This window comes from Paraburkholderia sp. J12 (assembly GCF_905220215.1).
Classification (GTDB): Bacteria; Pseudomonadota; Gammaproteobacteria; order Burkholderiales; family Burkholderiaceae; genus Paraburkholderia.
Genome location: NZ_CAJMZC010000012.1, coordinates 115,344 through 173,014 on the forward strand (window position 1 = coordinate 115,344; position 57,671 = coordinate 173,014).

Consider the following 57,671-nt stretch of genomic DNA (forward strand, 5'->3'; position numbering starts at 1 on the left):
CTGGAGCGCAAGGCGGGCCGCATTCTCGCCAACGGCTTTCCGACGGGCGTCGAGGTGTCGTACGCGATGGTGCACGGCGGCCCGTTTCCGGCGACATCGGATGCGCGCACGACTTCGGTCGGTGCGATGGCGATCGAGCGTTTCCTGCGTCCGGTCTGCTATCAGGACCTGCCCGCGGAGCTGCTGCCGCCCGTCTTGCAGGACGGCAATCCGCTCGGGCTGTGGCGGTTGCGCGACGGCGAACTGGTGCGCGGTTAGGCATCGCGACGGGCTGGTGGATGGGTGTCTGCGAAGCGCCGGCCTGAATCCGACATCAGGCTTTACGTTGCTTGACAACTTGCTGTGTGGTTCGGCATCCTGTGCCGCGGGCCTGAGAGAGCCAAAACGGACGGGCCGCCAAGAGCACATTCCATAAACAAAGACGTGAGGAGATGCGATGTTCGAAGGACGCTTGTCGGCCAGGCTCCTGGCCCTGTGTGTGGCGGCCGCGTCGACGCTCGGCATGAGCGCGGCGCACGCCGATCCGGTATCCCTGAACATAGTGGACGTGGCCGGCAATCTGCAGCTCACGCAGAAGGCCTTCGAAGCGTTCAAGGCCAGATATCCGAACCTCGTCTCCAACATCACCTACACCAATGCGCCCGCGCCGCAACTGCCGGGCAAGATCAAGGCGATGCAGGCCGCAGGCCGCGCCGACATCGACCTCGTGCTGACCGGCACCGACGCGCTCGCAGCCGGCATCGAACAGAACCTGTGGGTCAAGCTGCTGCCCGACGACTCGGCGGCGCTGCCGGGCGTGCTCGATCACTACGCGCCGGGCCCGCGCAAGATGCAGGAGCTCGCGCAGGGTTATGGCCTCGAAGTGGCCTATATGCCGGCCGGCCCGCTCATCGAATACAACCCGGCCAAGGTGCCGAACCCGCCGCACACGCCCGAGCAACTGCTTGCGTGGTGCAAGGCCAATCCGGGCAAGCTGATCTACGCGCGGCCGGCCAATTCGGGCCCGGGCCGCACCTTCCTGATGGGGCTGCCGTATCTGCTGGGCGACAAGAACCCGCAGGATCCGGTCAACGGCTGGGACAAGACCTGGGCGTTCCTCAAGGAACTCAATGCCTGCGTGCCGTACTACCCGGGCGGCACCTCGGCGGTGATGAAGGAGCTGGGCGAAGGCTCGCGCGACATGACCGTGACCGTGACGGGCTGGGACATCAATCCGCGTGCGCTCGGTATCGTGCCGGCCGACTTCAAGGTGCAGGCCTTCGACAACATGACGTGGGTGAACGACGCCCAGTACATGGTCATTCCGAAGGGAGTTTCCAAAGAGAAACTCGCGGTGCTGCTCAAGCTCATGAACTTCATGCTCGAGCCGCAGCAGCAGGCCATGACCTATGACGACGGCTACTTCTATCCGGGTCCGGCCGTGGCGGGCGTCACGCTGAACATGGCGCCGAAGGAGAGCCAGGACGTGATCGCGAAGTACGGCCGCCCCGAGTACGCGAAGTGGCTCGCGGCCTATCCGCACGTCGTGCCGCTTTCGGCGCAGGCGATGGTGGCCGCCTTCCAGAAGTGGGACCGCGAAGTGGGCGCGGCCAAGTCCCAGTAACGCAACGGCGCACGCGGGCGTGGAGCCTGGCGCTCTGCGCGCCGGCGCCCCCACGTGTGCCCATGCGGATCAGGAACCTGCCATGAAGCATTCTTTCGATCGTCTGCGTCTGGACTCGGTGTGCCGCAGCTTCACGAACGCCGAAGGCGCGCAACTCGCCGCGCTTTCCGGCCTCGATCTCGACATACGCCGCGGCGAATTCATCGCCCTGCTCGGGCCGTCCGGCTGCGGCAAATCGACGGCGCTCAACTGCATCGCGGGCCTGCAGCCGCTCACGAGCGGCAGCATCTGGCTCGACGAAACGCGCATCGACGTGCTGCCGCCGGAGAAGCGCGGCTTCGGCATGGTGTTCCAGAACTACGCGCTCTTTCCGCACATGAGCGTGCTGGAGAACGTGGGCTTCGGGCTCAAGATGCGCGGCACGCCGCGCGACGAGGCGAAGCGCCGCGTGCGCGAAGCGTTGCAGCTCGTGCAGTTGGTCGGTCACGAGAACAAGCTGCCGGGCCAGCTGTCGGGCGGCCAGCAGCAGCGTGTGGCGATTGCGCGCGCGATCGTGATCGAACCGCCGCTCGTGTTGATGGACGAGCCGCTTTCCAACCTCGACACGAAGCTGCGCATCGAAATGCGCGCCGAAATCCGCCGCATTCATGGCCAGCTCGAACGCGCGACGATCTACGTGACGCACGACCAGGACGAGGCGCTTTCGATGGCCGACCGCATCGTCGTGATGAAAGAGGGCGTCGTGCAGCAGGTGGCGACGCCGAAGGAAATCTACGGCCGGCCCGCGAATCTGCATGTGGCGCGCTTCATGGGCTACCGCAACGTGCTGCCGTTTTCGATTGCGGGCGAGCGTGGGGAACATATCGCGCTGACCTCGGCGGGCGTCACGCTGACCGGCGTGGCGATGGGCGACGTCGATGCGCACGGAATGTCGGTGGCGATGCGTCCCGAGGACTTCGAGCGCGCCACGCCCGGCGACGCCAACGCCTTCGACGTGGAAGTGGAGCTGGTCGAATACGGCGGCCGCGATTCGCTGCTGCTCGCCAACGCGCCGTTCGGCAAATTGTGGGCGCGCGTGGCCGGCGAATTCGAAGCGGGCGAGCGCGCTACGCTGCGCGTCGCGCCGTCGCGTGTGCTGGCCTACTCGGAGCGCGCGGCATGAGCACGCGCGCTGCCACGCTGGCGAAGAAAATGCCGCGCGATGCGCGCGGCTGGCTCGTTGCGCCCGCACTGGGATGCATCGTCGCGCTGTTCCTGTATCCGTTCGCCTACGGCCTCGTGCTCTCGTTCAAGCCGATGAACGGCGGCGGCATGCTGGCCAACTACGTGCAGTTCTTCACGGACCTTTCGCTGTGGCCCACGGTGTTCGTCACGCTGAAGCTGGCCGTGCCCGCGACGATCGTCAACGTGGGGCTTTCGTTGCCGGTGGCGTTCGCGCTGCGCCGCAACTCGCCGTACCAGAAGCTCGTGACGACGCTGCTCGTGATTCCCGTCACGCTCGGCACGGTGCTGATCGCCGACGGCATGCTGAGCTATTTCGGGCCCAACGGCTGGTTCCCGCAGGCGCTCCACGCCTTGCATCTCTACACGAACGAAGAGGTGCGCCTCACGCACAACTACTGGGGCGTGCTGATCTCGCTGATCGTTTCCGGTTTTCCGTTTGCTTTCCTGCTCACGCTTTCGTACGTCACCGGCATCGACCCGACGCTCGCGCGTGCTGCTGCCACGCTCGGCGCGGGACCGTGGCAGCAGTTCCGGCAGATCTATCTGCCGCTGCTCGCGCCCGGACTCACGATGGCCGCATGCCTGTCGTTTGTGCCGGCCTATTCGGTGTTTCCGTCGGCGGTGCTGCTGGGCGCGCCCGCAGGGCCTACGCGCGTGATCTCGATCGCGGCCGCGGAAGCGGCATTCGAAAGCTACGACTACTCGCTCGCCTCGACCATTGCGATCGTCATGGGTTTCGTGCAACTCGTGGTCGTGGCGGCCATGCTGGGCCTCAAGCGCTTCTTCTACGCCGGCCCGGTGAGCGGAGGAAAAGGCTGATGACCGCGCATCAACGCAACGCGGCCGGCCTGCACGCCGACGCGGCGGCCTCGGACGAACCTCCTGAGCTGAACGCAGCCACGGCTGTTGCCGCGCCGAAAGCGCCCACGAGACTGCCCGGTTTGCTGTGGAAGGGCATCGTCTGGGGCGGCGTGGTGTTTTTCCTCGTGAACGTGCTGCTGTTGATTGCGACGGTGGGCGTGAACTCCATCGCCACGCGCTGGTTCGGCACGCCGCTGCCGCAAGGCTTCACGCTGCACTGGTACGCGCAGGCGTGGCGCGACTTCCAGCTTTCGAGCGTGCTGTGGGTGACTTTCGAAGTGGTGGGCGCCGTGGTGCTGCTCTCCATCGCGCTCGGCGTGCCCGCCGCCTATGCGCTCGCCCGCGCGCAGTTTCCGGGCAAGCGCCTCGTCATGCTCGTATTTCTGCTGCCGCTGATGGTGCCGCCCGTCACCTACGGGATCCCGATGGCGACCGCGATGTACCGCTTCGGCCTCGCGGGCACGCTGCCCGGCGTGATTCTCGCGAACCTCGTGCCCGCGCTGCCGTTCGTGATCCTCGTGATGACGCCGTTCATCGAGCAGATCGATCCCAACCTCGAATCCGCCGCGCGCATTTTCGGCGCGAACACGCCGCGCTATTTCCGCTACGTGCTGCTGCCGCTGCTCGTGCCGGGCATGCTGGCGGCGGGGCTGCTCGTGCTGGTGCGCACGATCGGCATGTTCGAACTCACTTTCTTTACCGCCGGACCCGACACGCAGACGCTCGTCGTCGCGCTGTATTACGCGGTGTTTTCGACGGGCGTTCGCGCGCCGCAGTCGATCGACGCCATGGCGATGATCTATATGGCGATCACGCTCGCGTGGGTGCTGGTGGCGCTGCAATTCGTGAGCCCGACGCAGCTCGTGTCGCGCGTGAAGGAGCAGCGCTGACCGGCAACGGCGGCCACCCCACAGGAAATACCTGGCAGACCCTGGAGCAAGGCAACATGAGCAACAAGCGTAAGACCCCTGAAGAACTGCGCAGCCACCGCTGGTATGGCGTGAACGACCTGCGTTCGTTCGGCCATCGTTCGCGCACGTCGCAGATGGGTTATAGCCGCGAGGAGTACGCGGGCAAGCCGGTGATCGCGATCCTCAATACGTGGAGCGAGATCAATCCCTGCCATACGCATTTCAAGCAGCGCGTGGAAGAGGTCAAGCGCGGCATCTGGCAGGCGGGCGGCTTTCCCATCGAACTGCCGGTGCAGACGCTTTCCGAACCGTTCCAGAAGCCCACCACCATGCTCTACCGCAACTTTCTCGCGATGGAAGTGGAAGAGACGCTGCGCTCGTACCCCGCGGATGGCGTGGTCCTGATGGGCGGCTGCGACAAGACCACGCCCGCGTTGCTGATGGGCGCGATCTCCATGGACCTGCCCGCGATCTTCCTGCCTGCCGGCCCGATGCTCAACGGCAACTGGAACGGCGTGACGCTCGGCTCCGGTTCCGATACCTGGAAGTACTGGGCCGACCTGCGCGCGGGCAAGATCACGGAGCAGGACTGGAAGGGCGTGGAAGGCGGCATCGCGCGCTCGCCGGGCCACTGCATGACCATGGGCACGGCTTCGACCATGACGAGCGCGGCCGAGGCGCTGGGCTTCACGCTGCCCGGCTTCGCGTCGATTCCGGCGCCGGATTCGCGCCACGCGCAATATGCGGCGAAGACGGGCATGCGCATCGTCGAGATGGTGTGGGAAGACCTCAAGCCCTCGGACATCCTCACGCGCAAGTCGGTCGACAACGCCGTGACGACCTGCCTCGCGCTCTCGGGCTCGACCAACGCGATCGTCCACATGATCGCGCTCGCGCGCCGCGCCGGCGTCGATCTCACGCTCGCGCAGTACGACGAGATCGCACGCCACACACCGGTGCTCGCGAATGTGCGCCCGACCGGCAAGTACCTCATGGAGGACTTCTACTACGCCGGCGGCTTGATGGCGATGCTCAAGGAACTGGGCGAACTGATCGACGGCACGCAGCGCACCGTGAACGGCAAGACGCTGGGCGAGAACATTGCCGAAGCGCAAATCTTCAACGACGAAGTGATCCGCCGCCGCAGCCACCCGGTGATGCCGGACACGGGGCTCGCCGTGCTGCGCGGCAACCTCGCGCCGGACGGCGCGGTCATCAAACCCGGTGCCGCCGAACCGCATCTGCATGTGCACACGGGCCGGGCCGTGGTGTTCAGGGACTACAACGACATGGCCGCGCGCATCGACAGCGAAGAGCTGGACGTCGATGAAAACTGCGTGATCGTGCTGCAGCATGCGGGCCCCATCGGCGCGCCCGGCATGCCCGAGTGGGGGCAACTGCCGATTCCGCAGAAGATCCTCAAGAAGGGGGTGCGCGACATGCTCCGCATTTCGGATGCGCGCATGAGCGGCACGAGCTATGGCGCATGCGTGCTGCACGTCGCGCCGGAGTCGTTCATCGGCGGGCCGCTCGCGCTCGTGCAGGACGGCGACATGATCGAGCTGAACGTGCCGGAGCGCCGCCTGAACGTGCTGATCTCCGATGAGGCGCTCGCGCGCCGCAAGGCCGCGTGGGTCGCGCCCGAGCCGCGCTTTACGCGCGGCTACGGGGCGATGCACCAGATGCACGTGATGCAGGCCGACAAGGGCTGCGATTTCGATTTCCTCCAGCGCGATGGTGCCGGTGGTGCCTGTGCGAGTGCTGGCGGCGAGCCCGAGATTCATTGAGTCAACGTATTCGGCATGGGGGTGTGAGGCGCGACCCGAGCCGTGATTCCCGACTTCGAGCGGGCGTCACGATTCCGGCGCACTTCGTGCGCAGATGCGATCATCTGCTGAAAGTGCGCGCCTAACCCGGCTACGACGCTGACGTAGCCCGGCGGGCGGATCGTGGTCCGTGCACCCTGCAGTGGGTGCGCAGACGTTGCCTTTGTAAGAGGAAAGTCCGTGCCTGAACCCGAAGTTTTTGTTACCGATACCGTTTCCGAAGCCGAAATGGCGGTCATCGAAGATGGCTTGAACCAGTTCAACGACGACCATGTGGGGTATGGGGATCGTCAACCGCTGGCGGTGCTGGTTCGCGATCCGGAGAGCGGAAAAGTGGTGGGGGGCGCGATGGGCAGAACGTCGCTGGGCCTGCTCTTTCTCGATCTGTTCTTTGTGCCCGAGAGCCTGCGTGGTCAAGGTACGGGCACGCGGATCCTGCAACTGTTCGAGGCGGAAGGGCGCCGCCGCGGGTGTCGATCGGCGGTTGTTTACACGATCAGTTTTCAGGCGCCCGACTTCTATATGCGCCATGGCTGGATGCGATTCGGAGAGGTGCCCTGCGATCCGCCAGGCACATCGCGGATCTTCCTAAGCAAGACCCTATAGTCCTGCGCTTCCTTGTTCACGCGCGAAGTTGAGCTCCACGCCGTTGCCGGCCGGATCGGCGAAGAATATCTGGCGTTGGCCGGTCATCGGCACGTCGTCGCAGGCAAACCGGATGTTGAAGTGTTGCAGGCGTTCGATCGTCGCCTGCCAGTCCGTGCACGAGAAAGCAACGTGGTCGAACGTGTTCCGCGCGGCCGCGTTGCGTCTTTCTTCGGGGGCGGCTTCCGAGAGATGCAGAATGTCCTTTGCGCCGGCATAGAGCCAGTAACCGAAACTTCTGAACGGCGGCCGGACGCCGACCTGCAGCCCCACGACGTTCACGTAAAAGTCGCGTAGCGTGTCGAGGGTGGCGCGGTCCGCGCGGAGGTTGTAGTGGCTGAAGCCGGTGACGGGCATGGTGCTGGGGTTCGCTGGCGTGGCGGAATTTCCATTCTATAGCGAGCGGCGAGCCACTGCGACGCATGACGTCGGCGCCCATCGCCGGGTCTGCGTTCGCCCCTCAGCCAGGCAGGCCGCCCCGGATGCAACCCGCCGTCTTCCTCAACGCGACCACAAGGTAGGCCGCTACGGCTTCCCTCAGAGAATCGGCGAGCCCGCTGCCGGGGTAGGCCTGTTCGAGATGATGGCAAAACGGGTGCAGCGTGGTGGCGGTTGTGTCGTCGCACTGTTCGACGGCGAAGCCGGCGGCGAGGCAATCCTGAAGATAGTGCGCTTCCCGGTGTGTCCGATTGGCATCGGGCACCCACCACGGTGTGGCGCCGCTGGGCGCGAACAGCATGTCGCTCATGAGCAGCATGCCGCCGGGCTGCAATACGCGCCACGCTTCGCGCAGGAATGCCGTGCGCGGCTGGAAGTGGAACGCCGCTTCGATCGACACGATGCAGCGCACGCTTTCGTCGGCGAAGCCGAGGTGAGTGGCGTCCATCGCGCAAAATGCGAGTGCCGGGTAGCGCGTTCGCGCGTGGGTGAGCTGCGCTTGCGAGAGATTGACGCCGATCACCTCGGTCCCCGGCAGTTGCCGCGCCAGCTCCGCGGAACTGGCGCCAAGGCCGCAGCCCACATCGAGCAACCGGTCGCCGGCCTGGCACACGCGCTGGGCGAGCGCCGGAGCGATCACCCGCTGTACGAGCGCCGCGCAGGCGCGCGGCAGTCTGTCCGGCGCGGCTTGTCCGGTTGCATCGAGCGTTCCGGTTTCGGCCGGCCACTCCCCGACGTTGTAGAAGTCGCCCCCGCCATAGAGCTGGCGCGTGTTCGCGTCGAGGATCATGCGATCGTAGCGTGTGACGAAGTCGATCGTATCCATGTCAGACATTGAAGTGAACGAGGAGAGGCAGCGCCACCAGGCCACGCTGGACGATGGGCGTGTGATGCCAGCGCAGGGCGCCGGTGCCGGCGGCGAGTGCGAACCCGCGCGCGACGATTTTCGCGAAGACGACGGAGCCGATGCGCAGCGCCAGCTTCGCGCCGACGCAGCGCCACGGGCCCGCCCCGAACGAGAGCAGTTTCTGCGGGTTCGCACGCGAAAAATCGAGCCGGTCCGGGACGGTGAAGACCGCGTCGTCGCGGTTCGCGGAACCCACACAGGCCAGGATCTCGTCGCCGCATCCGATCGTGCAGCCGTGCAGCTCGAACGATTCGCGTGCCGTGAGCACGATGTGCTGCAGCGGGCTGTCGTAGCGCAGCAGCTCCAGCACGGCACGATCGATCAGGCCGGGTTCGCGTTCAAGTTGCCGGAGGGCGTCCGGTTGACTGGCGAGCGCGAACAGGCCGTTGCCGATGAAATTCGCGAGATTGTGGTGAGCGGCATAGATCAGCACGAGCAGCATATTGCGCAGGCGGTGAGAGGGGGCGGCGCGATCGGTGTACGCGCCCGCACCCGCGCCGGCGCATAGCCGGCCGAGGAGCGTGGTGCCGGGGTATTGCTCGCCGCAGGCGATCAATTCGTCGAGGCAGCGCTGGAGGCGGGCGACGGACGCGTCCCGTGGCGGCGCCGTGCCGGTGGTGCTGACGCACGAAAAGAACGGCACCTGCAGCTCGCCGACGGCTTCGGCGAGCTGCACGGTTTGCGGGCGCGACAGGCCGAGCAGGCAACCGAGCGCGAACAGCGTGACGGGGTGCGCGTAGCCGGCGACGGCGTCGCGAGCTTGCCCGGCGACGAAGCTGTCGAGTAGCCGGTCGCACAGCGGCCCTAGCTCGGCGTGCATGCGCTCCACGGCGACCTGGCTGATCGCGGCGCTGAGGTCGTGACGCAGCGGGCTTGCAGGCGCCGAGGGCGCGAACAGGCGCATGGCTTCGGCCAGCGCCTGTTCGTCGGGCTTGCGCCGCAGGTCCCCTTGCGCATCTTGTCCCCAATGCACGCAACGCGAGTCGAACAGCAGCGCCTCGACGTCCGCGTGGCGGGTGACGAGCCAGCGGCCCGGCGCGGCCGCGTGAACCGGCGCGTGCTCGCGCAGCAGCCGGTAAGCCGGATAGGGATCGGCGAGCGGGTTCATCAATAGCCGAACAGGTAGTTCCAGCCGGTGCGCAACTGGCTCGGATAGTAGGTCCGGTAAGCGACTCCGCGCAGCGAGTTGCCGATCGTGATGAAGCTGTCTCCCCCGGCAATGGTGCGCCCCCAGTAACTTTGAGTCGCATAGTTGAGGAAATAGCTTGTCTCCCCCGTCGCCGCCCGCACGGGCACATTGAGTTCCCGTGCCAGGGTGCGGGCCACGCCGTTGTTTCCCGCGTGGCACATGCCCGAAAGGTCGATGCCCCGCCCGCCGAACGCGCCGCCCTGAGTCAGATCGGCGACGACATCGCCGACTTGCTGCTTCGGAAGACCCGCGCCCACGTTCACCTGGGGGACGTCGACAAAACGCAGCGTGTCGCGTGTGCGGCTGCCGTGGGCCACCAGTCCAACGACGTCGTTGCGTCCCGCCCCGTTGCCCACGGCCTGAATTTCGCCCCGGGTGTAGCCCGACAGGTTGGCATTCTTGAGCGCGGCATAGTGTTGACCCAGTGGCCTCGCGCTGATCACCTCGTCGGGGTTCGTGAGCCGGGTTGCCGTGCGGTAGTTGACGGCCCCGGTGATGCCGCCCAGCACCGCGCCGGTCGCGCCGCCGATGGCCGCGCCCATCCACGCGGCCTGCCCGACGCCTTCGCCGATGGGACGGCCTTCGATGAGATTCACGCCCATCTGGTTCAGCGTGCCGGCGACCGCGCCGTCGGCCGCTCCGGCCACGGCGCCCACGAAAATGCCGCTGCCGATCGAGGTGGAGGTGGAAACGCCGACCGCGCCGGCGGCGGCGGTGGCCATCAATCCTCCCGTGAAGGCGGCGGCTCCGCCGGCCGCACCGGCCACGAGGCCGACGGCGGCGTACGCGAAGAACTTGCCGACGTCGAAGTTGCCCTTGTGCGTGACGATATAGGTCACGCCGCCGACCACGGCGCCGATGATCGCGCCCACGATCACGGCGATGAGGAAGGCGGTGAGGGCCTCCTCGCCGTCGGGGTCGATGAGGCCGATGGGGTTGTTCAGCACGTAGACATACGGCGACGCGCCCTGGCGTTTCGGGTCGACGGCGATGAAGCGGCCCAGCTCGGGGTCGTAGAACCGCGCCTGATAGTTGTAGAGCCCGGTTTCGGGATCGAGCTCCTGGCCGGTGTAGCGGTAGTAGACGATGTCCGGCTGGGACGATCCCGCTCGCGTGACCGTCACGCCGAAGGATGTGTAGTCGTACTGAGCGACCACGGCGCCGGTCTCGTCGACCACGCTGCGCACGGAGCCCAGATGGTCGCGCACGACCGCATAGCGCTTGCCATGAGCCTGCATGCCGATCAGGCCTGCGGGGCCGTGCAGATATTGCACTGCGCTGTCGGCGAGCCCCGCGGTGCGGCTCAGTTCCAGCAGCGGGCTGCCCGAGTTGTTGCGCACGTACAGGCGGGCGCTCAGCTCGCTGCCTGCCGCGTCGGTGACGCGCTTGACCGTGCGGCTCTGCCGGGCGTCGTAGCCGAAGATCAATTGATGCCCGTTGCCGAGCGTCATCGCGTCGGTCAGACCCGTGGCCGGGTCGTAGCTCACATCGGCAAGATTGCGGCGCAGGGATGCAATGGCGGCGCCCATCGCGTTGTAGCGGAAGGCGTCGAGCGAGGTGCCTCCGGAAGTCACGCTATCGACCTGGTCGCTGCCCGGCGCGTAGTGATAGGTCGCGGGCGTGCCGCCCGTGTCGAGCGTGGCGATGTTGCCGTTGAGGTCGTAGGTGAGGGCAACATCGGTGCGGGTATCGGCGCCTTCCTCGCGCTGTGCGACGCGCAGGCGCGAGAGGTCGTCGTATGCGTATTCGTAGCGGTGTGTGCCGCCGGCGTCGCTGAACTGCGCGGACGCGATCTTCCCGTCGTAGAAGCCTGCGCCTTGGTAGCCGCCTTCGGTATAGGTCAGCGTTTCCTGGAGCACCGTCGGCTGGGCGCTGCTGCCGGTCGTGATTTGGCTGAGCCAGCCCGGCGGCCCGTAGTGCGCGAGGCTCGTGAGTTGCGCGGCGTCGGACAGGCGCACCTCTGCGTGCTCGACCTGCCCGGCTGCCGTGTAGCGGTAGCGGGCGATGGACGCTGCGTCTTCGGGCGTGCCGACCTGGTAGATCTGGCCGAGCCGCGTGTAGCGGTAGGTGACGTGCGCGATGGGACTACCGTCGGGATAGCCGACGCCGACGAGCTGGCCGCCTGCGTTGTACGCGTAACGTATCGTGCGGGCCTGCGCGTCGTAGGCATCGGCCGTCTGTGTCTGCGCTACGAGCTGGCCCGCTGCACTGTATTCGTAGCGCTGCTCGACCTGGTCACGCCCGTTTCCGGAATAGGTCGTACTGCTTGTCAATTGACCGAATTGCGTGGCGTTGCTGCCGTCGCCGTCGTACACGTTCACGCCCGATATGACGGGTTGCTGGGCCGTGCCGGGCCATTGTGGATCGAGCAGCGCGATGCGTTCGAGTTCGGCGCGATTCCACGCGGTGCGCACGCTGCCGGTTTCGATTTCGCGGCCGATTGCGTCGTACTTCACGTAGCGGAGGGTGGCGAGCCCATCGGGGTCGTCGGCGCCGGCAACGAACCGGGCGACGCTGCCGGGTCCGAACACGGTGCGCGTGAGCCCTGCGTCGGGTTCGTTCGACTCGATCCCTTCGCCGAGAAAATTGTACGTGGTGGTGCTGGCCCAGCGGTCGGCGTCCGGATGGCCCGCGCGCGCGGCCTGCACGCCGTTGGGCGGCAGCATTTTCACGAGGCGGCCGCTGCCGTCGTAGAAGTACTGCGTGATCGCGAGCGTGCCGTCGCCGGGTCCGCTCAGCGACGCCAGCGTTTCGCCCGTCTGGCACGTGAGCGTGTAGCTGGCGACGCCGTTGGGGTCCGTGATGCACTTGACGAAGTACTGGTTCGACGGCCAGGCGTCGCCACCGAACTGGCCCTGCACGTTGGTGCCGTACTGGAACTGCAGGACGTGCGGGTTGAGGTCGGCAAAACCGTCCGCGCCGCCGCCATAGGCGAGCGCGAGCCGCCGGCCCGGCGCCCCCTGCTTCGAGGCCAGCGATTGCGCGGTACGGAAGAACTCGGTGCGCACATATGGATACCCGTCATCGTCCGGGTTGGCCGATGCCGCGCGCCCGGTCATCACGCCGCTGGTCGGGTCGAAGCTCTGCACGTAATCGGTGTCGTAGGCGAGCGTCCGGCCGGGAGCCGCGGCGGGTTTTACGCCGATCGCCGGCCGGCCGATGGGGTCGTACAGCGAGCCGGAGACGAGGGTGCCGTCGCCCGCGAACGACTGCCGCTGCCGCTCCTTGCCCGAGCCGTCGAGGAACACGGCCGAGAGCGACGGGGCGCGGAAGGTCGCGATCGACGCAAAGCCGATGCCGCGCTCGGCGACGTGCAGGCTCAAGGTGCCGCTCACACGGCTGCTGTCGGCCTGTCCAAACAGCAGGCGACCGTCGGCATAGACATGCACCGAGGTTTTGCCGCTGACCGGATCGACGGGCGCGAGCACGGCCCAGTCGTTTGCGAACGGCCCGGCGCCGAGTTCGTGCGTCGTGCCCCCGAGCGTGAGGCGCCACCCTGCGGCAGGCGTCCAGCGCAGGCTCAGATCGGTGCCGATATCGAGGCCGATGGGCTGCTGCGGCAGCCTGGGCGTGCCGGCGGAATCGACCGGCAGGCGCACGGTCAAGCGGGCGCCGTAGTCGTCGAGTCCGTCCGTCGGGCGGAATCCGATGGAGTCGGCACTGCTTTCGGTGTGCATGAGCACGCCGTCTTCAGGGCGCCAGGCCGCCGGGTTGGCGGCGACCCATTGGGTGATCCACGCGTCGCCCTGAACGAGGTCGGCATAGGCGCCGCCTTCCGGCGCGCCGATTGAAACGACGCTGTTCGGCTGGGCCGGGTCGAAGCGGAATGCGGCATGCTGATTGTTTTCGCGCACGAGCTCCGTGATGGTGCCCGCCACGACGTTGCCGGCAGCACTCACCTGGGCGGCCGTCCGCTGGCGGCTGTCGAAGAATGTGCGCGACGTATTGCCGTTGAGCGCGATGGTGGCGATCTGCGCTCCATAGCGCTCGTCGTAGACACTGGCGACGGCGGTTCCGACGAGCGGCGCCAGCATGACGTCGTCGAGGAGCAGTGTGCCCTGCGGGGCCGTTTTGTCGTTGCGCAGCTGCAATGTCACGGCGCGGGAGGACTCGGCCTCGGGCAATGCGAATGCCCAGTGCTGGTAAGACCATGTGCCCCCGGTGCCGGCAATGTCGAACGTGAGCGTGGGTGCGCCGTCGCCCGAGACCGACCATTGCGCCCGTCCCGGGGCGCTCTCGAAGTCCGCCGGCGTCTTCACCCAGCAGCTCAGAATGTAGGTCTTGCCGCCGCTGATCGTGAGGCGGGTTGCCAGGGTCTGCGAAGGATCGCCCGCCATGCGCAGCGAACGCCGGCCGGTGTGGGCGTCGCCACTCGAAAGCGCGGCGTCGGGCACGGGCTGGCCGTTCAATTGCCAGCGGTCGAGGTCTTCATAGGTTTCGAAGCCCGTATAAAGCGTTTCCGCGTTCGTGGCGTTGGTGAATTCGGCGATGCGCGCAGTGCCGCGCCGGTTGAGCAGCGTGGCCGTCGGACGGTTGAACGCGTCGCGCGCTTCGAGCGTGCTGCCACGGCTGTCGCGCTGCGTGATTTCGCCGCTCGGGCGCCACAGGTCGAGCGGCGGCAGGCTGGCGTTGTCCCACGCATCGAAATGCACCCCGACGGGCGACAACGGGTCGTACGCGTCTGCGCTAGCCGCGGTGAAGTTGCGCCGTGGCGCCCAGAGTCCGCGGCTACCCCACGTGGACCACGTGTTCACCGAGATTGCCTGCGGCACGCCTCGGCCCGCCATGCCGTCTTCGCGCCAGAACTTGATCGACACCGCGACCGGTGCCCAGACGTGATCGGCCTTGAGTTGCGCGTAGGCGCTTACCTGCCACGCGCGATAGACCTCGCGCGAGACGACTTCGTGCTTGCCGCTGCTGTTGTAGTTCTCCGTGAAGTCGCTGGTGAGCAGGCCGGTCTGCCACGAGAATCCGGAGCCGACCCGCCGGGTGACGGCGACGGATGCCTTGAGCGACGTGCCCCGGATCGACACCGGCAGGTAGCGCGGCGACGCGGCATCGGGATAGAGCGCCCAGTGTGCGCCGCCGTGGTCCGGCACGAGGATCGCACCGGCGGCCAGGTCGACGCCGCGTGCCGCAAGCGCCTGCTGCAGGCCGGCCGGTATCGCGACGGCCGTGCGCGACGCGGCTGTTCCGGCTTGCACCGCGACGTCGATGACCTGCTCGTACTGGCTGATCTCGGTGGCGGGCCGCTTCACGTAGCCGCCGATGAGCGGTGTGCGCAGGTTCTCGTCGTCGATCGACGCGACCTCGGTGCGCACTTCGTAGCGGTTGTAGGTTCGCTCGACCGGCAGGCCTTCGGCGTCGTAGTCGGTCTGATCGAACAGCATGCCGCTGAGGTAGCTATAGTAGTAGACGGCCGATTCCTCGAGCATGCCGTCGTGCGGAACGAGGCCCGCCGATTGCGGTGTGCGGTTATTGTGGTAGCGATATTCGGATCGGCCGAACGGTGTGTCGGCAGGCGGCGGGTAGGCCACGCCGCTCCCGGTGTTGCGCATGCCATAGACGGTGGTGGCCGTGGCGAACTCGGCAATCAGGCCGTCCGGCGTCATCGTCACGTGCCCGCAGTCGTAGTAGAAGCTCGACGACTTGCTTGCCGCCGACCAGACACCGCCCCAATTGTCGGCATAGCCGTCGTCGATGGCGAGCGACTGCACCGGATAGCACGCGAGCGGTCCCTCGATACCGTGTTTTGCGAACTGGTAGAGCCTGAGTGCGGCCGGACTGTCGAAGCTGCCCTGGTACGTCATCAGCGCGCTCGGGCCGGCCAGCAGGGTGCCGTCGCCGCCGTCGGGCACATAGATGCGCTCGTTTTTCAGCACGATCGCGGCGCCGGCATCCACGCGGCCGTTGGCAAGCGGCAATACGTGCGTGTTGCCGCTCTGGTCTTCGTATGCGATGAAGTACGGCGCGCGGTTGACGAGACTCTGCGGCACGGCATTGGAGTCGATCACGTGGACGAGCTGCAGGCGATTGGCCGGGTCGCGGTAGTAGACATCGCGGTCGACCGAAAGAAAATCGCCGTTCACCGTGGGCGTGATGCCGAGCTGCGAGACCGGCACCTCGACGGCGGCGTTCCATTTCGGCCGGTAGGGGTCGAAGAGGGCGATCGCCGCATTGGCCTTGCCCGAGATCACCGCCACGTCGTTGCCGTAGATGAAACGCGGCGCGGCGTCGCCATTCTCGAGTACCGGCAGCGCGCCCGGCTGCCACGCCTGCCCGTCGTAGCGGAACAGGTGGTCCACGTTGCCAAGCACGCTGCCGCTCACCACCGCCTGCGCATAGGGCAGCTTCGTTTTTGCATCGATCGTGTAGGCCTCGTCGAGCACGGTGCGCGCAAAAAAAGTGTCGTCCCATTGCAGCACCTTGACGGTGTAACGGATCGAGTGATCGTCGCCGCCATTGACATAGGTCATCGAAGCAAAGCAGTTGCCGGGACTCCAGAACGTGCGCGGCGTGCTGTCGGGTTGCCAGTCGACGCCGGTGAGCGAGTCGTGGTCGATCTTCCCGGCGCCGAAACCGGTGGTGTTGCGGGTGCGATACCAGATCTGCAGTTGCGTGCGCCCGGACGACGCGTCTGCCGAGGCGAGGCACACGTAGTCGGCGCTGGCGCCCAGCGCGTACGAGGCGTGAGGCGGAATGGCGAAGCGGCTGCTTTCGTCGGCCCAACTGCCGGTGCGCTCGCTCCAGACCTTCGCGACGAAGTTCGGGCCCGACGTCAGCGCCACGGCGAAGTCGGTGCCGGTGGCGAGCAGCGCTTGCGCGTCGCCCTGCAGCGGCAGCGTGGTGAAGGTCTTTTCCGCGATCCACTGGCCGTAGCGTCCTTTTTCCTTGTGGAACAGCAGGACGACATAGTCGGGTGCGTTGCCCGCCGTGCGGCAGCCCAGCGCGAAGAACTCCGGCTGCGTCGAGACTTCGAGCGTCGCCAGATCGATGTCGTGGGGCAGGGTGTAGCTGCTGGGCGCTTCGACCCAGAGACCGTTCCACGAGAACACGCGCACCGTCAGGCCGCGTCGCGCGGCGTCGCTGCTGACAAGGACAGTGTAGTCGGGGCCGAACCAGACGCGCGGGATGCCCCGCGTGGCGATCGTCGTTGCCCGGTCTGTTCCGTCCAGTACGGTTTGGCGGTAGCGATAGTCCACGCGGCCGCCCTGCGGATACAGGATGCTCTTGAGGGCGCCGCGGTGGATGCCCGCATCGAGGTCGTGCGCCGGATCGTTGTAGTAGTCGAAGCGCATGTCGGGCAGCGGCAGTCCTTCGGGCGTGGTATAGGTGACGGCCGTCAGGTAGCGCTTGAAGAAGTCGGGGTCGCCCTGATGGTCGAGCGACAGGTTCGCGAGTGCGTACTCGAATTCGATGTGCTGGATCAGCGCACCGGGCGCGCTCGGTGCGTCGTCGGCATTGAGCACCTCCACGCTCGCGAGGTAGTGCGTCTCGTAGCGGTCCTGATAGGCATGCAGGCTGGGCGTGTTGGCGTCGTAATGCGGCACCTGGTATTCGCGCACCGCCTCGTCGTGTTGCTTCGGGAGGTAGTTGAAGGCGAGCGTGCGCACCGCCGGCGCGACCACGCGCTTCAGGCGCGAGGTGACCGTATAGCTCAGGCCCGCGTTGTCTCCGATCGTCGCGCTGATGTTTTCGTATTCCATCGTGACGCCGTCGCCCGACGGCGGGGCGATTTCGCGCAGGTTCCAGCCCACCGCATAGCGGCTCTGTCCCGAGGTGACGACGGTCGCGTCGTTCCAGTTGCCGTCGGCGCCCACCCATTTGATGCCGTACTGGATTGCGCTGTCGTTTCCGTTGGCGGCGCGGCCGCCGTACAGGCGCCGGGTGCCGTCTTCCTGCACGATTTCCCACTGCTCTTCGCGCGGGTAGTAGCGGATGCGCCAGAACAGGTAATTCTCTGCTTCGTACTCCCAATAATCCGCCGTGATCGCGGTACGAAACAGCCGGTTTGCACTGCCCTCGGCCACGAGATAGGAGACGCCGTCGATGGGCTTGGCCGCGAGCGCGGGGTCGCGGGCGATGAACTCGTAGCCGAGCGACCAGCCAAGCCCCACGGGGCCGGTGGGCGCGGCCAGGTTCCACGTATCCACCTGCTCGCCGACGTTGCTGTTGTAGACAAGCGCGAGCCCGGCATCGATACCGCCGCGGGTCGTGAGCGAAACCACGGTGATGGGTACGTTCACATCGCCGCGGAACAGGTTCACGCTCTGGGCGAGGCCGCCAAGGCCGCCCGGGTCGATCTGGAAAGCGCGTTCGGCCGGAATCTGTGCCTGGGCGCCGAGGCCCTGGGTGTCGGTCGTGTTCGTGCTGGACATGGTGGTTTCCTGAGAGGAAGCGTGGGTTGTGCGGAGTCGTGTGTTCAGTTTTTTTGAAGTGCTGACGACGTGCTTGCGAGTGCTGGTCAGGGGGCGGTTCGGTGCGCCCCCGGGCGGCGCGGTTTCAGTCCGATGCGTGCGGGCAGATGACGTCGACGCGCTCCGCCACGCTGCCGACCCGACGGCCGTCCTCGCGGCGAGGGCGCGTGCCCAGGCGGTGGTTCAGGTAGAAGGTGTCGGGGACGTCGAATACTTCGAGGTTTGCATGGCCATCCACTGCGACGCGGTGGTAATAACGCAGCGGCTCTTCGCACGGCACGGCTACCGCGGTGGCCACAACTCTCGCGATCGCCGAGCGGTTCCCCGGCGAAGCGTGGAGCAGTGCCTGGTTCATCACGACGGCTTTGCCGGGCATCACGTTCAACATGCGCAGCCGGCCCGCCCATGCGTTCAGGTCCGGGCTGTGGCTGGCCGAAGGCGAGCCGGCGGCGCGGACGTGCGGGTTGCCCCGATGGCTGTGCGGTACCACGCACAGGCCGCCGTTGTGGGAGGCGACCTCACAGAGCGGGGCCCATAGGCTCAGGCCGGGCCGGCCTTCGGGGCGCGAGAAACTGATGTCCTGATGCAGCGGCATCTCGCCGCCCAAGACGCACGGATCTTTCACGGCGAAGCCGCAGAACACCGTGCGGTAGTGCGCAAGCACGCGAGAGAGCGCGCGGGCCATGACGATATCGACGGCGTAATGGACGTCGGCTCGCACCTGTGCGTCCGGAATCAGCAGGCTGGCCGAGAACGGTCCCCGGTGGACTGCGGCGAAGCGGGCATGCGTCTCGCGCAGTCGATCGAGATCTTCCGTTTGCAGCAAGTCGATCACCACGTAGCCTTCCCGGTCAAGTAATTCGTTTTCCTTATGATCAAGTAGGGAAGGAAGCATGCCTTGGTATTCGCCATGGGCTTTCATCATGTCTTCCTCGAGGGATCCGGGCGGCGCAGCGCGGCCAGCGCGCGCGCCCGGCGGTAGCCGTGGGCCAGCAATACACGAGGCAATGCGACGAATATGGCCTTGCCTGCCGACACGTTTTCGCCGTCCACGAGCACCGGCATGCCTTCGAGCGCCGGGTGGCGTCGATAGAAGTCGCGTGCGGCGGCGGTGTCGAGCGGCACCCGCGCCACGACGCCGAACGATAGCGCGGCCGCAAGCCGTGAAATCGTCACGCAGGGTGGGCAGCCCCGATTGAAGAGCAGTACGGGCCGGGCGCGAACTGAAGGATCAGGCATGCAGTATCTCCGAGAGGACGAATAGCGCGCTGCCTGTCGTGATGGAACCCGCCCGGTCGCGGTACAGGTCGCCTTGCGGCCGAACCCAGGGCGTGCAGCATGACGGATCGGTCACCCGCAGGTTGAAGCCGCCAGTCCACCCTCCGTCGGCACGCTGCGCGGCGAGGAGGTCGCTCAGCAGGCGGGCGGCCTCGGCCGAGCCGGGGGCGCGCCAGTGCGCGATACCGGCGGCGTAAGCCAGGTCGAATGCGCTCGTGGTCTCCAGCAGCGTCCCTGTTGCGCCGTGCGGCGAGGGCGTGCCGCATTGCCCTAGCCGGCGCAGCAGCAGCAGATGGTGCCAGGTGCTGTAGTGGTGCGTGCGCCACCAGTACGACGGCCAGCTACCGTCGGCGTGCGCCATTCGCCCGGTAAAGCGAAGCAGTTCGGATTGCAGACGATTTTGGTTCTTGCTGTCCAGCGCGAGGAACGCAGCGGCGCTCACGCACGGATGCGCGTCGCCCCAGGCGTCCGGACCTTCCGCGTAGGTCGCAAAGCCTCCGCCGGGCCGCCAGTGGCGCAGTAACGCATCCTGGTCCGCCGGGTCGACGGGCCTCCCGGTAGCGCGCAGCAGCCGGATCGCGAAGCCGGTCGAGTCGGCGTCCGGTCCCGTGCATGCGTTGTAGCCCCAGCCGGGAGCGCTGCGCCGCTCGCGGATGAGCCAGTCCGCAGCCGCGGCCGCGCTGGCGCGAGCCCGCGGCAGATCGGCGGCTTGGGCCGCTTCGGCCAGCGCGAGCCCGACGAAGCCGGTGACCCATTGGGTGGCTTCGCCGACCGGCAGCCGGTAGTCGCGAAACGAGCCGTCCGGCTGTTGCAGATCGCACAGGTAGCGGCAGGCGCGGGCCATGCGATCGCGCAGCGTGCGTGGGGTGTTGCCCGCGCTCGCGAGCCCCGGGGGCTTGAGGTAGAGATTGAGGCGGTGGCGTCCGTGCCGGTCGACGCCGGCGCCGATGAAGGCGACTTCGCAGCGGCCGCCTGTCAACGCTGCGTCCACGTCGGGGCGGCGGACCCCAAGATCGCGTGCGGCGCGTTCGAGCACCGCGAGCCACGCGTCGGCCGGTTGCGGCAGGCAGTGTCCGCACAGATCGATCTTGACGTCTTCGAGCGCACCGCTGGCAAGATCGAATCCCGCACTCATGACGAGCCCCGAAAGAGGCAGTTCGCGATTCGCGAGCAGCGTGGCGAGAAATGCGGCCAGCCGCGTGTCGGAAATCAGTGGCAGGCCCAGTGTGTTCAGGGGGGCGGGTGCCTTGAGCCGCCAGTACACCTTGGCGCGAGCATGGCGACGCGACACCCCTTCGATACCCACGCTGGAGAGGACGACGCCTGGACGCAACCGCTGCAGCGTCGCCACGGCGTCGGCGGCATCGGGAAGGGTGCATCTCAGCCAGCGTTCCATGCGTTCCCATACCGCCTCGCTCAGCGGCCGCACGTCGACGTACACGGCGCAGCCGGGCTGCGCGAGACCCACACCGAGCCATAAGGGGCCGCTCGGATAGCGTTCGGGCGCTATGTCCGCATCGAGCATCGTCGAGAGCAGTGTCTCGCACGGACCCGACAGATCGAGGGCGCCGTGGTCGCGCAGAGCGGCAGCCAGCGCAGCGCGGCTGGCTTCCAGGCGCGCAGAGGCGTCGCCGAGGAACCAGCCCGGATCGACGAGTACGCGCAGACCGGTGCCGCGATCCGATTGCGACAGACACAACTGCGCGGGATGACCGTCGTTGTTGAGTTCGGAATACCCGCCCCTGCGCGGCGAGCCGTGCAGGGGCGGAGCGAGCAGCGCTTGTGCAGCCGATGAGACCGCGAGGCGATCGAGGCCGGCCAGGCGTGCCGCCTCTTCCCACAAGCAGTCGAGTCCTGGCAGCAGCGGGCCGGCCGGTTGCGGCGTCATCGCAGCGTGCTCGTCAGAGCCGGGTGATGATGAAGGTCGAGGTCGCCCCGGACTTGCTGCCGCGATTGCCCGCGCGTCCAGGACTTCCGCTCTTGCCCGCATTGCCGCCGGGGCTGCCGGCTGCGCCCGGGGTGCCCGCGCCGCCGGCTGCGCCGCCTTCGCCCGGCTGCGACTGTGCCGTGCGTCCGACCATGGTCGCGGTCGCGCCCGCGTCGGGCTTGTACGTCACGGTCACGGAGGTGCCGTCGCCGCCGTTTCCGCCGTAGCCGCCGTTCGCGCCATTGCCGCCCGTGCCGCCGTTGCCGCCGTTGCTGCCGGTGCATTTGTAGGCGCCGTCGCTATCGGATGAACCGCCGTTGCCGCCATTGCCGCCCGCGCCGCCGGCGCCGCCCTTGCCACCCGCGCCGCCGTTGCCGCCGGCGCTGAAGACCACGATCTTGTGGCTGTCGTCGCCAAGGAGTTTCGCGACGTTGATGGTGGCCGGGAAGGCCTGCTTGCCGTCGTCGCCGTCGGTGCCGTTGCTGCCGCCGCCACCCGTGTCGCCGCTGCCGCCGGCGGTGCTGTCGCGGCAGCCGTTGGCCCAGTTGCAACTGCAATTCCGGCCGTTCGCGCCGTCATTGCCGCGCGGCCCGTTCGCACCGTCGGTGCCGCTGTTGCCGCTGAACCCCAACACCAGAATGTCGCCTACCTGCGCGTTATCGATCAACATGTGAGTTCTCCGTGAATGGGCAGGATTCAGCTCGTCTTCTTCAGCGACGCGAAACTCACCGTGGACTTGACCTGCACGATGATGTCGCCGCCCGCGATCTCCACGTCGCCGAAATTCGCCGGGTCGTCGTTGATCACAAGCGGGTCGTTGGGCGTGACGACATGGACATCGGTTGCGTCCACATCGATCAGGCTTTCGTTCTTGGTCGTCATGGCGTGCTCCGTGTCTCAGTTGATCGAGGTTGCGCCGAGGAACTTGCGCACGCTGCCGAAGTGGGTGTGACATGCCGTGTACAGGGCGATCTGACCGGACTCGTACAGGTCGAGCTTGTCGCAGACGACGATGGCGGGCGCGCCGACAACGTCGAGGCGCGATGCCGGCATCACGGTGAGCTCGTCGATGAAGTACACGGCGGCTTCGAACTGGCCGTGATAGAGCTCGATGACTTCGCGGTAGTCGGCCACGAGACGCGAGTCGCCGAACAGATAGACATGACCGGCCCGTTCGATGTCGATGCGCTCGTCGTGCGTGAATCCGGACGGGGAAGACACGGCGCGTCCCGACCACGGGCGCGTGGGCAACGGCCAGTAGCGCGTGGCCTCGGGATGGGCGCGCGCGATCTCGTCGGACACACCGATCCAGTGCTTGTAGAGATCCGCGCTGTGCGTTTTCAACAGCACGGGCGGTACGGCCGAACGATCGGCCGGGTTGCTGCTGAGGCACGACCGCGTGCCGGTTTCGAGCGTCAGCGACGCAGCGGGGAGATCGAGCGCGGCATCGACTTGCTCGAGCGCGCGGCGGATGGCGGCCATCTGCCCGGTGCTCGCCGCGTCGGCGGGAGAGAAGCGCAAGGCGGGTTCTTCGATGCGTCCGGAACGCTCGGGTGCGCGATATTTCACAGCTTCCACCAGCATGGGGTTCTCCTGTTCAGACAAAGACGCCATCTCACCCGTTGCTCTCTTGCGTGCGGTCTCGATGGTTTTCGTGGTTCAGGAAATCGGGTGCCGCATGCCGGCGCACGCGATCTTTTTTGACCGGTTCATGTGAGGAAACCGGCAAAAAAAGTGTGGGGCAACGGATCGCTGCATGCCGGGTCTTCTGCGGCTCTTTGCAGCATCACCTGCGGGTCGTTCACGGGTCGTTGTAGATTCTCCGTGGAGTCTCTACGGGGTCTCTTCGGTCGTCGACCCAGTGAGCATATAAACGACCGCAAATCGTCAGATACTTCTCTTAACACTCCAAAGAACGCTACGACCTTCATTCATATGGAAACCCGTACGTTGCTCCCGCATCAGGCACAGAGAGCGGTGTTTTTAAATGGATCACGTCTCAAGGAGTTGCGCATGCAGGCTGGGCTCAGTCAGGAAGCGCTCGCGCAGTTATGCACGGCGCGTAAGCTGTGTGTTTCGACGTCGTCGGTCAAACGTGCCGAGCGAGGGCGGCCCGTGATCTATCGCACGGCGCGATCGCTGGCTGCTTTTTTTGCCGTCGAGGTGACGTCGCTCCTGGCCGTGGACGACATGCCGCTGAACTACGCCATCGACGCGTTGCGCGAAGTGCTGCCCGGCAACAGCGACACGCAGGCGATCGACTTGCAGGTTCTCGTCGGCGGCCTTTTTATGCTGGCCGAATTGCTACGAGGTGACCGGGGCGAAACTTATCGGCGCATGCTGGCGGCACGCGGATGCAAGGCCGCGGCCGCGATCATGCAGATGGACTGGACGGCGTGGCGAGACGCCGCTGTACGGGGGAAGGAGTAGAGTCGATCCGATGGATTTTCTGGCGCGCTTGTCGGCCGTGGGGTCGCGATTTCAGCGGCCGTTGTTTCAGCGCCCCTCGAAGCGCGCCGTCCTGCGTTGCGCAAAGGCGTCGAGCCCCTCCTGCATGTCGGCGCTTTCGCAGGCTATGCGGCGCAGTTCTGCAATCCGCTCCATGGCGTCGACGGGCATCGGTTGCAGGTCTTCCAGAATGCGCAATTGCTCCTTCACCGCCTGGATCGCGAGCGGGGCTCTCGCGGCGATGCCGCGCGCCATCTCCAGCGCGGTTGCGCGCAGCGCTTCGCGCTCCACGAGCCGGTTGATTACGCCGAAGCGCTCGGCCTGTGCGGCATCCAGGGGGCGCGCGCAGAAGAACATGTCCTTGAGCACGTGAATCGGCACGTTGTTGAAGAAGCGCAGCAAGCCACTCGTCGTGTACGGCAGGCCGATGTTCGCGGGCGTCATCGTGAAGCGCGCGCTCGCGTCGGCGACGATCAGGTCGCAACTCATCGCCAGATCGACCGCGCCGCCCCACACCGTGCCGGACACCATCGCAATCACCACGCCCGGATAGCTGCGCACCCGGCGCAGCGCCTGTTCGAGCGGCTTGCCCCACGCGAGCGGATCGCGGTCTTCGGCCAGTTCGCCCAGGTCGTGCCCCGCGCTCCAGACGTCTTCGCCGACGCCGCTGCCGAGCACCACGACCGGCACGCGCTGTTCGGCCAGCGCGGCGAGATGCGCATCCAGCGCATGGAGCAGTCCGGCGCTGAGCGCGTGCCGCCGCGAGGGATTGCGAAACACCACGTTCGCGATGCGTTCGTCGATCAGCTCGACGTTCACGCTGACTGGTTCGGCTGCATTCATCATGCGACTCCCGCTTCGGTGGCCGGTACCGGCATGGCCGGCGCCTGATGGACGACGCCGGCGGCGAGCAGCGCGTCGAGTTTCGCATCGTCGAAACCGGCTTCGCGCAGCACGTCGAGGCTATGCTCGCCCAGTGTCGGCGGTGCGTGGCGGCTCGCCTCGCGCGCGGCCGGCCCGCCTTGCGATGCTACGCCGAACACGGGCGTCGGGATCTGGCGCAGCGCGCCCAGCGTCGCGTGGTCCACGGTTTCCACCAGCCTGCTGTGCTGCACCTGCGCGTCCGCGAACACTTCGTCGAGCGTGTGGATGGGACCCGCGGGCAGGCCCGCGTTCACGAACAGCTCGGTCCATTCGCGTTTGCCCCGTGTTTTCAGGCGTGTTTCGAGCAGGGCCTTGAGCGCTTCGCGATTCGCCACGCGCGTTTCGTTGGTCGAGAAACGCGGATCGGCGGGCAGATGCGGCAGATCCAGCAACTGGCACAAACGCAGCCACATGTCGGTCGTGATCGGCGCGATGTTGAGCGGGCCGTCCGCCGTTTCGAACACGCCGTACGGCGCGATGACCGAGTGCGCGTTGCCGGTGCGCCGCGGTACGTCGCCGAGACTCAGGTAGCGCTGTCCGTGCACGCTCAGGAGACCTACGAGGCTCGCGAGCAGCGAGGTGCTCACGTGCTGGCCGCGTCCCGTGCGCTCGCGCTCGTAGAGTGCCGAAAGGATCGCCATGGCGAGCCACATGCCGGCGCTCAGGTCGCCGATGGCGGTGCCGGTGCGCGTGGGCTCGCCGTCGGCGAAGCCGGTCAGGCTCATCATGCCCGAGTAGCCTTGGGCGATCTGGTCGAAGCCCGGCCAGTCGGCGAGCGGGCCGCTATCGCCGAACGCGTTGATGCTGCCCATCACGAGGCGCGGGTTGCGCGCGGCGAGCGCTTCGTAGCCCAGCCCCATGTTCTCGACCGTGCCGGGCTTGAAGTTTTCGATCACGACATCGGCGCCGTCGATCAGCGTGCGCACGGCGTCGAGGCCGCGCGGGTCGCGCAGATCGACGCACAGGCCTCGCTTGTTCCGGTTGCACGAGAGGTAGTACGTGCTGATGCCGCGATCGAACGGTCCCCATGCGCGGCTCATGTCGCCGTGCGGGCCGGCCTCGACCTTCACGACGTCGGCGCCGAGATCGGCGAGCACCATCGAGCAGAACGGCCCCGAGAGGGCGCGCGTCAGATCGACGACCTTGATTCCTTGTAACGATTGCATCCGGTATCTCCAGACGGATAGTGAGTGCGGTGAGCGGGCGCGTTACTCGGGCAGCGTGTCGTGCCGCGTTTCGACGGCGAACGGCAGGATCAGCATGCCGACGGCGAACGCGGCGGCCGTCCACGCCACGGGCACGCCCAGCGAGCCCTGCCAGTGGATCGCGGCTGCTAGCAGGAAGTTGACGCCCGCGCCGATGAAGCGGCCCACCGAGGCATTGAACGCGAAGGCGGTGGCGCGCACGCGGGTGGGATACTGCTCGGGCAGCCAGAGCGAGAAGATCGCGAAGTTGCCGCCGAAGAAGCCCAGCAGTGCGAGCGAGGCCATGAAGAGGTTGAGTCCGTTCGGCAGATAGAAGGCCCAGCCGAACGCGATGACGATGGCAGCGGCCATGCCCGCGAAATACACGCCCAGCGCTGCGCGCCGGCCGATGCGTTCCGCGAGCCACGGCGCGACGAGGCAGCCCGCGATGGTGGCGAGGGAAAGAATCGCCGCGCCGATCGAGGCGAGCCGCACGGCGCCTACGTGGTCGATGCCGGCACGCGTGGCGAGCGTGACGACGGCACTTGCTTCGTACACCGAACCGGCCCACAAGCCGACGATGGCGACGCCCACGAGCGCGGCGCTGGTAACGGTACGGCGCAGGAGCGCGCCCGTGAAAATGACGCGCAGAGGCGAGCGCTCGGCCACGAGCGGTGCATCGCCTGTCGCCGCGTTCGTCGGGCGATTGGCCGCCTTGCGCCACTGCCCGGGCTCCTTCACCTTGAGCACGGTGAAGATGGCGAGCAGCGCCGGAGCGAGGCCGCAGAGAAACATGGCGCGCCAGCCGTAAGTTGCGCCGATGGTGTAGTTGAGCCAGGCGGCCAGGAAAAAGCCGAGGTAGTAGCCCGTTTGCAGATAACCCGCGCCCATCTTGCGACGGTCTTCGGGCCAGCTTTCCGCGACGTAGGTGCCGGCAAGCGCCCATTCGCCGCCCACGCCGATGCCCGCGATGAGCCGGAAAGCCGCAAGTTCCCAGACGTTGTGCGCGAACGCGGCGGCGCCCGTGAATACGGAGTAGATGAGGATGCTGGCGGCGAGCGTGCGCACGCGTCCGAAGCGGTCGGCGAGCGGTCCCCAGATGAAGGAAAGCCCCCAGCCGATGAGGAAAAGAGCGAACAGGATCGAGCCGTACATGCCGAGGTTGCCGGATGTGGCGGCAATGCCCGAGTTGGGCAGGAGTTCGGTAAGCGCGGGCACCAGCACGAGCGCGTAGATCACGGAATCCACGCCGTCCAGCACCCAGCCGAGATAGACCGCCCAGAAGCCGCCGATCTGCTCGCGCGTGAGCGGCGTGCGGCGCGCCTTGATGCCGCCGGCGGACGCCGCGGCGATGGCTTTTTGCATCGTTGTCTCCTTTCGTGTGATGGCCCGGGCGAGAAGGGAAGCAGCAGGTCATCTGTTTTGTCAGCCGAGTATAGGGAGCGACGCAATCGCCGAAAAATATGATATTCCTCTAGAGTGAGCGTTTTTTCTTATGACGACGGGAGCGGGGAACAGGATGGATCTGCGGCAGCTGCGGTACTTCGTGAAGGTGGTCGAGTTCGGCAACGTCACGCGCGCGAGCGAGGTGCTGCACGTCGCGCAGCCGGCCGTGAGCCAGCAGATCCGCAACCTGGAAAGCGAGCTGGGGATGCAACTGCTCGAACGCAGCACGCAGGGCGTGGCGCCCACGGCCGCCGGCCAGACGCTTCATCGTCATGCGCTCGACCTGCTGCGCCAGGCCGACCGGACGCGCGACCTGCTGTTGCAGGACGCCGAGATGCCTCAGGGCAAGGTCTCGGTGGGCTTGCCGTCGAGCACCTCGCGCGTGCTCGCCATTCCGCTCGCACGCACGATACGCGACCGCTATCCGGGGATCGTGCTGGAGCTGATCGAGGTGCCCACGGCCGACCTCGCCGAACTGATCGGCAGCGGCCGGGTCGATCTCGCGGTGGTGGCGGACGCTGTTCAGACGCGCGGCGTGCACGCCGCGCCGCTGCTTTCCGAAGAGCTGTATCTGATCGCGTGGCCGGAGTTCGAATGGCCGGAGGAGCCGGTCAGCCTCGCCGCGCTCGCGCGCATGCCGATGATTCTGCCGAGTGCGCCGAACACCATACGCAGCCGTGTCGAATGGGCGCTGCGCGAAGCGGGGCTATCGTGCGAGATCCTGTTCGAGGCCAGTTCGACGGCGCTGCTGTTTGCCGCGGTGCTCGCGCGGCTTGGCGTGACGATCCTGCCGTGGACCGCTGCACACGTGGAGCTCGACGAGCACAAGCTCAAGCTCGCGCACGTCGATCACCGGCTTTTCAAGCGCGATCTTTCGCTATGCTGGCGCGATACGGCGCTCGTCAGCAACTCGGTGCAGAAAGTGAAGGGTGTGATGCTCGAATTGTTCGAGCGGCTGAGTCGCCGGCCCGAGTGGGGGGCGCCTTTGCGTTGAGCCGCTGTCGCTGCAAAAAGCAAAACCTCACGCTTCGGAGAACGTGAGGTTCATTGGCAGTGCGAATCGAGAGCTTGAGGGTATTCGGCGCCGGTCAGCCGCCGCGCTTGCCGCGCGCTTCAGGCGGCGTGTAGTCGATGCTCGCAAACCCGCCGCCCTGATAGCGCTGTCCCACGGCATCGAGCGGATTGGGTTGCTTCAGGATCTCTACGGCATAGTCTTCCGCATTCTGCTGCGCTCGGTAGCCGAGTCGTTCAGCGTCGTTGTCGGCGCCGCTCTGGATCCAGTAGCTGCGCGTGTTGTTCGAGACGCCCCACACCACCGCGAAGCCGATTTCCGGCACGTTGATCACACGTTCCACGAGCTGGAAGAAGTCCTCGTGGCCGAGCCACGTGCTCAAATGGCGAAACTCGGTGGGCTTTTCGAGGCAGCTGCCGATGCGCACGCACACCGTTTCGATGCCGTGCTTGTCCCAGTAGAGCCGCGCCAGCGATTCGCCCCACGCCTTCGAGAGACCGTAGAAACCGTCCGGCCGCAACGCGCAGTCGAGCGTGAGCTTTTCCTCCACCGGATACATGCCGATCGCGTGATTCGAGCTCGCGAACAGGATGCGCTGCACGCCGTGGCGGCGCGCGCCCTCGTAGACTTCCACCAGCCCGCGCAGGTTGTTCTCGATGATCTCGGGCAGCGGGCGCTCGACGCTCGTGCCGGCCAGGTGGATCAGCACGTCGACGCCTTCGAGCAGGCGGTCGACCACGGCGCGCTCGCGCAGGTCGCCGTGCATGACGTCTTCGCCGTCCACGATCGGCTCGAGCGGCTTCGAACCGGCGGCGGAGCGCAGATTCACGCCGCGCGCGAGGAGTTCGCGCCGCAGTACGGTGCCGAGCTGGCCGGCCGCGCCGGTCAATGCAACTTTCTTCACGGTGGGATTACCTCACATTAAAACGCCGAAAGCCGGCGCCCCGGAGGGCACCGGCCGAAAACTCAGGCCTTCACGCTGTGCGCATTTTGCAGCGCGGCGCCGGCCGTATCCGCTTTTTGCTGATCGGAAACCAGCCGCCACGCAACGATGGCGCCGACCACGTCGAACAGCATCAGGCAGACGAACAGCGGGTTGTAGCCGATGGTGCCGGCCAGCGCCCCGACGATCAGCGAGAAGATCGTGGCGCCCAGGTAGCCGAACATGCCCGAGAGACCCGTTGCCGTGCCCACCTCATGTTGCCCGAAAACGTCCGAGGCCAGCGTGAAGAGCGCGCCCGAGATGGTCTGGTGAGCGAAGGTGCCGACGCAGAAGAGCGCGATCGCGGCATAGGGGCTGGCGGCGAGGCCCACGCAGGCCGGTCCGATCATCAGGCAGGCGCCGGTCGTAATGACGAGCTTGCGCGAGGTGATGAGCGAGCAGCCGAACCAGCGCATGAAGAGCGGCGCCAGGTAGCCGCCGACCAGGCAGCCGAGGTCGGCGGCAAGGAACGGCATCCACGCGAAGAGCGCGATCTCCTTCAGGTTCATGTGGCGCACAGTGACCATGTAAAGCGGAATCCACGCGCCGAAGGTCTGCCATGCGGGTTCGGCCAGCATGCGCGGAATGCCGATGCCCCAGAAGCGGCGCTGCTTGAGCACGTCCTTCCACGAAGGCTTGCCGGCCGGCGAATGCTGGGCGGCCGACTGGCCCGCGCGGATATATTCGGCTTCCTCGGTGGAGAGCTTGGGATGCTGGTCGGGCGTCTTGAAGAACACGAGCCACAGGCCCACCCAGACGAGCGCCACGCCGCCCGTGAGCACGAACGCGAATTGCCAGTTGTACTTGAGAATGCACCAGACCACGAGCGGCGGCGCGAGCATCGCGCCGATCGAGGTGCCGGTGTTGAGCCAGCCCGTAGCGATCGAGCGCTCCTTCGCGGGGAACCACTGGCTGATGGCCTTCATGCCCGCCGGGAAGATCGCGGCTTCGCTCAAGCCCAGCATGCCGCGGAAGACCGCGAGGGTCGGCCAGCTGGTGGCGAGGCCGTGCAGCATGTTGGAGAGGGCCCAGCCGAGGGCGAAGATCGCGAAGCCGATCTTCACGCCCACCGAATCGAGCACGAAGCCGGCGATCGGCTGCGCAATCGCGTAGCAGGCCTGGAATGCCGTCACCACGTACGAGTACTGCTGCGTGGTCATGTGCATCGTCTGCGTGAGCGTGGGGGCCGCCACGGCGAGCGAGCTGCGCGCAAGGTAGTTGAAGATGGTGCCGATCATGATGAGGCCGATGATCCACCACCGGAGCCCCTTGATAGTCTTGCGTTGCACTGCGTGTCTCCTGTGTCGGCCTGGGGCTGCGGCGGTTGCCGTGCCGTGGCGGGGGCCGGGATGATTTGTGTGCCTGGCGTCGCTTGTAAAACCTCGATGGGGACGAGCGGCCTTGCCAGCTCTGTCATGTAAGACATCATTCTATTTATGCGAAAGTTGTAAAGCAAATATGTTGCGGTTGGGATTTGCCCTGGGTCGCCGGGGCGATGGTGGGCTCCGGCGCTTTCGGCGGCGTGGGCAAAAGGCGGCGTTAGGCTGGAACGGGCCTTCTGGCGAGGGGTTCGGGGTGTCCCGGGCTCGCCGGTCCGCGTCCACTGGTTGACAATCCACTTGTTGTATTACAACAATGCGGGCACGCCGCGCCTGAAGCCTCGATGCAGCCCGACGAAGTTCCGGCAGGCCGCCCTACCGCGCGATCCGGATCCGCGCCCTCCGACACTGGACGAGACACGATGAATTCACCCGCTCCCACCGTCAGCGAAACCGCTCTCGAACATCTGCGTCATGTCTCCAACGCGACGCTCACTACGCAGCTCTTCAAGCGCGGTCTGCGCAACGTATTTCTCCAGGGCGTGAGGCCACTGGTTGCGCCGGCACCCGGCTCGCCGAATCTGGTCGGCCCGGCCTTCACGATGCGCAACATTCCCGCGCGCGAAGACCTCGACCAGTTGAGCGCTTTCCAGAACCCCGAGCATCCGCAGCGCAAGGGCGTCGAAACGGTGCCGCCCGGCGCCGTGCTCGTGCAGGACTGCCGCGGCGAGCCTGCGGCGGCTTCGGTCGGCTCGATCCTCGCGACGCGCCTGAAGGTGCGCGGCGTGGCGGGCATGGTTTCGGACGGCCCGGTGCGCGACAGCGCGACCCTCGCCGCGCTCGGGCTGCCCATCTTCTGCGCGGGCGCATCGGCGCCGCTCAATCTCACGAAGCACCACACCGTCGATCTGAACGTGCCGATCGGATGCGGCGGCGTGGCCGTGTACCCGGGCGACATCATCGTGGGCGACGCCGATGGCGTGGTGGTCGTGCCGCGGCATCTGGCCGAGGAGGTGGCGCAGGCCGCGTGGGAGCAGGAGGCGCTCGAACGCTTCATCACGTCGCGCGTCGAAGCCGGGGCGCCGCTGGCCGGCACCTATCCGCCCAACGAGGCGACCCTGGCCGCCTTCGCCGAATGGCAGAAGACGCAGCGTGGCTGAGCGCGGCGGGGACGATACGATGACGCTCGAAACGGCGCGCGTGCCGGTGCGGCCGCTGGAGGCGCAGGCGGCGCGGCGCTCGTCGGTAGGCGAGTGTCCGGTCTGGCGCGCGCAGGAAAACGCGCTGTACTGGGAGGACATCCCGGCGCAAACGCTGGTGCGCTACGCGCTCGCCACCGGCCGGCGCACGGAATGGCGCCTGCCGGAGCGCATCGGCTGCTACGCCTTTGCGCGCGAGGGCAAGGTGCTGGCCGCGCTGGAGACCGGTCTCTTCGCACTCACGCTGCACGAACCGGCCGTGAGCGATGCGGGCGTTGCGCAAGCGCCGGTCGACGTGCGTCGCCTCGCAACCGTGGCGCACGAGGCGCAGCGCATGCGCTTCAACGACGGCCGCTGCGACCGTCAGGGCCGCTTCTGGGCCGGGACGATGGTGCAGGACGCGAGCGTCCCGCGTCCGGCGGGCAAGCTCTATCGCTACACGGCGGGGAACGGTTTATCCGCGCCGGTGGTGGAGGGCCTGTACACGCAGAATGGCCTCGCGTGGTCGCCGGACGGCCGCACGATGTATCTCTCGGATTCGCACGCGTCGAGCCGGCTGATCTGGGCATTCGACTACGACCTCGACGAAGGCCTGCCGACGCAGCGTCGCGTATTCGCCGACCTGCACGACTACGCGGGGCGGCCGGACGGCGCGGCAGTCGATGCCGACGGCTGCTACTGGATCTGCGCGAACGACGCGGGTCTGCTCTTGCGCTTCACACCCGGGGGCAAGCTCGACCGCCGGGTGACGGTGCCGGTGTCGAAGCCTTCGATGTGCGCCTTCGGCGGCCCGGCGCTCGACATGCTGTTCGTGACGACGATTTGCCCGCCCCAGGTGGGCGACGGGGATGGGCTCGTGTTCGTGCTCGAGACCGGCGTGCGCGGGTTGCCCGAGCCTGAGTTCGACGGCACGCTCTGAGCACCGCGCGCGCTTCCATTCGCTTCCGTGTTCGGTCCTGCTTTCGTTGCGCGCCGGCCCCAAACCGGCGTGCCCGCACATCCTATGACTTACAATTGACGACACCCCTGACAACTCTGAACGCACGTCCGAACATGGCTGAGCAGAAAGCGCCGAACATGCCGGCGCGGATTTACAGCGACATCCTCAACCGCATCATCGAGGGCGAATACAAGGAAGGGGAGCGCCTGCCCACCGAGCACATGCTCGCGGAGCGTTTCGCCACCTCGCGGCCGACGGTGCGCGAGGCGCTTGCCCAACTGCGCGCGGACGGCATCATCGCCACGCGCCACGGTTCGGGCACCACGGTGATGCGGCGGCCCGACCCGGACGTGCGCCGTTTCGCGCCGCTCGAAAGCTTGTCGGACATCCGCCGCTGCTACGAGTACCGCGTGGTGGTGGAAGCGGGCGCCGCGGCGCTCGCGGCGCAAAAGGCCGACGACGCCGACATCGAGGCCATCCAGCGCGAGTGGGACAACCTCCAGACCATCATCGAGACCTCGGGCATCGGCGCGAAGGACGACTTCGCCTTTCACCTCGCCGTCGCCCGCGCTTCGAAGAACCCGTTTTTCATCACCGCGCTCTCGGGCATCCAGGAGCAGATGGTGTTCAGCATGAACCTCTCGCGCAACCTCTCGCTCGTGAAGTCGATCGAGCGGCAGCGCATCGTTCAGCAGGAGCACCTCGAAGTGCTCGAAGCCGTGCGCGCGCGCGATCCCGAACGGGCGTCGCGAGCGATGCGCGAGCACCTCGAACACGCCGTCAGCCGCATGTTCGGATCCTGACCGCGTCCGTCGTCGATCTCTTTCGCGCCGCGCGGCGTGCCGGCACCCAGACGTTCAGTTTGTCCTTTCACGAGGAGCGGTACCGATGCGTTCGAAGCTTCTGCGCGCTCTGGCGCTGGCCGCGGCACTGACCGTGCAACCGGCGCTCGCGTACTCTGCCGGCACGTCGCCGCTGCACGCCGTCAAGACGATTGCCGACGCGCGCTTGCCCGTCGATACGCCGCAGGGCCACGCCGAATTTCCGCTCTATGTGAGTGCGGACTGGAGCGTGCCGCAGCCGCGCGTGGAGCGTGCCGTCATCGTGATGCATGGGCGCCTGCGCAACGCGGATGTCTATTACGCCTCGCTCGAACGCGCGCGTGCCGCGGCAGGCGTCGATCCGGCGACCACGCTGCTGATCGCGCCGCAATTTCTCGCCACCGTCGATACGAACGCGTTCGGCTCGCCCGCCGATCTGCTGCGCTGGCGCGGCGATGCATGGATGGGCGGCGAACCGGCAGCCGGTGCGGTGCCGGTGAGTTCCTATGCCGTGCTCGACAAGATCGTCGAACGGCTTTCGGACCGGCATCTTTTCCCGGCGCTGAAGTCGGTGGTGTTCGCGGGCCACTCGGGCGGCGGCCAGTTCGTGCAGCGTTATGCCGAGGCCTCGCACGCGGGCGACGCGCTGCGTGCCGCGGGCATCGACGTGCGCTACCTCGTGGCCAATCCTTCTTCCTACGCCTATTTCGACGCGTTGCGTCCCGACGCAAGCGGCGCGCCGGCGCCGTTCGACGCGGCGCAGTGTCCGGGCTTCAACGACTGGAAGTACGGCATGCAGGCGCGCCCCGCGTTCATGCAGGACCGTACGCCCAAGCAGATTGAGTCGGACTACGTGAAGCGGCACATCGTTTATCTGATCGGCGGCAACGACACCAACCCGCAACAGTCGGCGCTCGACAAAAGCTGCGAGGCGCAAGCGCAGGGACCGCAACGCATGGCGCGGGCGCAGGGATTTTTCCGCTACCTGCAAAGCAGGCACCCCGAGGGATTGAATCAGGCCATGGACATCGTGCCTGGCGTGGGCCATGACGGCGCGCGCATGCTCACTTCAACGTGCGCACTGGCGACGATGTTCGATGTGGGGAGCTGCGCGAACTGAGATCCGGCGCGCGTGGGGAGAGGGTCAGAAAGCGCAATGGGCCGGACCCGCTTGCGCGAGACCGGCCCATTTCGACGACAGCCGGTGATCGAGGCTGATCGCCGGCTGGCTATGCTGCTTTGGTGACTTACGCCGTCTGCCTGGCAGCGCGCGTTGCTTGCGCCGTTGCCTTCGAAGCGGCCTTGCCGGCTGCCTGGAAGTTGCTTTCGGCGATATCGACAGCCTGCTTGGCCGCCTTGTTCACCGTTTCATAAGCCGTGTTCGCAGCGTTGATGGCCGACTTGAGCGCGGCGACGGCGCTTTCCGAACCTGCCGGTGCGTTCTTCGCGGCGTTTTCCACGAACGTCTGCACGGCCTCTTGCTGCTGCGCGAAGTGGGTTTCGGCAGCGCGCGTGAATTCCGATTGAGCGGCCGACACGATGTCGTACACGCTGCGGCCGTAAGCGAGCGCCTTTTCGGCGGCGGGCTGGGCGAAACCGGCTTGCAGCGCGAAGAAGCCTTGCGGGTCCTTGGCGCCGAGTGCGGCTTCGGCGTGTTCCTGGCCTTGTGCGAAAGCTTCGCGAGCCGTCTTCAGGTTCAGTTCTGCAAGCTTGATGGCGCCTTCGAAGGCCTTGTTCGTGAGGCCGAAAAGGGCCTCGAAACCGGCTTTCTGGTTGGCGGCGAATTGTTCGGGAGTCGGCAGAGTCATGTCTTCGTTCCTGATGGGGAACCGGTTTGTCCGGTTCCGTTTGGAAAATGAGAAAACTTTCGTATCGATCACCGTCTCGCGGGTTTGTGCGTTGCAGCAATCTGGTTCAATCATAACGCACCAAAATGGCGTGTCAAGAGAAATTTGTGCATCGCAACATTTGTGCAATCGATTGATTCGTATGGAAAATGCACCGCGCATCGGCGGCGGGTGATAGTGGCCCGAAAATTGGGCATGAGCGTATCGGAAACGGGCTACGCGCCGCCGGTTTAGGGGCCGGGGTTGTGGCGCCGACTTTCACCGGCGCATCGAGGAAAAACGAGTGGCGCGAAAGGCCGGAGACGGCCGCGACGAAGTCGGCGGGCAGGCCGTCACGAAAGGCGGGCCGGAGTGGCGCGAAGGCGCGTCTCCGGCCGTTTTGCTTAAACGTTGCGCGCGCTACGAACCTTGCCGAAGTGCAGCGCGAGATACACGCCGATCACGAAGGCGCCGGCCAGCGCCGTGAGCAGGTCGGCATTCAGCGTGAGCGCGAGCGGATGCTGCCCGAGCAGGGCCAGCGCGGCGAGCAGGTTGACGAAGCCCCACAGGAAATTGACGAGCGGCGAGGAGTCGCCCACGCCGCGAGGCTTCGCGAACGGACTGGGGAACGGCTGGCCGAGCAGTCCGCTGACGAGGTGCGGCACGCTGTTGCAAAGGAGCATGCCGAGGAAGAAGAGAGCGACGTAGTGCATGGGGACCGTGAGAGGGAGAGGGCGCCGGCTTCGCGCGACACGCGAGGATAGCGCCCTTCCCATGCCGCGGCTAGGGGCGCCCGGTGCGGCTCAACAGATCGGCCAGATACGCTTTCCATACTTCGGGATGGGCGAGCGTCTGGTGCCCGTACGACTGCGCGCTCTCGGGAATCTCGACGTAGCGTCCGTGCGGCACCTTCGCCACGAGTTGCTGCATCACGCCGAGGTCGGTGGCGTTGATGAGGTCGTCGGCGAAATTCACGGCGAAGAGCGGCGCTTCGATCTGCGCAAGCTGCGGCGCAGGATCGTAGTCCCATGACGACTCGAACCAGTAGAGGACGTCGTTCGCGTCGGACTTCGCGGCGTCTTCGACGAGGCTGTCGTAAAGGCGGGTGGCAGACGCGCGGTCCGGCGCCTGCGCCTGCAGCCGTGCCGCATTGCCGGTCATGATCGCGAACACGGGCATCACGCGGGTCCATTGCGTGGGCTCCTCCGTATAGTCGCCGCCGTGCCAGCCGGGGTCGTTGCGGATCGCGCCCGTCACCATCTGGCGCCACAGCCAGTTGCGGCCCGCCATCGGGATCGGCTGGCTCGCGACGGGCATGAGCGCGTCGGCCATCGCGGGATAGCGTTCGCCCCACATCCACGTTTGCATGCCGCCCATCGAGGTGCCCAGCACGAGCCTCAGGTGGTCGATGCCGAGCCCTTCCACGAGCATCCGGTGGTGCGCCTCGACCACGTCGCCGTAGCCATAGTGCGGAAAGCGCGCGTGCAGGCCGTCGCTCGGTTTCGTCGAGCCGCCCCGGCCCAGGCCGTCCGGCATCACGATGAAGTAGCGGCGCGCATCGAGCGGCGCGCCGGGCGCGAAGAGTTCGCGTTGGTACGCCGGCGCGAGCCAGGCGCGGCCTGTGCCCGTCGTGCCGTGCAGCAGCAGCACGGCGTTGGTTGCGTGGCCCTGGGCGTCGCGCCGCAGGGTGCCGAGCGTCATGTAATGGATGCGGACCTCGGGCAGCGTGGAGCCGTCCGAGAAGCGGAAATCGCGAGCGACGAAGTCGCCGCTCACCGGCTGCGGCGCCGGGGCGTCCTGCGCGGCGCAAGCCGTGGCAACCAGTGCCGCGCACACGGCACCGGTCAGCGCGATCCGGGAGCGCGTGGAGAAGCCGGTCAGGGAGTTAATCAAAAAGTGAATCGAACAGAGGGTCACGGCCATGTCTCCTTTGATAATCTTCTTGCGTGCATTCTGGCGCATCGTATGCCGGGCGGCCGACAGGTTTTATTGCGCTTTATGGCAAATATCTCTGTCGCGGGAATTGGGTAATTTCATTTCCGCGGTTCGCGCAGTACCGCCCGGCGCGCATTTTGCGCGGGCCGACGTGCCGGATGCGGCCGCGTCCATCTGCAGCCGCTACCTCGAGGGCGCATAATGCGTTCATCGATGTTTTCGTCGATGTTCTCGTTGATGCGCGGCAGGGAATAAAACGCCCGTGTCGCCCGTTATCACCCACTGAACCGCTCATTTAACTGCTCCGGCAAGCCCACGTGAAAACTTCCCTGTCCGCTGAATCCGGTTTCGACGGCGCTGCCGGCGCCACGCAGAAATACACGCGTGTGGCCGTGCTGCTGCACTGGCTGATCGCGCTCCTGATCCTCGCGAACATCGCGCTCGGCCTGAGCGCGGCGTTGCTGCCCGACGGCACCTTCTCCGACGCCGGCATCCGCTTCGTGATCGACACGCACAAGTCGATCGGCATTACCGTGCTCTGCCTTGCGATCCTGCGCGTGCTGTGGCGCCTCACGCATCGGCCGCCGCCGCTGCCCGCGGAGTTCCCGGGCTGGGAGCGCGCCGCGGCCCACGTCGCCCATATCGCGCTCTACGTGCTGATCTTCGCGATGCCGCTCACCGGGTGGCTGCACGATTCGGCCTGGGTCGCCGCCGCTTCTCATCCCATGTATCTGTACGGGATCGTTCAGTGGCCGCGCATCGGCTTCATCGTGAACCTCGACCCGGCCACCAAGGAACAGTTGCACTCGCAGTTCGGCGCGCTGCATACCGCATGCAGCTACGCGCTTTACGGCGTGCTCGTGCTGCATGTGGCAGGCGTGCTCAAGCATCAATGGATCGATCGTCATTCGGTGCTGCGCCGGATGATGCCGTAGGTAAGGGAAGCACAGGAAGCACGGGAAGGGAAAGCCTTGAACAATATGCTTGAACAGGCGCTTGCGCGCACATCGCCGCGCATCGCGCCGCCGCCCACGCCGCTCGCGAGCATCGTGATCCACCTGGGTGTCATGGCGCTCTGGTTCGTGCTGTTTGCACGCGCGTTCTTTCTGCAAGGCGTGGTTGCGTGGTCAACGGGCATTGCCTATGTCGTCTACGACACGCTGCTGCTGCTGTTCGTCGCGTGGAAAGCGGCCGTGCTGCTCCGGCCGCCGGTTGCCGCCATGAGCCCCCCCGCGGCCGGCGACGGCCGGTTGCCCACGCTCGGCGTGATCGTGGCCGCGCACAACGAAGCGGCCGTGCTGCCCATTACGCTCGATGCCCTTTTCGCGCAGAGCTTGCCGCCGCAACAGATCGTGATTGCCGACGACGGCTCGACCGACGGCACGGCGGCCCTGCTCGTCGAACGCTACGGCCTCGCCGACCCGGGCGAAGGACAGTTGAGCGCGCCCTCCACGCAGTATCCGAACCTGCGCTGGCTGAAGCTGCCGCACGGCGGCAAGGCGCGCGCGCTGAACGTGGCGCTTCTCGCCATCGATACCGACACGCTGATGACCGTCGATGCCGATACGTTGCTCGAAGTAGATGCCTGCGCGGCCATGGCCCGCGCATTCGGCAGCGAGCGCGGGCTCGTGGCGGCGGCGGGCTTGCTCACGCCCGTGTGCAATACGTCGCTGTCCGGCCGCTTTTTCCAGTGGTTCCAGACCTACGAGTACATCCGCAACTTCATCTCGCGCTTCGCCTGGATGCGTGCGGACAGCCTGCTGCTCGTCTCGGGCGCCTTTGCGTGCTTCAGGCGCGACGCGGTGATGGCCGTGGGCGGCTTCGATCCGCGCTGTCTCGTGGAAGACTACGAACTGATTCACCGCCTGCGCCGCTACTCGGCCCGCGAGGGCCTCGGCTGGGACGTGCGCGTGATCGGCACGGCTCGCGCGCGCACCGACGCGCCGGGCACACTCACGAGCTTCCTGCGCCAGCGCCGCCGCTGGTTCGCGGGTTTCCTGCAGACGCAGTACTGGTATCGCGACATGACGGGCAACCGGCGCTACGGCAAGCTGGGACTGATGATGCTGCCGGTCAAGGCGTTCGATACGGTTCAGCCCATCTACGGGCTCACGGCCTTCGCGCTGCTGCTGGGGTTTCTGTTCGACGGGCGCTTCACGATCGTGCTGCCGGTGCTGGGCGTGATCGTCGGCAAGATCGTCATCGACCTCGCGTTCCATCTGTATTCGGTTCATCTGTACCGGAAATGGAGCGGCGACAGGGCGAGTTCGAGCTTCGGCATGGCGTTTCTCGCCGCGGTCTTCGAGCCGTTCTCGTTTCAGCTCATGCGTCATACGGGCGCGGCGATGGGCTGGCTGCATTTCCTGCTGGGCCGTCGCAAGTGGGGCGCCCAGGAACGCACGGGCCTGACTTCGCCGGGCAATGGCGAGCGGGCCGCACCGTCACGTTAATGTCGCAACGCGCCCGGGCGGCGCGCTCCATTCTTCTGACCTGAGCGGCATCCGGCTTGCTCCCCTGAAGGGATGCCGTCACGCAATTTACGTGGCGGCCGCTTCAGCCGATCCGGGAGAGAAGTCATGCAACGCTTGAGACTCATAGCCCTCGTTTTGCCGCTCACGCTGGCGGGTTGTCTATCGTTCAGCAGCAGCGACCCGAGCCCGCCGCAGCGAGAAACGGTGGTGGTGCCGCAGTCTTCTATTACCGTGCCGCCGGGCACGACCTGCACGACACCGTGTTGATTTTTCTGGCGAGGGAGTGACGGGCAGCGCCCGGATGGGTGCGCCCGCATCGACATGCATTAGCCAGAACCGGTAGGAGGCTAGGGGCCGGCGTCGGGCGCGCGTGCCACGGCAGCACGCGCTTCATCCATCAAATGTCCCGCAAATACGGTGTCCGCCACGCTCGCGAGACCCGCCGAGCGCAATGCACGCGCCGTCCAGGTATTGCAGGTGTGCAGCGCGTCGTAGGTCCCGGTCGCCGCGAAATAGAGACTGCCGGGATAGGGGCCATCTGCAAGACGCAGCGGGTCGTTCGCGCTGTCCGTCTCGATCGAATCGCGCAGGAAACGTTGCAGGCCATCGAGGCCCGCAGCCGACACCGGCGCCTCCATGACGTTTTCCTTACCAAACGCTGCTTCGGGTGCCGCGCGCAGCACGGTCATGAGAATTGCCGCGCGGCTCGGCAACAGCGCGCCGAGCATGGTGAGCGGATCGTGCTTGCGCTCGACCACGTACTGCCGTTCGCCGAAGCCGAAGCACAGTGTGGTCGCGCCGTCGAAGCCGTGCGCGAGTGCGAGCGTCCAGGCATCGGCGTCGCGGGTGCGCAGGCACACGTCCGTGTGCCAGTCCCGCTGCACGACGGCGATGGTGGTGTGCGGAACGCCTGTGCTTACGGTATCGATTGGTGCAGGCATCGGTGGATCGTCGGCGGCGCATGCGCTCAGGGCCAGCAGCGCGATCCAGACCATGCACCGGGCATACCGGCTACGCCGAGTCCTGGTGGTCGCGCTACGTTCGTGCATGAGAAGACCTTGTTCGCGGGCCGGCCGCTATACAGCATCGCGGGCAAGCGCAGGCATCGTGCCCACGTATTGCAGGGCCCACGCGCGGTTTGCACCAGATTGAGGCGGGCGTCGCGCGAATGTTCCGCCGCGCGCTGACGGGGCGCATAATCGTCATCGGCATTGCACCATTCATGCGCAGAATTCGTAGCCGGAGATGGCATATCACTTGCTTTTCAGGCATAACCGCAACACGACGTCGCAATTCATGTGACGAAACGTGAGTCGCGGCTGCCTATACGCGCGAGAACAAGCCGATGCAAGTCTATGACGAGATGCGCGAGGAGGGCGCGGCGCGCCCTCATTACGAGCGGTTCCAGCGCTGGCTGGACCGCCAGACTGGCGAGACGATGGCGCGCAAGCGCACGGAGGCGGACCTGCTGTTCAGGCGGGTCGGCATCACGTTCGCTGTCAATGGCGACCTGTCGGGCACCGAACGCCTCATTCCGTTCGACCTGATACCCCGCGTCATTCCCGCCGACGAGTGGAGCCTGCTGGAAGCCGGTTTACGCCAGCGGGTGCGGGCCCTCAACCTGTTCCTCCACGACGTCTATCACGATCGCAACATCGTACGGGCCGGCGTGATTCCGCCGGAGCAGGTCTATACGAATGCGCAGTACCGGCCCGAGATGCAGGGCATCGATCTGCCGCTCGGGATCTATGCGCACATCGCCGGTATCGACATCGTGCGTGACGGACGCGACGGCGCGTTCTACGTGCTCGAAGACAATCTGCGCGTGCCGTCCGGCGTCTCGTACATGCTCGAAAACCGCAAGATGATGATGCGGCTCTTTCCCGAGCTGTTCGTCCAGCACAAGGTCGCGCCCGTCGCGCACTATCCGGACCTGCTGCTCGACACGTTGCGCTCGGTGGCGCCCGACGGCGTGGACGATCCCGTGGTCGTGCTGCTCACGCCGGGCATGTACAACTCGGCGTACTTCGAGCACACCTTCCTCGCGCAGCAGATGGGCGTCGAACTCGTGGAGGGCAAAGACCTCTTCGTGGACGACAACTACGTTTTCATGCGCACGACCCAGGGGCCGCGCCGCGTGGACGTGATCTACCGGCGCGTGGACGACGACTTTCTCGACCCGCTCGCGTTTCGCGGCGATTCCGCGCTCGGCGTGCCGGGTTTGCTCACGGCGTATCGCGCGGGCCGCGTGGTGCTCGCGAACGCAATGGGCACGGGCGTGGCCGACGACAAGTCGATCTACCCCTACGTGCCCGACATGATCGCGTTCTACCTGGGCGAGAAGCCGATCCTCAACAACGTGCCGACGTGGCAATGCCGGCGCCCCGACGATCTCGCCTATACGCTCGCGCATCTGCCGGAGCTCGTCGTCAAGGAAGTGCACGGCGCGGGCGGCTACGGCATGCTCGTGGGACCGGCCTCCACGCGCGAGGAAATCGAGGCGTTTCGCGAGCAGCTCATCGCGCGCCCCAGCAATTACATTTCGCAACCCACGCTGTCGCTCTCGGCCTGTCCGACCTTTGTCGAAGCGGGCATTGCGCCGCGCCATATCGATCTGCGCCCATTCGTGCTGTCGGGCAAGAAGATCCAGATGGCGGCCGGGGGGCTTACGCGCGTTGCGCTGAAGGAGGGCTCGCTCGTCGTCAATTCTTCGCAGGGTGGTGGGACCAAAGATACCTGGGTGCTCGAATGATTTCACACGCGCAACCTCGACAAGCACAGGAGCGACCATGCTGAGCCGCACCGCCGATCACCTGTTCTGGATGGCCCGCTATATGGAGCGGGCCGAGAATACCGCGCGCATGCTCGATATCAACATGAGGGCGCTGCTGCTGCCGGGCAGTACGGACAGCGAGGCACGCACGCATCGCGCCGTACTGCGCATTTCCGAGCTCGAACCTGCCTTCGACGCGCGCCACGAAGAGATAACCAGCTCGAACGTGCTGCAGTTCCTCGTCGCCGATCCGACCAACCCTTCCAGTATCTATTCGTGCCTGCAGGCGGCGCGCGAGAATGCCCGCGCGGTGCGCGGCACGCTCACGACGGAATGGTGGGAGACCATCAACGAATCGTGGCTGCAGTTCGCCGAACGCCTGCGCGGCGACGAACTTGCTACGCACCCCGAAACGTTGTTCGAGTGGGTGAAGTTCCGCTCGCATCTCTCGCGCGGCGTGACGCTCGGTACGGCGCTGCAGGACGATGCGCTGTTCTTCACGCAACTGGGCACCTTCCTCGAACGCGCGGACAACACGGCGCGGATTCTCGACGTGCGCTTCGTGGAAGTGGACCAGGCCGATTCGCGCTCGGCGGCGCGGCAGCTCGAAGACTTTTACTACTGGACTTCGATTCTCAGTTCCGTCTCCGCGCTCGAGATCTATCGCAAGGTCTATCGCGACGTAGTGACGCCCGCGCGCGTAGTCGAGCTGCTGATCCTGAACCAGCAGATGCCGCGCTCGCTGCTGGCTTCCATCGACGGCGTCTGCGCGAACCTCGCCATGCTGCGCACGGATGCTTCGCGCGAAGTGGAGCGCACCGCGGGCAAGCTGCGCGCCGAACTGCTCTATGCCGACCTGCGGCAGATCTTTTCGGTTGGCGTGCATACGTTTCTCACGCAGTTCCTCGCACGCGTATACGAACTGGGCAACCAGGTCGCGCGCACTTACCTGATGATGCCGGTCGGATAGCGGCCCTTGCGCGCGCCTGGGCGTACTCGCGCGCATTTGTTCCCATGCATTTGCCCGGGGCCGGGCCGTTCCATCCACACAGCATCCAGAGGACTCTTCGTTATGCAACTCGCGATTCGCCACGACACCGTTTATCGCTACGAAGCGCCGGTGCACTACTCGATCCAGCAACTGCGGCTCTCGCCGCTCACCACACCCGCGCAGATCGTCACGCAGTGGCTCGTGGATGCGCCCGGCAAGCTCGACGCGGGCCGCGACGCCTACGGCAATGCGCTGATGACGCTCGTGCTGACCCGCCCGCACAAGGAAATCCGCCTGCGCGTGCGCGGCGAAGTGGAAACCGTGGCGCTGCCCGACGGGCGTTTGCCCGAGGGCGAGGGGCCGATACCGATGCAGCACTTCACCTCGCCGACCCGGCTGACCGAAGCCGATGCGGCACTGGCGGACTTCGCGCAGAGCCTGCGCTCGCTCGACGACGCGGCCGGCCTGCTCGACACGGCGGCGCGCGTGACCGAGCGCATCCGCTACGAAGCCGGCGTGACGGACGTGACCCACTCGGCCGCCGATGCGTTTGCTCTCGGCCGCGGCGTGTGCCAGGACCACGCGCACGTGATGCTCGCGCTGTGCCGGGCGCGCGGGGTGCCGGCGCGCTACGTGAGCGGCTATATCGATCCGGGCGACGTGCCGGAAATGGCGAGCCATGCGTGGGTGGACGTCTGGATCGACAACGGTTGGGTGACGGTCGACGTCACGCATGCCTGTTTCGCAAGCGAAAAATATTGCCGGATCGCGGTGGGGCGCGATTACGAGGCGGCGGCGCCGATACGCGGGCGGCGCGTAGGCGGCATGGGCGAAACCATGGACGTAAGCGTGGAGGTGAACGTGCAGGCGTCGCAACAATAGTTTTCCAGATTTAACATCGGAAACCCCTGGAAGGACGATAATGGCGCGACGTTTCGCATGGGAAACGAAAGCGCGCTGAGGCGGGGCGGAGGAGTCGCATGACGTATTGCGTAGGGATGGCGGTGGAGGAAGGGCTCGTGTTCCTCTCGGATACGCGCACGAACGCGGGGGTCGATCACATCAGCACGTCGCGCAAGATGACGGTGTTCGAGGATCCCGGCGAGCGGGTGCTGGTGCTGCTCGTGGCCGGCAATCTCGCGATCACGCAGGCCACGCTGCACGTGCTCACCGAGCCGCAGGACGGCGCGCGCCCCACGCTCTGGAATGCACCGACGATGGTCGAAGCCGCGCGCATCGTCGGCGAGGCGGTGCGCGAAGTGCATCGGCGCGACGCCGAAGCGCTCAAGAGTTTCAATATCGAATTCAACTGCAGCTTCATCCTGGGCGGCCAGCTGCGCGGCCAGCCGATGCGGCTGTTCCAGATCTACGCGGCCGGCAACTTCATCGAAACGTCGAGTGTCAATCCGTACTTCCAGATCGGCGAATCCAAATACGGCAAGCCGATCATCGACCGCGTGCTGACCCCGCATACGCCGCTCGACGAAGCGGCGAAGTGCGCGCTGATTTCGATGGATTCCACGCTGCGCTCGAATCTCTCGGTGGGGCTGCCGCTCGATCTGCTCGTCTATGAGTGCGATTCGCTGCGCGTCACGCGCTACGCCTCGCTCGACCAGTCGAACGATTACTTCGAGATGATTCACAACACCTGGGGCACGCGTTTGCGTCAGGTCTTCGGCGAGATTCCCGATCCGCAATGGACCGACGACGCCGGCGTGCCGCGCGGCGAACGCGCGAGCTTGCCGGCCGTGCCGCGGCCGCCGCTCGACGGCCACGTGCCGGAAATGCGGCCGGCCCAGACGCTCGCGCAGGCCCAGCCTCAGTCCGGTGCGCCAGGCACTGTGCCGCCCGCGGCGCGCGAACCCTGAGCGACGGCGCGCGCCATGCGTTCTGGCTGACGTATTCGCCAGCCAGTCGCCTCGAAAATTTCACACAAGCATCCTGCCCCCGGCCTGTCTCGGTGCGGGGGGACACGGTATGCTCCTCTCTCGTGAACCGCAGCGCGCCGCGAGCGATCCGTCCCGAGACGAGAAGGAGAGAGGCCCGATGAAGCAGAACGACACGCCGCCCGAGAATCCGAGCGAGGCCCCGGCCCTCGATGCGCAGTTCGACCTGGCGGGGCCTGCTGGTCCCGACGACCCCGCGCGCCGCCGCGTTCTCACCGGCATCGCCGCGGTGGGCGTGGGGCTCGCGCTCGGCGGCTGCCAGACCTCCGAACCGAACGCGGCAGGGGCGCCGCGCGGCGGCGCCGATGCGCGCGTCGATGCGGCGCTGCGCGATCAGGTGCGCCATATCGTCGTGATCTACGCGGAGAACCGCAGCTTCGTCAATCTGTACGGCGGCTTCCCCGGCGTGCAGTCTCCGCTGGCGAGCGTGAGTGCCGAGCGCTACACGCAGCTCGACCGCGACGGCAAGACACCGCTCACGCAGTTGCCGAAGATCTGGGGCGGGCTCGTGCCACAGGCGCAGGAACTCGACGGCAAGCGCTACATGATCGGCGAAAAGGCGATCGCCGGGCTGCCTAACCAGCCGTTTCGTATCGTGGACACGCAGGGCCAGCCGTTGCCGAACGGAATCATCACGCGCGATCTGATTCACCGTTTTTACCAGAACCAGATGCAGATCAATGCGGGCCGCAATGATCAGTTCGCGGCCTGGGGCGACTCGGGCGGCCTGGTGATGGGCTACTACGAGAACTCCGCGCAGACCCTGCGCCTCTGGGGACTCGCCCAGCAGTACACGCTGTGCGACAACTTCTTCATGGCGGCCTTCGGCGGGTCCTGGCTGAACCACATCTTCCTGATCTCGGGCGCGGCGCCGTATGTCGCCGATATCCAGAACGGTCCCGCGAAGAATCTCGTTTCCGTGGTGGAGGGCGACGATCCGCTCGGCACGCGCCTGAAACTGGCGCCGGACAGCCCGGCATCGGCGCTCGACGGGCCGCCGAAGTTCGTGCGCGACGGCCTCTTTACGCCCGACGGCTACGCGGTGAACACGATGGCGCCGCCGTATCAACCGAGCAGCGTGCGTCCTCCCGAGGACGGCAATCCGGCGCTCGCCGACCCTTCCGATCCGCGCGTGCTGCCGCCGCAGACGTTCGCCACGATCGGCGACCGGCTTTCGGCGAAGGGCATCGACTGGGCCTGGTATAGCGGCGCCTGGCAGTATGCGCTCGACCACCGCGACACCGGCGCGGTGCCCGATTTCCAGTACCACCATCAGCCGTTCAATTACTTCGCGAGCTTCGCGCCCGGCACGGCGGCCCGCGCTCGCCATCTGCGCGACGCGGGTCTCGGCGACGATCCGGCGACCAACCGCCTGCTTGCGGACATCGATGCGGGACGGCTCCCGGCCGTGACGTTCTACAAGCCGCAGGGCAACCTCAACATGCACGCCGGCTACGCGGACGTCGAATCGGGCGACCGTCACGTGGCTGCGGTGATCGAACACCTGCAGCGCAGTCCGGCATGGGCGAACACCGTGATCGTGATGACGCACGACGAGAACGGCGGCTGGTGGGATCCGGTCGCGCCGCCCATCGGCGACCGCTGGGGCCCGGGCTCGCGCGTGCCCGCGCTCGTGATCGCGCCGTTCGCGAAGAAGGGCTACGTCGATCGCACGATGTACGACACTACGTCGATCCTGCGCTTCATCACGCGTGTCCACGGATTGACGCCGCTCGATGCGGTGGCAGCCCGCGATCGCGCGTTCGTCGCGCGCGGGCAGACGCCGCCGGGCGATCTTACCGGCGCCCTGGATCTGGCCTGAGCACGGCGTGAAAGCCGCGGGTTGCCGATGGGAAACCCGCGGTGAGCTCCAGCGGAGCGGCGCCGGGTCAGCCAGTAAAGTTACCGTCCGATCAAGGAGTTGGAGCCGTTGCCGCGAGGTTATCAACAGGCTTATCCCAGAAATCTGTGGACAAGCCTCGTGCTGTCCGCACGCTGCGTCTTGTGCGGCATCGAGCGGAAACTCCTTTTGAGATCAGAGGGTTGACTGCGCTGTCCCGAACTTGCCCACAGGGCTCTCCACCGAAACTGTGGATAAATGGTCGTCGCTGCGTTTGCTTCACCGGACAATTTCTTTGTCCCGCAGTCTGAAATTGCTTCGCTCTACCAGGTAATTCGGCTAGCGCCGGGGCTTGGGCAACGTCTGTTAACGTCCTTCCGGCCTGCGCTGCTCCGCGCGTGACTGTGCCGAACAAAATCTTTTCCATCAACGACTTGGGTCGGCTGTCCAGGCGTTACCCACAGGGCTCTCAACAAAATCTGTGGAAAACCTGCTGCCGCGTTTCCAATCCGCGCACAAGCACGTCCCATCGCTCAGATGCTGATTGCCTGGCCGGCTTCCTTGCGCGAGCGCGCGATTCCAACCGATAATCGGCTCCGATACGGCCCTCACGCGGCACAACGCGCGTTGCCGGCCCACCCCCGTCACTACAAGTCGCGCCGTGCTCAACTACTCGCGCTTTGCCGGTCTTCTGCGTATCCCAGGTTTCCTGCCGCTCGCCGGTGCCACGCTCATGCTGGGCGTGGCCATGTCCTTCACCGCTCCGTATCTCTCGCTCTTCGGCGTCGAACGTGCCGGCATGTCGCCGCTCAGGCTCGGTATCTTCATGACCGCCATCGCCACGAGCGGCGTGATCGCGAGCACGGCCGCCGGGCGCTTCAGCGATGCGACCGGCAAGCACCGGCTGCTGCTGCTCGTTTCGCTGTGCGCGGCGACGCTCGGCTATCTGTGCCTGTGCGTCGTGCGCGACTACCGGCTGCTGCTCGCGGTCGGCATCGCGTTCATCGGGGCGGGCGGTTGCGCGCTCTCGCTCGTGTTCTCGTTCAGCCGCGCGGCGCTGCCCGCCGCCGATCATGCCGAGCGGACCTTTGCGAGCGCAACCTTGCGCACGATCCTTTCGGCGGCGTGGGTGTTCGGGCCGGCGGTCGGCGCGCTCGTGCTCGCGGCGGCGGGGTTCTATGGCCTCTTTCTGTTCGCGGCGGCGAGCTTCGCCGCGTGCGCTACGATCGTCTGGCGCATGCGCGAGCCGCGCCTCGACGAGCACGCCACGCAGCATCTGGCGCCGCGCCCCACGGCAGGGCAGGTGGATCGGGACGACGACGCGCAGTACGAGGGCCAGCCGCTCACGCAGGCCGAAGTCGAACCGGGCCACATGCCGGGGCGGGCCGGTGTGCGCCCCGCGTCGAAGCTGCGGATGCCGATGCCCGAGGTGTCGTCGCAGGACATCATGCGCGCGGTGGTGGCGCTCACGCTGATCGGCCTCGCGGCGAATGCGACGATGATCGTGCTGCCGCTCTATATCGTGCACGGGCTGCATGGCACGCGGCTCGACGTATCCATCATGCTGGGCCTCGGCGCGTTCATGGAGATTCCGATGATGCTCGCGCTCGGCGCGCGCGCGTCCGTGCTCAACAAGCCGCGCTGGCTGGCCGCCTGCGCGACCGTGCACGCCGTGTATTTCGTGGCGATGTCGGTGGCGCCCGGCGTGAATGCGCTGATCCCCATGCAGATGCTCAACGCATTTGTGGTGGCCGTCACGTCGTGCCTCGGCATGACCTACGTGCAGGATCTCATGCCCGAGTCGCCGGGCCGCGCCACGGCGCTGTTCTTCAACGCGGCGCGGCTGGGGTCGATTCTTTCGGGTGTGCTTTCCGGCCTGCTCGTGCAGGCCTTCGGCTATCGCGGCACGTTTCTGTTCTGCGGCGTGCTGGCGGTTTGCGCGCTGGTGCTCTTTGCCGTGCCCGGCGAGCAATACCCGGTGATCGCACGGGCGGTGCGGCGCTTCCTGAGAGAACGGTCAGGCAAGCGCTGAGATTCGATAAGGAATGCAGATCACTTTGCCGCGTCGTCGCCGGTGCGAGACGGCGTTACTGAACGTTACTGAACGGCGGCGATATCCCGCGCGGCAACGCCGTGGCTGCCTGCCGTCGCAACCGTGCCGAAGTCCTCCGCATCGACGTCGTAGCCCGAGGGTTCCCAGCGCACGGCAAGCAGTGCCGCGAGCCCGCACAGCGGCGCGATGGCGATGATCCAGAAGACCCGCGTGCCGAGCGCGGCGGAGAGCACGGGGAACAGGAACAGCGAGACGGTGGAGCTCGCGCGCATGAGGGTCTGGTTCAGACCCACGCCCACGCCGCGCAGCGACGTGGGATAGGCGAGCGAAGCGAAGGTCATGGTGTGCGAGCCCGGGCCGATGCCCTGGCCGAACAGGAACGCGGCGAGCAAGGCAACGGCGCTCGCGACCGCCACGGTCGCCGAAGGCTTGCCGACGATCGCAAGTCCGACGAGCGCCACGAACTGGATCGCGTAGCCCCACACGGTCAGCTTCCAGGCCCCGAGGCGCGGCACCGTGCGCACGGAGATCAGTCCGCCGACGAAGGCAAAGCCCAGGTTGAGGAAGAGCGAGGCGAGGATGGTGGTGAGCATCGACTGCGCGAGAAAGCTCGAGATGATCATGGGCAGCCCGAAGGCCACGGCGTTATAGGCGAACGACGACGCCACGCCGGTCACGGTAGCGAGCACAGTGCGGCGCCGGTAGACGCCGCGCAGCAGCGCGCCGTAATTCCTGAACGATGCGGCGCGATGGGCCGGTCCCGTCGCGTGCGCGGGCGCATCGGGTGCGACCTCGGCGTCGATGCCGTACGAGCGCTTGAGGATGCGGGCCGCACCGGCGAGGTCGCCCTGGTTCGCCGCCCAGATCGGCGATTCGCTGATGTAGCGGCTGCGAATGGCGATGATGGCGAGCGCCGGAACGGCGCCGAAGCCGAGCGTGAGCCGCCACAGCAGGTGCGAGTGCGAGGCGGGCAGCGTGGCAAAGAGCGCGAGTACGAGCAGGTAGGAGACGCTGATCGCCGCATACCAGACCGGGCACCACATGGCGACGCGTGCGGCCTTGTTGCCGCGGCCTGCGAGGCGCGAGAACTCGGCGAGGAACGCCATCGCCACGGGCAGGTCGATGCCCACGCCGAGCCCCATCACGAAGCGCGCGCCGCCCAGCACCCAGGCGTTGGGCGCGAGCGCGCAGGCGATCGCGGCCACGACGAAGAAGAACATGTCGGCCATGAACACGCGATAGCGGCCGATGCGGTCGGTGAGAAAACCGCCGAGGAATGCGCCGACGATCGCGCCGAAGGTGATGGCCGACGCCACCAGGCCGGTGCCGGCCGGGGTCAGCGAGAATTCGCGGGCGACGTCCTTGAGGCCGAAGGCCAGTGCGCCCAGGTCGTAGGCGTCGAGGAACACGCCGCCCAGCGCGATCGCGACGACGATGCGTGCGTTGCTGCCGCGCGCGGCGCCCGCGTTGACGAGTTGCGAGACATCGGCGGCCGAACGGATCAGCGCGCGAGGGCCAGAAGGGGAAGCGGCGGAGGCGGACATGCGAAAGCGGGCAATAGCGGAAAGAAGCGGGTGAGGCAGCTAAACCCGGCATGCTAACGGCGGCGAGCGCCGCGCCCAAATCGTTTTTCGTAATTTGCTCATGCCCCGGTGCGATGGCGCTTCCGCGCACGCCATGCGACCGCGCCGGGCCGCCCGGTACACGTCGTTCAGCGCATCAGTGCATATATCAGTGCATATAAGTCACGCGACGCGGCCGCTCGCTCAGACGCAGCCCCGCGTCGAGCAGCGCGATGGCGAACCAGCGCGCCGACTTGAGCATGCCCGAGACGCTCGGCATCGGCAGCCAGTCGTTGAGCAGCTGCACGGCGGCTTCGCTGCGCGTCGATTGCAGGAGCGCGAGCGTGCGCAGGAGCGAAGCTTCGTCGGTGGCGAGCTCCGAGGCGCAGCGGCAGCGGGTGTCGAGCGGGCGCGAGGCGGCGCGGCACAGCGTGCCCATCAGCAGGTCGAAGTGGCCGATGCCATCGACGGCGAGGCCGGCTTCGGCCAGCACGCCGCGCCAGCTTTCCTCCTTGCCGTAGGCGTCGCAGTGCGGGCGCAGCCAGGTGCGGACCGCGCGCAGGACCGTCTGCTCGGCGCTGTCCGGATGCTGGGCGAACGAGTCGTCGAGCAGGGTGTCGTTTCGGTTGAACGGGGCGATGTAGTGCATGGAACCTCCTCGCGGCCTGAGTGGGTGCGTCGTCGGGTGCCGCGGTGGCCGGCGTGGGCTCCATGATGGGGCATTCTGTATTCAAATGCAAATGATTCTCATTTAAATATTCTATCGGGACCGAGATAAGCGATGCGGGGAAGGAGAGGTGACGAAGTCCGGAAGGGACTCTTGCACGCAGGGTGCTTAATTCCGGGGACGGAAGGGGCTACATTGCCACCATGCGTAGAGCAGGAGTCCCTGGCGCATAGTGAGAGTTTTGGCCCCGGCCCGCACGGCCGGGGCCTTTTTTCGTTGGACTCCGGTGCTGCGGGCCCGTCCTGGATCTCGCATCCAGCCGGTTAAGTTATTGAAGCGAAAGAAACATGTAGGGTATTATTCGGGCCGCGGCAAATGGCCGACTGGGTCGCCGACGTGTGCCAGGCGACCCCGGAGCCCCGGTTTTTTTGTCAAAAAGGTTGAGCAAGCGATGATTTGTCGCTTGATGTACCTCAAAAAAGTTTATCAAAAACAATGGCTTGAAAGAAGTCGCGATCTGTCCTGTATTGTTGCGCTGCAAAACCTCTATATTCCATTTACCCTCGTTAACCCTTGAGCGTGTGTCGTTCTTCGCCGAAAAGCTGACAAATAAATTACATGCGACCCGGCTCGAATTTCATTCCGCGACAATCTTTCAATATTCTTTCGCGCCTTGAGGCGCGTATGTGGCGCTGTGTGCCAGGCGTTTTTAAGGTCTTGTGAAATGCAATCCGTCCCGTTCTTGAGTCTGGCGATCTGGATTCCGATCCTGTTCGGCGTGGTCGTGCTACGCGTGGGATCCGGCCATGCGCAACGCGCGCGCTGGGTCGCGCTCGTCGGCGCCGTTGTGGGCCTGCTGCTGACTCTGCCGCTGATCGCCGGCTTCGACAACACCGTCGCCGGCATGCAGTTCGTGGTGTTCCGCAACTGGCTGCCCGACTTCGGCGTGGCATGGCGCCTCGGGATCGATGGCATTTCGCTGTGGCTGGTCGTGCTGACGGCGTTCACCACGCTCGTGATCGTGATTGCCTCGTGGAACTCGATCACCGTGCGCGTCGCCCAGTTCTTTGGCGCGTTCCTGATCCTCTCGGGGTTGATGGTCGGGACCTTCGCGGCGACGGACGGCATGCTGTTCTTCGTGTTCTTCGAAGCCACGCTGATCCCGCTGTACCTGCTGATCGGCGTGTGGGGCCACACGCACCGCATCCACGCGGCCGTGAAGTTCTTCTTCTTCTCGTTCGGCGGCTCGCTGCTGATGCTGGTGTCGATGCTGTACCTCTACAGCCAGTCGCACACCTTCGACATGGCCGCCTGGCACAACCTGAAGCTCGGCCTCGTGCCGCAGATCTTCGTCTTCATCGGCTTCTTCGCAGCCTTTGGCGTGAAGGTGCCGATGTGGCCGCTGCACACCTGGCTGCCCGACGTGAACCTCGAAGCGCCGACGGGCGCGACCGTCATGCTCGCCATGCTCAAGCTGGGCGGCTACGGTTTCCTGCGCTTCACGCTGCCGGTCACGCCGGACGCCGCGCACTTCTTCGCGCCGGTCATCATCGCGCTCTCGCTCGTCGCCGTGGTGTGGGGCAGCCTGCTCGCGCTGGCGCAGACCGAGATGACCAAGATGCTCGCGTACTCGACGGTGGCTCACATGGGCCTCGTCACGCTCGGTCTCTTCCTCTTCAACCAGATCGGCACCGAAGGCGCGATCGTGCAGATGATCTCGTACGGTTTCGTCTCGGGCGGCCTGCTGCTCGCCGCCGGCATGCTGTTCGACCGCACGAAGACGCGCTCGATCGACGCTTACGGCGGCGTGGTCAACACCATGCCGCGCTACGCCGCGTTCTTCATGCTGTTCGCCATGGCCAACGTGGGCCTGCCCGGTACGTCGGGCTTCGTGGGCGAGTTCATGGTCATCATGGGCGCCATTCGCGTGAACTTCTGGATCGGCGCGCTGGCCGCGACGACCGTCATTCTGAGCGCTGCGTACACCCTGTGGATGTACAAGCGCGTGATCTTCGGCGCAGTAGCGAACAAGAGCGTGGCGAAGCTGGCCGACATCGGCGGCCGCGAGCTGCTGATCTTCGTTTCGCTTTCGGCGCTGGTGCTGGGAATGGGCCTGTATCCGAAGCCCTTCACCGATGCGATCGAACTGTCGGCGGCGAATCTCGTCGCGCAGGCCAGTCGCTCGAAGCAGCCGACGGACGAGGCCGCATCTGCCGAGGCAGTGCGTACCAGCGCGGATGTTCACGCGCAGCGTTCGCCGACATGATCACCCAGGTTTGACCGCGCACGCGCGCCGTCCCGTATTGCAAGATGCGGCGCGGCGCGCGCGCGTGTAGAAAGGTTTCGAATAGCAGGGCGTTTCGAAAAAAGCCGCGGCGGGATTGGCGGCGAAACGGAGCAGGGCCAGATGCGCAGACGCTCGCCACGAGTGCGACAGCACGCGGCGAACGTGTGCGACAAAGTGTCTCAGTTCCGTTTCGGCAAAGATCATTTTCCACATTCATTGCTTGTCAACGATCAAAGCGGCTGTATGATGCGGGCGCGCTTCCTTTGCTGGACGTCAGGGGAAGCTGCCCGGAACCACTCAATGAATGAAATTCAGGCAAACGTGATGAAAAGAACAACCTTGAAAAGGTTATTGCTTCCCGTTGGAGCCGGATTGGCCGCGTGTCTTTCCGGTTGCAGCAACCTGGAAGTCCTCGACCCGAAGGGAAGCGTCGGGCTGGCCGAGAAGGAGCTGATTGCGACTTCGACGTGGGCGATGCTGATCGTGGTGATTCCCGTGATCGTGCTGACGCTCTGGTTCGCGTACCGCTACCGCGCGTCGAACCGCAGCGCCACCTACGCACCGAAGTGGTCGCACTCGACCGCCATCGAAGTGGTGGTCTGGACGATCCCCACGCTGATCATCCTGTTCCTCGGCGTGCTCACGTGGAAAACCACGCACGAGCTCGATCCTTACAAACCGCTTGAATCGAACGTCAAGCCGATCAACGTCGAAGTGGTCGCGCTGGACTGGAAGTGGCTCTTCATCTACCCGGATCTGGGCATTGCCTCGGTGAACCAGCTGGCCGTGCCGGTGGGTACGCCCGTGAACTTCAGCATCACGTCGGATTCGGTGATGAACTCGTTCTTCATCCCGCAGCTCGGTACCCAGGTCTACGCGATGGCCGGCATGCAGACGCGCGTGCACCTGATCGCGGACCAGGCGGGCGACTATGCCGGCCTCTCGGCGAACTTCAGCGGCAAGGGCTTCTCGGACATGAAGTTCCGCACGATCGCCACGAGCCAGCAGGATTTCGACGCATGGGTCCAGAAGGTGAAGGCGTCCTCGACGCAGCTTTCGATGGATGAATACGCAACGGTCGCCCAACCGACCGAGAAGGCACCGGTTCAGTACTTCTCGACGGTCGATCCGAAGCTCTTCAACAACATCATTGCGAAGTACAACAACGGCCACGTCACGAATTTCAGTGACCCGTCGTGCGTGACCAAGGGGTAAGCGAAGCATGTTCGGAAAACTTACACTGGATGCCGTCCCGTATCACGAGCCGATCATTCTCGGCACGATGATCGGCATGGCGCTCATCGGCGCGTTCGTGCTCGGTGGCATTACTTACCTCGGTAAGTGGAAATATCTCTGGACGGAGTGGCTGACGAGCGTCGACCACAAGCGTCTGGGCGTCATGTACATCGTGCTCGCCCTCATCATGCTCGTGCGCGGTTTCGCCGACGCGATCATGATGCGTACCCAGCTCGCGCTGGCGTACAACGCGCCGGGCTATCTGCCGCCGCACCACTACGACCAGATCTTCACGGCGCACGGCGTCATCATGATCTTCTTCATGGCGATGACCTTCATGGTCGGCCTGATGAACATCATCGTGCCGCTGCAGGTCGGTGCACGCGACGTCGCGTTCCCGATGCTCAACTCGCTGTCGTTCTGGATGACCACGGTCGGCGCGGTTCTGCTGATGATCTCGCTGGTCGTCGGCGAGTTCGCGCAGACCGGCTGGCTCGCGTATCCGCCGCTCTCCGAGCTGGCGTACAGTCCGGGCGTCGGCGTCGACTACTACCTGTGGGCTCTGCAGATCTCGGGCGTGGGTACACTGCTGACCGGCGTGAACTTCTTCGTCACGATCATCAAGATGCGTGCCCCCGGCATGACGCTGATGAAGATGCCGGTGTTCACGTGGACGGCGCTGTGCACGAACGTGCTGATCATGGCCGCGTTCCCGATCCTGACCGTCACGCTCGCGCTGCTCGGCCTCGACCGCTACGTCGGTACGCACTTCTTCACCAACGACGGCGGCGGCAACGCCATGCTGTACCTGAACCTGATCTGGGCCTGGGGTCACCCCGAGGTGTACATCCTGATCCTGCCGGCGTTCGGCGTGTTCTCGGAAGTCGTCGCAGCCTTCGCGAAGAAGCCGCTGTTCGGCTACAAGACCATGGTGTACGCAACGTGCGCGATCACGGTGCTCTCGTTCCTCGTGTGGCTGCACCACTTCTTCACGATGGGTTCGGGCGCCGACGTCAACGCGTTCTTCGGCGTCATGACGATGATCATCGCGATCCCGACGGGCGTGAAGATCTTCAACTGGCTGTTCACGATCTACCGCGGCCGCCTCGAGTTCACCTCGCCGGTGCTCTGGACGATCGGCTTCATGGTCACCTTCACCATCGGCGGCATGACCGGCGTGATGATGGCGATCCCGGGCGCCGACTTCGTGCTGCACAACTCGCTGTTCCTGATTGCTCACTTCCACAACGTGATCATCGGCGGCGTGCTGTTCGGCTACCTGGCCGGCTTCAACTTCTGGTTCCCGAAGGTGTTCGGCTTCAAGCTGAACGAAAAGCTCGGCAAGCGCGCGTTCTGGTTCTGGCTCACGGGCTTCTACGTCGCCTTCACGCCGCTGTACGTGCTCGGCTTCATGGGCGCCACCCGCCGTCTGAACCACTACGACAACCCGGCATGGCATCCGTGGATGATCATCGCCTGGTTCGGCGCCGTGCTCGTGCTGATCGGCATCGTGCACCAGTTCCTGCAACTGTACGTTTCGATCCGCGACCGCAACCTGCCGGAAAACCGCGACCTGACGGGCGATGCATGGGGCAGCGGCCGTACGCTGGAGTGGGCGATCTCGTCGCCGCCGCCGTCGTACAACTTCGCCGTCATTCCGCACGTGAGCGAGCTCGACGAGTTCCAGCACCTGAAGGATACGGGCCGCGAAACGCCGGACGTCGTCAACACGAAGTACACCGATATCCACATGCCGTCCAACACGAGCGCAGGGGTCTTCGTTGGTTTCTTCGCGCTGGTGACGGGCTTCGCAGGCATCTGGCACATCTGGTGGATGATGATCGCCGGCTTCATCGGCATACTCGCGACCGTGATCATCTACAGCTTCCAGAAGAACGAAGGCTATTACATCCCGGCCGCCAAGGTCCGGGCCGATGAAGAAGCGCGCAATCGCGCACTGGTCAAGGCGTTCGAAGGCAAGCGCCGTGGCCAGATGGATCAAGAAGCACTGGAGGCCAACTGATGTTGACGAAGACAAGTGCGGCCGCACTGGCGGAGCACGATCACCACGATCACCCGCCGTCACACTCGGTGTTCGGTTTCTGGCTGTACCTGATGACCGACTGTATTCTGTTCGGCTCGCTGTTCGCAGTGTTCGCCGTGATGCAGAACCAGTTTGCAGGCGGCCCGACGGGCAAGGATCTATTCGACATCCCCGGCGTGGCCATGGAAACGGCAGTGCTGCTGCTGTCGTCCATCACGTACGGTTTCGCGATGATCGGCGCGCACAAGAAGCGCAGCGGTCAGGTGCTGTTCTGGCTGGCCGTCACGTTCCTGCTGGGCGCGTCGTTCCTCTACTTCGAACTGCATGAATTCGCGCATCTGATCGAAGAAGGCGCGGGCCCGCAACGCAGCGCGTTCCTCTCGTCGTTCTTCACGCTGGTGGCCACCCACGGTATCCACGTGACGTTCGGCATGATCTGGATGATCGTCCTGATGGTTCAGACGGCGAAGGCGCCGGAACTGGGCGAGCGCGAAGTTCGCCGCCTGGCGTGCCTGAGCCTTTTCTGGCACTTTCTGGAC

At 66.1% G+C, this 57,671-nt stretch carries 48 protein-coding genes (2 of these 48 cut by a window edge); 27 read left to right on the forward strand and 21 right to left on the reverse strand.

What is annotated here, in order from left to right; all coding sequences use genetic code 11:
* The 7 genes from U5760_RS23490 to U5760_RS23520 form a co-directional block, all read left to right on the forward strand.
* Positions 1–258 carry the final stretch of an aldehyde dehydrogenase (NADP(+)) gene (locus tag U5760_RS23490; RefSeq protein WP_322014689.1) on the forward strand. 1,323 nt of this gene lie to the left of the window's left edge, so only the last 258 of its 1,581 coding nucleotides appear in the window; the start codon falls outside the window, past its left edge; its stop codon occupies positions 256–258.
* 178 nt (positions 259–436) lie between these two features.
* Positions 437–1,603, forward strand: a complete 1,167-nt coding sequence (locus tag U5760_RS23495) for an ABC transporter substrate-binding protein (protein ID WP_322014690.1) — start codon at positions 437–439, stop codon at positions 1,601–1,603.
* 82 nt (positions 1,604–1,685) lie between these two features.
* Positions 1,686–2,765, forward strand: coding sequence for an ABC transporter ATP-binding protein (locus tag U5760_RS23500; protein ID WP_322014691.1), 1,080 nt, complete (start codon positions 1,686–1,688; stop codon positions 2,763–2,765).
* Positions 2,762–3,646, forward strand: coding sequence for a sugar ABC transporter permease (locus U5760_RS23505; RefSeq protein ID WP_322014692.1), 885 nt, complete (start codon positions 2,762–2,764; stop codon positions 3,644–3,646). Before U5760_RS23500 ends, U5760_RS23505 begins: the two co-directional genes overlap by 4 nt.
* Positions 3,646–4,578: an ABC transporter permease gene (locus U5760_RS23510; protein ID WP_322014693.1), complete on the forward strand. Its 933-nt coding sequence runs from the start codon at positions 3,646–3,648 to the stop codon at positions 4,576–4,578. Before U5760_RS23505 ends, U5760_RS23510 begins: the two co-directional genes overlap by 1 nt.
* Before the next feature lie 56 nt (positions 4,579–4,634).
* Positions 4,635–6,386 (forward strand): L-arabinonate dehydratase, encoded by a 1,752-nt coding sequence (gene araD / locus U5760_RS23515; RefSeq protein WP_322014694.1) that lies wholly within the window; start codon positions 4,635–4,637, stop codon positions 6,384–6,386.
* 219 nt (positions 6,387–6,605) lie between these two features.
* A complete protein-coding gene (locus tag U5760_RS23520; RefSeq protein WP_322014695.1) occupies positions 6,606–7,031 on the forward strand; it encodes a GNAT family N-acetyltransferase in 426 nt (141 codons plus the stop codon).
* Here the strand turns inward: U5760_RS23520 and U5760_RS23525 are convergent.
* The 10 genes from U5760_RS23525 to U5760_RS23570 form a co-directional block, all read right to left on the reverse strand.
* Complete coding sequence (locus U5760_RS23525) at positions 7,026–7,427, reverse strand: VOC family protein (protein ID WP_322014696.1); 402 nt, start codon at positions 7,425–7,427, stop codon at positions 7,026–7,028. The two genes, U5760_RS23520 and U5760_RS23525, sit on opposite strands and share 6 nt — an antisense overlap.
* Positions 7,428–7,530: 103 nt before the next feature.
* On the reverse strand, positions 7,531–8,334 hold the full coding sequence (locus U5760_RS23530) for a class I SAM-dependent methyltransferase (RefSeq protein WP_322014697.1): 804 nt from the start codon (positions 8,332–8,334) through the stop codon (positions 7,531–7,533).
* A 1-nt stretch (position 8,335) separates the two neighbouring features.
* The gene (locus U5760_RS23535; protein WP_322014698.1) at positions 8,336–9,523 is read right to left on the reverse strand and encodes a cytochrome P450; all 1,188 of its coding nucleotides are present in this window, start codon (positions 9,521–9,523) and stop codon (positions 8,336–8,338) included.
* A complete protein-coding gene (locus U5760_RS23540) occupies positions 9,523–17,982 on the reverse strand; it encodes an RHS repeat-associated core domain-containing protein (RefSeq protein ID WP_322014699.1) in 8,460 nt (2,819 codons plus the stop codon). Before U5760_RS23540 ends, U5760_RS23535 begins: the two co-directional genes overlap by 1 nt.
* Before the next feature lie 124 nt (positions 17,983–18,106).
* Positions 18,107–18,946, reverse strand: coding sequence for a phytanoyl-CoA dioxygenase family protein (locus U5760_RS23545; protein WP_322014700.1), 840 nt, complete (start codon positions 18,944–18,946; stop codon positions 18,107–18,109).
* On the reverse strand, positions 18,943–19,260 hold the full coding sequence (locus U5760_RS23550) for a hypothetical protein (protein WP_322014701.1): 318 nt from the start codon (positions 19,258–19,260) through the stop codon (positions 18,943–18,945). Before U5760_RS23550 ends, U5760_RS23545 begins: the two co-directional genes overlap by 4 nt.
* Positions 19,253–21,187, reverse strand: a complete 1,935-nt coding sequence (locus U5760_RS23555) for a prenyltransferase/squalene oxidase repeat-containing protein (RefSeq protein ID WP_322014702.1) — start codon at positions 21,185–21,187, stop codon at positions 19,253–19,255. Before U5760_RS23555 ends, U5760_RS23550 begins: the two co-directional genes overlap by 8 nt.
* Before the next feature lie 13 nt (positions 21,188–21,200).
* Positions 21,201–21,896 (reverse strand): hypothetical protein, encoded by a 696-nt coding sequence (locus tag U5760_RS23560; protein WP_322014703.1) that lies wholly within the window; start codon positions 21,894–21,896, stop codon positions 21,201–21,203.
* A gap of 26 nt (positions 21,897–21,922) precedes the next feature.
* Positions 21,923–22,108: a hypothetical protein gene (locus tag U5760_RS23565; protein ID WP_322014704.1), complete on the reverse strand. Its 186-nt coding sequence runs from the start codon at positions 22,106–22,108 to the stop codon at positions 21,923–21,925.
* A 15-nt stretch (positions 22,109–22,123) separates the two neighbouring features.
* Entirely contained in the window at positions 22,124–22,810 is a 687-nt protein-coding gene (locus U5760_RS23570) for a hypothetical protein (protein ID WP_322014705.1), read from the reverse strand.
* A gap of 351 nt (positions 22,811–23,161) precedes the next feature.
* Between U5760_RS23570 and U5760_RS23575 the strand changes: the two genes are divergently transcribed.
* On the forward strand, positions 23,162–23,656 hold the full coding sequence (locus U5760_RS23575) for a helix-turn-helix transcriptional regulator (protein WP_322014706.1): 495 nt from the start codon (positions 23,162–23,164) through the stop codon (positions 23,654–23,656).
* Positions 23,657–23,722: 66 nt separating this feature from the next.
* Here the strand turns inward: U5760_RS23575 and scpB are convergent, their stop codons facing one another.
* From scpB to U5760_RS23590, 3 genes are read right to left on the reverse strand one after another with little or no spacing between them, the layout of a single operon-like run.
* Complete coding sequence (gene scpB / locus U5760_RS23580) at positions 23,723–24,517, reverse strand: methylmalonyl-CoA decarboxylase (protein ID WP_415914165.1); 795 nt, start codon at positions 24,515–24,517, stop codon at positions 23,723–23,725.
* The gene (locus U5760_RS23585; RefSeq protein WP_322014708.1) at positions 24,517–25,764 is read right to left on the reverse strand and encodes a CaiB/BaiF CoA-transferase family protein; all 1,248 of its coding nucleotides are present in this window, start codon (positions 25,762–25,764) and stop codon (positions 24,517–24,519) included. Before U5760_RS23585 ends, scpB begins: the two co-directional genes overlap by 1 nt.
* Before the next feature lie 42 nt (positions 25,765–25,806).
* The gene (locus U5760_RS23590; protein WP_322014709.1) at positions 25,807–27,147 is read right to left on the reverse strand and encodes an MFS transporter; all 1,341 of its coding nucleotides are present in this window, start codon (positions 27,145–27,147) and stop codon (positions 25,807–25,809) included.
* Positions 27,148–27,301: 154 nt separating this feature from the next.
* Between U5760_RS23590 and U5760_RS23595 the strand changes: the two genes are divergently transcribed.
* Positions 27,302–28,222 carry a LysR substrate-binding domain-containing protein gene (locus U5760_RS23595; RefSeq protein WP_322014710.1) on the forward strand — a complete coding sequence of 307 codons (921 nt, stop codon included), beginning with the start codon at positions 27,302–27,304 and terminating at the stop codon, positions 28,220–28,222.
* 94 nt (positions 28,223–28,316) lie between these two features.
* Here U5760_RS23595 and U5760_RS23600 read toward each other — a convergent pair whose 3' ends face one another.
* Together U5760_RS23600 and U5760_RS23605 are read right to left on the reverse strand one after the other, a co-directional pair.
* Positions 28,317–29,144, reverse strand: coding sequence for an NAD(P)-dependent oxidoreductase (locus U5760_RS23600; protein ID WP_322014711.1), 828 nt, complete (start codon positions 29,142–29,144; stop codon positions 28,317–28,319).
* A gap of 62 nt (positions 29,145–29,206) precedes the next feature.
* Positions 29,207–30,511 (reverse strand): MFS transporter, encoded by a 1,305-nt coding sequence (locus tag U5760_RS23605; protein ID WP_415914166.1) that lies wholly within the window; start codon positions 30,509–30,511, stop codon positions 29,207–29,209.
* 452 nt (positions 30,512–30,963) lie between these two features.
* Between U5760_RS23605 and U5760_RS23610 the strand changes: the two genes are divergently transcribed.
* The 4 genes from U5760_RS23610 to U5760_RS23625 all read left to right on the forward strand — a co-directional run bounded on the left by U5760_RS23610 (position 30,964) and on the right by U5760_RS23625 (position 34,621).
* Positions 30,964–31,701 carry a ribonuclease activity regulator RraA gene (locus U5760_RS23610; protein ID WP_322014712.1) on the forward strand — a complete coding sequence of 246 codons (738 nt, stop codon included), beginning with the start codon at positions 30,964–30,966 and terminating at the stop codon, positions 31,699–31,701.
* A gap of 19 nt (positions 31,702–31,720) precedes the next feature.
* Complete coding sequence (locus tag U5760_RS23615; RefSeq protein WP_322014816.1) at positions 31,721–32,659, forward strand: SMP-30/gluconolactonase/LRE family protein; 939 nt, start codon at positions 31,721–31,723, stop codon at positions 32,657–32,659.
* A 134-nt stretch (positions 32,660–32,793) separates the two neighbouring features.
* Positions 32,794–33,483, forward strand: a complete 690-nt coding sequence (locus U5760_RS23620; RefSeq protein ID WP_322014713.1) for a FadR/GntR family transcriptional regulator — start codon at positions 32,794–32,796, stop codon at positions 33,481–33,483.
* A gap of 85 nt (positions 33,484–33,568) precedes the next feature.
* Positions 33,569–34,621, forward strand: a complete 1,053-nt coding sequence (locus U5760_RS23625; RefSeq protein ID WP_322014714.1) for an alpha/beta hydrolase — start codon at positions 33,569–33,571, stop codon at positions 34,619–34,621.
* Between the two features lie 127 nt (positions 34,622–34,748).
* Here U5760_RS23625 and U5760_RS23630 read toward each other — a convergent pair whose 3' ends face one another.
* A complete protein-coding gene (locus U5760_RS23630) occupies positions 34,749–35,309 on the reverse strand; it encodes a phasin family protein (protein WP_322014715.1) in 561 nt (186 codons plus the stop codon).
* On the opposite strand from U5760_RS23630, the gene U5760_RS23635 reads away from it, so the two are divergent.
* Entirely contained in the window at positions 35,308–35,523 is a 216-nt protein-coding gene (locus tag U5760_RS23635) for a hypothetical protein (protein WP_322014716.1), read from the forward strand. The two genes, U5760_RS23630 and U5760_RS23635, sit on opposite strands and share 2 nt — an antisense overlap.
* Positions 35,524–35,731: 208 nt before the next feature.
* Here U5760_RS23635 and U5760_RS23640 read toward each other — a convergent pair whose 3' ends face one another.
* A complete protein-coding gene (locus tag U5760_RS23640) occupies positions 35,732–36,040 on the reverse strand; it encodes a hypothetical protein (RefSeq protein WP_322014717.1) in 309 nt (102 codons plus the stop codon).
* A gap of 70 nt (positions 36,041–36,110) precedes the next feature.
* Positions 36,111–37,163 (reverse strand): alpha/beta fold hydrolase, encoded by a 1,053-nt coding sequence (locus U5760_RS23645; RefSeq protein ID WP_415914169.1) that lies wholly within the window; start codon positions 37,161–37,163, stop codon positions 36,111–36,113.
* Positions 37,164–37,579: 416 nt separating this feature from the next.
* On the opposite strand from U5760_RS23645, the gene U5760_RS23650 reads away from it, so the two are divergent.
* The 3 genes from U5760_RS23650 to U5760_RS23660 all read left to right on the forward strand — a co-directional run bounded on the left by U5760_RS23650 (position 37,580) and on the right by U5760_RS23660 (position 40,000).
* Positions 37,580–38,197, forward strand: coding sequence for a cytochrome b (locus U5760_RS23650; protein ID WP_322014719.1), 618 nt, complete (start codon positions 37,580–37,582; stop codon positions 38,195–38,197).
* A gap of 36 nt (positions 38,198–38,233) precedes the next feature.
* Complete coding sequence (locus U5760_RS23655; RefSeq protein ID WP_322014720.1) at positions 38,234–39,712, forward strand: glycosyltransferase; 1,479 nt, start codon at positions 38,234–38,236, stop codon at positions 39,710–39,712.
* A gap of 126 nt (positions 39,713–39,838) precedes the next feature.
* Positions 39,839–40,000 carry a hypothetical protein gene (locus tag U5760_RS23660; RefSeq protein ID WP_322014721.1) on the forward strand — a complete coding sequence of 54 codons (162 nt, stop codon included), beginning with the start codon at positions 39,839–39,841 and terminating at the stop codon, positions 39,998–40,000.
* Between the two features lie 80 nt (positions 40,001–40,080).
* Here the strand turns inward: U5760_RS23660 and U5760_RS23665 are convergent, their stop codons facing one another.
* The gene (locus U5760_RS23665) at positions 40,081–40,674 is read right to left on the reverse strand and encodes a DUF2459 domain-containing protein (protein WP_322014722.1); all 594 of its coding nucleotides are present in this window, start codon (positions 40,672–40,674) and stop codon (positions 40,081–40,083) included.
* A gap of 404 nt (positions 40,675–41,078) precedes the next feature.
* Here U5760_RS23665 and U5760_RS23670 point away from each other — a divergent pair, with 404 nt between their 5' ends.
* The 6 genes from U5760_RS23670 (at position 41,079) to U5760_RS23695 (ending at position 49,315) form a co-directional block, all read left to right on the forward strand.
* Positions 41,079–42,485, forward strand: a complete 1,407-nt coding sequence (locus U5760_RS23670) for a circularly permuted type 2 ATP-grasp protein (RefSeq protein ID WP_322014723.1) — start codon at positions 41,079–41,081, stop codon at positions 42,483–42,485.
* A gap of 37 nt (positions 42,486–42,522) precedes the next feature.
* On the forward strand, positions 42,523–43,476 hold the full coding sequence (locus tag U5760_RS23675) for an alpha-E domain-containing protein (protein WP_322014724.1): 954 nt from the start codon (positions 42,523–42,525) through the stop codon (positions 43,474–43,476).
* A gap of 102 nt (positions 43,477–43,578) precedes the next feature.
* The gene (locus U5760_RS23680) at positions 43,579–44,379 is read left to right on the forward strand and encodes a transglutaminase family protein (RefSeq protein ID WP_322014725.1); all 801 of its coding nucleotides are present in this window, start codon (positions 43,579–43,581) and stop codon (positions 44,377–44,379) included.
* Between the two features lie 98 nt (positions 44,380–44,477).
* Positions 44,478–45,365, forward strand: a complete 888-nt coding sequence (locus tag U5760_RS23685; RefSeq protein ID WP_322014726.1) for a proteasome-type protease — start codon at positions 44,478–44,480, stop codon at positions 45,363–45,365.
* Positions 45,366–45,543: 178 nt separating this feature from the next.
* The gene (locus U5760_RS23690; RefSeq protein WP_322014727.1) at positions 45,544–47,265 is read left to right on the forward strand and encodes an acid phosphatase; all 1,722 of its coding nucleotides are present in this window, start codon (positions 45,544–45,546) and stop codon (positions 47,263–47,265) included.
* A 679-nt stretch (positions 47,266–47,944) separates the two neighbouring features.
* Entirely contained in the window at positions 47,945–49,315 is a 1,371-nt protein-coding gene (locus U5760_RS23695) for a sugar efflux transporter (RefSeq protein ID WP_322014728.1), read from the forward strand.
* Between the two features lie 65 nt (positions 49,316–49,380).
* Here U5760_RS23695 and U5760_RS23700 read toward each other — a convergent pair whose 3' ends face one another.
* Entirely contained in the window at positions 49,381–50,880 is a 1,500-nt protein-coding gene (locus tag U5760_RS23700) for an MFS transporter (protein ID WP_322014729.1), read from the reverse strand.
* 187 nt (positions 50,881–51,067) lie between these two features.
* Positions 51,068–51,547, reverse strand: a complete 480-nt coding sequence (locus tag U5760_RS23705; protein WP_322014730.1) for a hypothetical protein — start codon at positions 51,545–51,547, stop codon at positions 51,068–51,070.
* Between the two features lie 742 nt (positions 51,548–52,289).
* Between U5760_RS23705 and U5760_RS23710 the strand changes: the two genes are divergently transcribed.
* From U5760_RS23710 to cyoC, 4 genes are all read left to right on the forward strand, one after another.
* Complete coding sequence (locus U5760_RS23710; protein WP_322014731.1) at positions 52,290–53,831, forward strand: NADH-quinone oxidoreductase subunit M; 1,542 nt, start codon at positions 52,290–52,292, stop codon at positions 53,829–53,831.
* A 345-nt stretch (positions 53,832–54,176) separates the two neighbouring features.
* Positions 54,177–55,067, forward strand: a complete 891-nt coding sequence (cyoA, locus tag U5760_RS23715; RefSeq protein WP_322014732.1) for a ubiquinol oxidase subunit II — start codon at positions 54,177–54,179, stop codon at positions 55,065–55,067.
* A 7-nt stretch (positions 55,068–55,074) separates the two neighbouring features.
* Positions 55,075–57,111, forward strand: a complete 2,037-nt coding sequence (cyoB, locus tag U5760_RS23720; RefSeq protein WP_322014733.1) for a cytochrome o ubiquinol oxidase subunit I — start codon at positions 55,075–55,077, stop codon at positions 57,109–57,111.
* Positions 57,111–57,671, forward strand: partial view of a cytochrome o ubiquinol oxidase subunit III gene (gene cyoC / locus U5760_RS23725; RefSeq protein WP_322014734.1) — the 5' portion only. 51 nt of this gene lie beyond the right edge of the window; 561 of the gene's 612 nt are visible here — the first part of the coding sequence; the start codon lies at positions 57,111–57,113; the stop codon falls past the right edge of the window. Before cyoB ends, cyoC begins: the two co-directional genes overlap by 1 nt.

What these genes read in the sequence shown, in the direction of transcription:
- U5760_RS23500 (WP_322014691.1), top strand. Translation starts at nt 1,686, where the DNA reads ATGAAGCATTCTTTCGATCGTCTGCGTCTGGACTCGGTGTGCCGCAGC.
- U5760_RS23610 (WP_322014712.1), top strand. Translation starts at nt 30,964, where the DNA reads ATGAATTCACCCGCTCCCACCGTCAGCGAAACCGCTCTCGAACATCTG.
- U5760_RS23690 (WP_322014727.1), top strand. Translation starts at nt 45,544, where the DNA reads ATGAAGCAGAACGACACGCCGCCCGAGAATCCGAGCGAGGCCCCGGCC.
- cyoB (WP_322014733.1), top strand. Translation starts at nt 55,075, where the DNA reads ATGTTCGGAAAACTTACACTGGATGCCGTCCCGTATCACGAGCCGATC.
- U5760_RS23665 (WP_322014722.1), bottom strand. Translation starts at nt 40,674, where the DNA reads ATGCCTGCACCAATCGATACCGTAAGCACAGGCGTTCCGCACACCACC.
- U5760_RS23570 (WP_322014705.1), bottom strand. Translation starts at nt 22,810, where the DNA reads ATGCTGGTGGAAGCTGTGAAATATCGCGCACCCGAGCGTTCCGGACGC.
- U5760_RS23560 (WP_322014703.1), bottom strand. Translation starts at nt 21,896, where the DNA reads ATGTTGATCGATAACGCGCAGGTAGGCGACATTCTGGTGTTGGGGTTC.
- U5760_RS23510 (WP_322014693.1), top strand. Translation starts at nt 3,646, where the DNA reads ATGACCGCGCATCAACGCAACGCGGCCGGCCTGCACGCCGACGCGGCG.
- U5760_RS23625 (WP_322014714.1), top strand. Translation starts at nt 33,569, where the DNA reads ATGCGTTCGAAGCTTCTGCGCGCTCTGGCGCTGGCCGCGGCACTGACC.
- U5760_RS23535 (WP_322014698.1), bottom strand. Translation starts at nt 9,523, where the DNA reads ATGAACCCGCTCGCCGATCCCTATCCGGCTTACCGGCTGCTGCGCGAG.
- U5760_RS23545 (WP_322014700.1), bottom strand. Translation starts at nt 18,946, where the DNA reads ATGATGAAAGCCCATGGCGAATACCAAGGCATGCTTCCTTCCCTACTT.
- scpB (WP_415914165.1), bottom strand. Translation starts at nt 24,517, where the DNA reads ATGAATGCAGCCGAACCAGTCAGCGTGAACGTCGAGCTGATCGACGAA.
- U5760_RS23635 (WP_322014716.1), top strand. Translation starts at nt 35,308, where the DNA reads ATGTCTTCGTTCCTGATGGGGAACCGGTTTGTCCGGTTCCGTTTGGAA.
- U5760_RS23615 (WP_322014816.1), top strand. Translation starts at nt 31,721, where the DNA reads ATGACGCTCGAAACGGCGCGCGTGCCGGTGCGGCCGCTGGAGGCGCAG.
- U5760_RS23585 (WP_322014708.1), bottom strand. Translation starts at nt 25,764, where the DNA reads ATGCAATCGTTACAAGGAATCAAGGTCGTCGATCTGACGCGCGCCCTC.
- U5760_RS23670 (WP_322014723.1), top strand. Translation starts at nt 41,079, where the DNA reads ATGCAAGTCTATGACGAGATGCGCGAGGAGGGCGCGGCGCGCCCTCAT.
- U5760_RS23595 (WP_322014710.1), top strand. Translation starts at nt 27,302, where the DNA reads ATGGATCTGCGGCAGCTGCGGTACTTCGTGAAGGTGGTCGAGTTCGGC.
- U5760_RS23550 (WP_322014701.1), bottom strand. Translation starts at nt 19,260, where the DNA reads ATGCCTGATCCTTCAGTTCGCGCCCGGCCCGTACTGCTCTTCAATCGG.
- U5760_RS23630 (WP_322014715.1), bottom strand. Translation starts at nt 35,309, where the DNA reads ATGACTCTGCCGACTCCCGAACAATTCGCCGCCAACCAGAAAGCCGGT.
- U5760_RS23495 (WP_322014690.1), top strand. Translation starts at nt 437, where the DNA reads ATGTTCGAAGGACGCTTGTCGGCCAGGCTCCTGGCCCTGTGTGTGGCG.
- U5760_RS23590 (WP_322014709.1), bottom strand. Translation starts at nt 27,147, where the DNA reads ATGCAAAAAGCCATCGCCGCGGCGTCCGCCGGCGGCATCAAGGCGCGC.
- cyoA (WP_322014732.1), top strand. Translation starts at nt 54,177, where the DNA reads ATGAAAAGAACAACCTTGAAAAGGTTATTGCTTCCCGTTGGAGCCGGA.
- U5760_RS23565 (WP_322014704.1), bottom strand. Translation starts at nt 22,108, where the DNA reads ATGACGACCAAGAACGAAAGCCTGATCGATGTGGACGCAACCGATGTC.
- U5760_RS23640 (WP_322014717.1), bottom strand. Translation starts at nt 36,040, where the DNA reads ATGCACTACGTCGCTCTCTTCTTCCTCGGCATGCTCCTTTGCAACAGC.
- U5760_RS23710 (WP_322014731.1), top strand. Translation starts at nt 52,290, where the DNA reads ATGCAATCCGTCCCGTTCTTGAGTCTGGCGATCTGGATTCCGATCCTG.
- U5760_RS23685 (WP_322014726.1), top strand. Translation starts at nt 44,478, where the DNA reads ATGACGTATTGCGTAGGGATGGCGGTGGAGGAAGGGCTCGTGTTCCTC.
- U5760_RS23555 (WP_322014702.1), bottom strand. Translation starts at nt 21,187, where the DNA reads ATGACGCCGCAACCGGCCGGCCCGCTGCTGCCAGGACTCGACTGCTTG.
- U5760_RS23680 (WP_322014725.1), top strand. Translation starts at nt 43,579, where the DNA reads ATGCAACTCGCGATTCGCCACGACACCGTTTATCGCTACGAAGCGCCG.
- U5760_RS23505 (WP_322014692.1), top strand. Translation starts at nt 2,762, where the DNA reads ATGAGCACGCGCGCTGCCACGCTGGCGAAGAAAATGCCGCGCGATGCG.
- U5760_RS23705 (WP_322014730.1), bottom strand. Translation starts at nt 51,547, where the DNA reads ATGCACTACATCGCCCCGTTCAACCGAAACGACACCCTGCTCGACGAC.
- U5760_RS23530 (WP_322014697.1), bottom strand. Translation starts at nt 8,334, where the DNA reads ATGGATACGATCGACTTCGTCACACGCTACGATCGCATGATCCTCGAC.
- U5760_RS23525 (WP_322014696.1), bottom strand. Translation starts at nt 7,427, where the DNA reads ATGCCCGTCACCGGCTTCAGCCACTACAACCTCCGCGCGGACCGCGCC.
- araD (WP_322014694.1), top strand. Translation starts at nt 4,635, where the DNA reads ATGAGCAACAAGCGTAAGACCCCTGAAGAACTGCGCAGCCACCGCTGG.
- U5760_RS23620 (WP_322014713.1), top strand. Translation starts at nt 32,794, where the DNA reads ATGGCTGAGCAGAAAGCGCCGAACATGCCGGCGCGGATTTACAGCGAC.
- U5760_RS23675 (WP_322014724.1), top strand. Translation starts at nt 42,523, where the DNA reads ATGCTGAGCCGCACCGCCGATCACCTGTTCTGGATGGCCCGCTATATG.
- U5760_RS23540 (WP_322014699.1), bottom strand. Translation starts at nt 17,982, where the DNA reads ATGTCCAGCACGAACACGACCGACACCCAGGGCCTCGGCGCCCAGGCA.
- U5760_RS23660 (WP_322014721.1), top strand. Translation starts at nt 39,839, where the DNA reads ATGCAACGCTTGAGACTCATAGCCCTCGTTTTGCCGCTCACGCTGGCG.
- U5760_RS23575 (WP_322014706.1), top strand. Translation starts at nt 23,162, where the DNA reads ATGGAAACCCGTACGTTGCTCCCGCATCAGGCACAGAGAGCGGTGTTT.
- U5760_RS23700 (WP_322014729.1), bottom strand. Translation starts at nt 50,880, where the DNA reads ATGTCCGCCTCCGCCGCTTCCCCTTCTGGCCCTCGCGCGCTGATCCGT.